General features: G+C 64.3%; 52 protein-coding genes, 1 tRNA gene and 1 pseudogene (1 of these 54 only partly in view). 19 read left to right on the forward strand and 35 right to left on the reverse strand.

The features are described from left to right. The first annotated feature begins 35 nt into the window (after positions 1 to 35). Positions 36 to 1,001, forward strand: a complete 966-nt coding sequence (locus ACK4HL_RS09055; protein ID WP_409758949.1) for a glutathione S-transferase family protein — start codon at positions 36 to 38, stop codon at positions 999 to 1,001. Positions 1,002 to 1,327: 326 nt separating this feature from the next. After that, positions 1,328 to 1,501 (forward strand): hypothetical protein, encoded by a 174-nt coding sequence (locus tag ACK4HL_RS09060; protein WP_409758952.1) that lies wholly within the window; start codon positions 1,328 to 1,330, stop codon positions 1,499 to 1,501. A 50-nt stretch (positions 1,502 to 1,551) separates the two neighbouring features. Here the strand turns inward: ACK4HL_RS09060 and cysK are convergent, their stop codons facing one another. From cysK to ACK4HL_RS09080, 4 genes are all read right to left on the reverse strand, one after another. Further along, on the reverse strand, positions 1,552 to 3,033 hold the full coding sequence (cysK, locus tag ACK4HL_RS09065; protein WP_409758955.1) for a cysteine synthase A: 1,482 nt from the start codon (positions 3,031 to 3,033) through the stop codon (positions 1,552 to 1,554). A gap of 9 nt (positions 3,034 to 3,042) precedes the next feature. Beyond that, positions 3,043 to 4,227, reverse strand: coding sequence for an NAD(P)/FAD-dependent oxidoreductase (locus ACK4HL_RS09070; RefSeq protein ID WP_409758958.1), 1,185 nt, complete (start codon positions 4,225 to 4,227; stop codon positions 3,043 to 3,045). Between the two features lie 11 nt (positions 4,228 to 4,238). Continuing rightward, positions 4,239 to 5,474, reverse strand: a complete 1,236-nt coding sequence (locus tag ACK4HL_RS09075) for an FAD-dependent oxidoreductase (protein WP_409758961.1) — start codon at positions 5,472 to 5,474, stop codon at positions 4,239 to 4,241. Between the two features lie 103 nt (positions 5,475 to 5,577). Next, a complete protein-coding gene (locus tag ACK4HL_RS09080) occupies positions 5,578 to 6,144 on the reverse strand; it encodes an OsmC family protein (protein WP_409758964.1) in 567 nt (188 codons plus the stop codon). 271 nt (positions 6,145 to 6,415) lie between these two features. Between ACK4HL_RS09080 and ACK4HL_RS09085 the strand changes: the two genes are divergently transcribed. After that, entirely contained in the window at positions 6,416 to 7,537 is a 1,122-nt protein-coding gene (locus ACK4HL_RS09085) for an alpha/beta fold hydrolase (RefSeq protein WP_409758967.1), read from the forward strand. Position 7,538: 1 nt separating this feature from the next. Here ACK4HL_RS09085 and ACK4HL_RS09090 read toward each other — a convergent pair whose 3' ends face one another. Then, positions 7,539 to 7,754, reverse strand: a complete 216-nt coding sequence (locus ACK4HL_RS09090) for a hypothetical protein (RefSeq protein WP_409758970.1) — start codon at positions 7,752 to 7,754, stop codon at positions 7,539 to 7,541. 136 nt (positions 7,755 to 7,890) lie between these two features. Between ACK4HL_RS09090 and ACK4HL_RS09095 the strand changes: the two genes are divergently transcribed. After that, on the forward strand, positions 7,891 to 9,381 hold the full coding sequence (locus ACK4HL_RS09095; protein ID WP_409758973.1) for a winged helix-turn-helix domain-containing tetratricopeptide repeat protein: 1,491 nt from the start codon (positions 7,891 to 7,893) through the stop codon (positions 9,379 to 9,381). Positions 9,382 to 9,397: 16 nt separating this feature from the next. Here ACK4HL_RS09095 and ACK4HL_RS09100 read toward each other — a convergent pair whose 3' ends face one another. Together ACK4HL_RS09100 and ACK4HL_RS09105 are read right to left on the reverse strand one after the other, a co-directional pair. After that, on the reverse strand, positions 9,398 to 10,303 hold the full coding sequence (locus tag ACK4HL_RS09100; RefSeq protein ID WP_409758976.1) for a dihydrodipicolinate synthase family protein: 906 nt from the start codon (positions 10,301 to 10,303) through the stop codon (positions 9,398 to 9,400). Between the two features lie 22 nt (positions 10,304 to 10,325). Continuing rightward, positions 10,326 to 11,669 (reverse strand): FAD-binding oxidoreductase, encoded by a 1,344-nt coding sequence (locus tag ACK4HL_RS09105; RefSeq protein WP_409758979.1) that lies wholly within the window; start codon positions 11,667 to 11,669, stop codon positions 10,326 to 10,328. Between the two features lie 252 nt (positions 11,670 to 11,921). On the opposite strand from ACK4HL_RS09105, the gene ACK4HL_RS09110 reads away from it, so the two are divergent. Then, the gene (locus ACK4HL_RS09110) at positions 11,922 to 12,404 is read left to right on the forward strand and encodes an N-acetyltransferase family protein (protein WP_409758982.1); all 483 of its coding nucleotides are present in this window, start codon (positions 11,922 to 11,924) and stop codon (positions 12,402 to 12,404) included. A gap of 152 nt (positions 12,405 to 12,556) precedes the next feature. Continuing rightward, the gene (locus ACK4HL_RS09115; RefSeq protein WP_409758985.1) at positions 12,557 to 13,810 is read left to right on the forward strand and encodes an FAD-dependent oxidoreductase; all 1,254 of its coding nucleotides are present in this window, start codon (positions 12,557 to 12,559) and stop codon (positions 13,808 to 13,810) included. Positions 13,811 to 13,826: 16 nt separating this feature from the next. Here ACK4HL_RS09115 and ACK4HL_RS09120 read toward each other — a convergent pair whose 3' ends face one another. The 3 genes from ACK4HL_RS09120 to ACK4HL_RS09130 are packed head-to-tail and all read right to left on the reverse strand — an operon-like array spanning position 13,827 to position 15,960. After that, positions 13,827 to 14,177: a YybH family protein gene (locus tag ACK4HL_RS09120; protein ID WP_409759184.1), complete on the reverse strand. Its 351-nt coding sequence runs from the start codon at positions 14,175 to 14,177 to the stop codon at positions 13,827 to 13,829. A gap of 28 nt (positions 14,178 to 14,205) precedes the next feature. Continuing rightward, positions 14,206 to 14,526 carry a GYD domain-containing protein gene (locus tag ACK4HL_RS09125; RefSeq protein WP_409758988.1) on the reverse strand — a complete coding sequence of 107 codons (321 nt, stop codon included), beginning with the start codon at positions 14,524 to 14,526 and terminating at the stop codon, positions 14,206 to 14,208. Positions 14,527 to 14,583: 57 nt separating this feature from the next. After that, a complete protein-coding gene (locus ACK4HL_RS09130; protein ID WP_409758991.1) occupies positions 14,584 to 15,960 on the reverse strand; it encodes an FAD-binding oxidoreductase in 1,377 nt (458 codons plus the stop codon). Between the two features lie 216 nt (positions 15,961 to 16,176). Between ACK4HL_RS09130 and ACK4HL_RS09135 the strand changes: the two genes are divergently transcribed. Then, entirely contained in the window at positions 16,177 to 17,139 is a 963-nt protein-coding gene (locus ACK4HL_RS09135; RefSeq protein WP_409758994.1) for an AraC family transcriptional regulator, read from the forward strand. Positions 17,140 to 17,172: 33 nt separating this feature from the next. Here the strand turns inward: ACK4HL_RS09135 and ACK4HL_RS09140 are convergent, their stop codons facing one another. Next, a complete protein-coding gene (locus tag ACK4HL_RS09140; protein ID WP_409758997.1) occupies positions 17,173 to 17,898 on the reverse strand; it encodes a DUF502 domain-containing protein in 726 nt (241 codons plus the stop codon). 57 nt (positions 17,899 to 17,955) lie between these two features. Here ACK4HL_RS09140 and ACK4HL_RS09145 point away from each other — a divergent pair, with 57 nt between their 5' ends. Continuing rightward, positions 17,956 to 18,336 carry a YbaN family protein gene (locus ACK4HL_RS09145; protein ID WP_409759000.1) on the forward strand — a complete coding sequence of 127 codons (381 nt, stop codon included), beginning with the start codon at positions 17,956 to 17,958 and terminating at the stop codon, positions 18,334 to 18,336. A 74-nt stretch (positions 18,337 to 18,410) separates the two neighbouring features. After that, the gene (locus ACK4HL_RS09150) at positions 18,411 to 19,109 is read left to right on the forward strand and encodes a sulfotransferase family 2 domain-containing protein (RefSeq protein ID WP_409759003.1); all 699 of its coding nucleotides are present in this window, start codon (positions 18,411 to 18,413) and stop codon (positions 19,107 to 19,109) included. Between the two features lie 24 nt (positions 19,110 to 19,133). On the opposite strand, the gene ACK4HL_RS09155 is transcribed toward ACK4HL_RS09150, so the two are convergent. From ACK4HL_RS09155 to ACK4HL_RS09170, 4 genes are all read right to left on the reverse strand, one after another. Further along, positions 19,134 to 20,045 carry a tetratricopeptide repeat protein gene (locus ACK4HL_RS09155; RefSeq protein ID WP_409759006.1) on the reverse strand — a complete coding sequence of 304 codons (912 nt, stop codon included), beginning with the start codon at positions 20,043 to 20,045 and terminating at the stop codon, positions 19,134 to 19,136. Positions 20,046 to 20,391: 346 nt separating this feature from the next. Next, entirely contained in the window at positions 20,392 to 22,338 is a 1,947-nt protein-coding gene (locus tag ACK4HL_RS09160; RefSeq protein WP_409759009.1) for an FAD-dependent oxidoreductase, read from the reverse strand. Between the two features lie 43 nt (positions 22,339 to 22,381). Continuing rightward, a complete protein-coding gene (locus ACK4HL_RS09165) occupies positions 22,382 to 22,669 on the reverse strand; it encodes a chorismate mutase (protein WP_409759012.1) in 288 nt (95 codons plus the stop codon). A gap of 33 nt (positions 22,670 to 22,702) precedes the next feature. Next, positions 22,703 to 24,838, reverse strand: coding sequence for a ComEC/Rec2 family competence protein (locus ACK4HL_RS09170; RefSeq protein WP_409759015.1), 2,136 nt, complete (start codon positions 24,836 to 24,838; stop codon positions 22,703 to 22,705). Positions 24,839 to 24,935: 97 nt separating this feature from the next. Between ACK4HL_RS09170 and gltX the strand changes: the two genes are divergently transcribed. Further along, a complete protein-coding gene (gltX, locus tag ACK4HL_RS09175) occupies positions 24,936 to 26,357 on the forward strand; it encodes a glutamate--tRNA ligase (protein ID WP_409759018.1) in 1,422 nt (473 codons plus the stop codon). A 161-nt stretch (positions 26,358 to 26,518) separates the two neighbouring features. After that, positions 26,519 to 27,820 (forward strand): citrate synthase, encoded by a 1,302-nt coding sequence (gene gltA / locus ACK4HL_RS09180; protein WP_409759021.1) that lies wholly within the window; start codon positions 26,519 to 26,521, stop codon positions 27,818 to 27,820. 87 nt (positions 27,821 to 27,907) lie between these two features. On the opposite strand, the gene fabZ is transcribed toward gltA, so the two are convergent. The 7 genes from fabZ to pyrH all read right to left on the reverse strand — a co-directional run bounded on the left by fabZ (position 27,908) and on the right by pyrH (position 35,081). Further along, positions 27,908 to 28,384, reverse strand: coding sequence for a 3-hydroxyacyl-ACP dehydratase FabZ (fabZ, locus tag ACK4HL_RS09185; protein WP_409759024.1), 477 nt, complete (start codon positions 28,382 to 28,384; stop codon positions 27,908 to 27,910). 80 nt (positions 28,385 to 28,464) lie between these two features. Further along, positions 28,465 to 30,753 carry an outer membrane protein assembly factor BamA gene (gene bamA / locus ACK4HL_RS09190; RefSeq protein WP_409759028.1) on the reverse strand — a complete coding sequence of 763 codons (2,289 nt, stop codon included), beginning with the start codon at positions 30,751 to 30,753 and terminating at the stop codon, positions 28,465 to 28,467. Between the two features lie 186 nt (positions 30,754 to 30,939). Continuing rightward, positions 30,940 to 32,088: an RIP metalloprotease RseP gene (gene rseP / locus ACK4HL_RS09195; protein ID WP_409759031.1), complete on the reverse strand. Its 1,149-nt coding sequence runs from the start codon at positions 32,086 to 32,088 to the stop codon at positions 30,940 to 30,942. 106 nt (positions 32,089 to 32,194) lie between these two features. Beyond that, on the reverse strand, positions 32,195 to 33,043 hold the full coding sequence (locus ACK4HL_RS09200) for a phosphatidate cytidylyltransferase (RefSeq protein WP_409759034.1): 849 nt from the start codon (positions 33,041 to 33,043) through the stop codon (positions 32,195 to 32,197). Further along, positions 33,043 to 33,777 carry an isoprenyl transferase gene (locus ACK4HL_RS09205; RefSeq protein ID WP_409759037.1) on the reverse strand — a complete coding sequence of 245 codons (735 nt, stop codon included), beginning with the start codon at positions 33,775 to 33,777 and terminating at the stop codon, positions 33,043 to 33,045. Before ACK4HL_RS09205 ends, ACK4HL_RS09200 begins: the two co-directional genes overlap by 1 nt. Positions 33,778 to 33,790: 13 nt before the next feature. Beyond that, entirely contained in the window at positions 33,791 to 34,357 is a 567-nt protein-coding gene (gene frr / locus ACK4HL_RS09210) for a ribosome recycling factor (protein WP_409759040.1), read from the reverse strand. A 4-nt stretch (positions 34,358 to 34,361) separates the two neighbouring features. Then, the gene (gene pyrH / locus ACK4HL_RS09215; protein WP_409759043.1) at positions 34,362 to 35,081 is read right to left on the reverse strand and encodes a UMP kinase; all 720 of its coding nucleotides are present in this window, start codon (positions 35,079 to 35,081) and stop codon (positions 34,362 to 34,364) included. A gap of 151 nt (positions 35,082 to 35,232) precedes the next feature. Between pyrH and ACK4HL_RS09220 the strand changes: the two genes are divergently transcribed. Beyond that, on the forward strand, positions 35,233 to 35,694 hold the full coding sequence (locus ACK4HL_RS09220; protein ID WP_409759046.1) for a hypothetical protein: 462 nt from the start codon (positions 35,233 to 35,235) through the stop codon (positions 35,692 to 35,694). A 54-nt stretch (positions 35,695 to 35,748) separates the two neighbouring features. Here the strand turns inward: ACK4HL_RS09220 and tsf are convergent, their stop codons facing one another. The 5 genes and pseudogenes from tsf to ACK4HL_RS09245 all read right to left on the reverse strand — a co-directional run bounded on the left by tsf (position 35,749) and on the right by ACK4HL_RS09245 (position 41,735). Further along, positions 35,749 to 36,672, reverse strand: a complete 924-nt coding sequence (tsf, locus tag ACK4HL_RS09225; RefSeq protein WP_409759049.1) for a translation elongation factor Ts — start codon at positions 36,670 to 36,672, stop codon at positions 35,749 to 35,751. A gap of 95 nt (positions 36,673 to 36,767) precedes the next feature. Further along, positions 36,768 to 37,517: pseudogene (rpsB, locus tag ACK4HL_RS09230) on the reverse strand (30S ribosomal protein S2); the annotation flags it as partial. A 183-nt stretch (positions 37,518 to 37,700) separates the two neighbouring features. Further along, complete coding sequence (locus ACK4HL_RS09235; RefSeq protein WP_409759052.1) at positions 37,701 to 38,357, reverse strand: O-methyltransferase; 657 nt, start codon at positions 38,355 to 38,357, stop codon at positions 37,701 to 37,703. 13 nt (positions 38,358 to 38,370) lie between these two features. Further along, positions 38,371 to 39,060: a DUF2238 domain-containing protein gene (locus ACK4HL_RS09240; RefSeq protein WP_409759055.1), complete on the reverse strand. Its 690-nt coding sequence runs from the start codon at positions 39,058 to 39,060 to the stop codon at positions 38,371 to 38,373. Continuing rightward, positions 39,057 to 41,735, reverse strand: a complete 2,679-nt coding sequence (locus tag ACK4HL_RS09245; RefSeq protein WP_409759058.1) for a DUF2339 domain-containing protein — start codon at positions 41,733 to 41,735, stop codon at positions 39,057 to 39,059. The genes ACK4HL_RS09240 and ACK4HL_RS09245 overlap by 4 nt, the downstream gene beginning before the upstream one ends. A gap of 73 nt (positions 41,736 to 41,808) precedes the next feature. On the opposite strand from ACK4HL_RS09245, the gene lipB reads away from it, so the two are divergent. Next, positions 41,809 to 42,480 carry a lipoyl(octanoyl) transferase LipB gene (lipB, locus tag ACK4HL_RS09250; RefSeq protein ID WP_409759060.1) on the forward strand — a complete coding sequence of 224 codons (672 nt, stop codon included), beginning with the start codon at positions 41,809 to 41,811 and terminating at the stop codon, positions 42,478 to 42,480. Between the two features lie 10 nt (positions 42,481 to 42,490). Here lipB and ACK4HL_RS09255 read toward each other — a convergent pair whose 3' ends face one another. Then, positions 42,491 to 42,772: an acylphosphatase gene (locus tag ACK4HL_RS09255; protein WP_409759063.1), complete on the reverse strand. Its 282-nt coding sequence runs from the start codon at positions 42,770 to 42,772 to the stop codon at positions 42,491 to 42,493. Beyond that, positions 42,769 to 44,739, reverse strand: a complete 1,971-nt coding sequence (locus ACK4HL_RS09260; protein WP_409759066.1) for an acetyl-CoA carboxylase biotin carboxylase subunit — start codon at positions 44,737 to 44,739, stop codon at positions 42,769 to 42,771. The genes ACK4HL_RS09255 and ACK4HL_RS09260 overlap by 4 nt, the downstream gene beginning before the upstream one ends. 142 nt (positions 44,740 to 44,881) lie before the next feature. Here ACK4HL_RS09260 and rlmB point away from each other — a divergent pair, with 142 nt between their 5' ends. After that, entirely contained in the window at positions 44,882 to 45,586 is a 705-nt protein-coding gene (gene rlmB / locus ACK4HL_RS09265) for a 23S rRNA (guanosine(2251)-2'-O)-methyltransferase RlmB (RefSeq protein ID WP_409759069.1), read from the forward strand. Between the two features lie 51 nt (positions 45,587 to 45,637). After that, a tRNA-Thr gene (locus ACK4HL_RS09270) sits at positions 45,638 to 45,712 on the forward strand. On the opposite strand, the gene ACK4HL_RS09275 is transcribed toward ACK4HL_RS09270, so the two are convergent. Then, entirely contained in the window at positions 45,691 to 47,208 is a 1,518-nt protein-coding gene (locus ACK4HL_RS09275; RefSeq protein WP_409759073.1) for a hypothetical protein, read from the reverse strand. The genes ACK4HL_RS09270 and ACK4HL_RS09275 overlap by 22 nt on opposite strands. Before the next feature lie 484 nt (positions 47,209 to 47,692). Here ACK4HL_RS09275 and ACK4HL_RS09280 point away from each other — a divergent pair, with 484 nt between their 5' ends. Both ACK4HL_RS09280 and ACK4HL_RS09285 read left to right on the forward strand, forming a co-directional pair. Continuing rightward, positions 47,693 to 49,216 carry an NAD(P)/FAD-dependent oxidoreductase gene (locus ACK4HL_RS09280; RefSeq protein WP_409759187.1) on the forward strand — a complete coding sequence of 508 codons (1,524 nt, stop codon included), beginning with the start codon at positions 47,693 to 47,695 and terminating at the stop codon, positions 49,214 to 49,216. Positions 49,217 to 49,278: 62 nt separating this feature from the next. Beyond that, on the forward strand, positions 49,279 to 49,668 hold the full coding sequence (locus tag ACK4HL_RS09285; protein WP_409759076.1) for a GtrA family protein: 390 nt from the start codon (positions 49,279 to 49,281) through the stop codon (positions 49,666 to 49,668). Positions 49,669 to 49,690: 22 nt separating this feature from the next. On the opposite strand, the gene ACK4HL_RS09290 is transcribed toward ACK4HL_RS09285, so the two are convergent. Genes ACK4HL_RS09290 through ACK4HL_RS09300 form a run of 3 tightly spaced genes read right to left on the reverse strand, consistent with a single transcriptional unit; the run spans position 49,691 to position 51,684 of the window. Then, complete coding sequence (locus ACK4HL_RS09290; protein ID WP_409759079.1) at positions 49,691 to 50,005, reverse strand: MocE family 2Fe-2S type ferredoxin; 315 nt, start codon at positions 50,003 to 50,005, stop codon at positions 49,691 to 49,693. Between the two features lie 17 nt (positions 50,006 to 50,022). Beyond that, a complete protein-coding gene (locus ACK4HL_RS09295; RefSeq protein ID WP_409759082.1) occupies positions 50,023 to 51,111 on the reverse strand; it encodes a fatty acid desaturase family protein in 1,089 nt (362 codons plus the stop codon). Between the two features lie 15 nt (positions 51,112 to 51,126). Then, positions 51,127 to 51,684 (reverse strand): HdeD family acid-resistance protein, encoded by a 558-nt coding sequence (locus tag ACK4HL_RS09300; protein WP_409759085.1) that lies wholly within the window; start codon positions 51,682 to 51,684, stop codon positions 51,127 to 51,129. Positions 51,685 to 52,271: 587 nt separating this feature from the next. Between ACK4HL_RS09300 and ACK4HL_RS09305 the strand changes: the two genes are divergently transcribed. Beyond that, positions 52,272 to 53,231 carry a phosphate acetyltransferase gene (locus ACK4HL_RS09305; RefSeq protein WP_409759088.1) on the forward strand — a complete coding sequence of 320 codons (960 nt, stop codon included), beginning with the start codon at positions 52,272 to 52,274 and terminating at the stop codon, positions 53,229 to 53,231. A 189-nt stretch (positions 53,232 to 53,420) separates the two neighbouring features. Further along, complete coding sequence (locus tag ACK4HL_RS09310; protein WP_409759091.1) at positions 53,421 to 53,636, forward strand: hypothetical protein; 216 nt, start codon at positions 53,421 to 53,423, stop codon at positions 53,634 to 53,636. Here the strand turns inward: ACK4HL_RS09310 and ACK4HL_RS09315 are convergent, their stop codons facing one another. Further along, on the reverse strand, positions 53,637 to 54,872 hold the full coding sequence (locus tag ACK4HL_RS09315; RefSeq protein WP_409759094.1) for a RidA family protein: 1,236 nt from the start codon (positions 54,870 to 54,872) through the stop codon (positions 53,637 to 53,639). 85 nt (positions 54,873 to 54,957) lie between these two features. After that, positions 54,958 to 55,831 carry the 3' portion of a glycosyltransferase family 2 protein gene (locus ACK4HL_RS09320; RefSeq protein WP_409759097.1) on the reverse strand. The gene runs 74 nt beyond the window's last position, so only the last 874 of its 948 coding nucleotides appear in the window; its start codon lies beyond the right edge, outside the window; its stop codon occupies positions 54,958 to 54,960.

The following is a 55,831-nucleotide window of genomic DNA, read 5'->3' on the forward strand; positions in this document are numbered from 1 at the left end:
AAGAGCCCCCCCACGCCCTTTGATCGGAGAACGACATGCTGATGAATGGAAAATGGACGGAAGACTGGCACCCGGTGCAGGCCAAGGACGACCAGGGCCGCTTCGTGCGCCAGACTTCCTCCGTCCGCAACTGGATCACCCCGGACGGAAGGCCCGGCCCCACCGGGCGGGGTGGGTTCAGGGCCGAGGCCGGACGCTACCGGCTCTACGTGGCGCTGATCTGCCCCTGGGCCTCGCGCACCCTTGTGGCGCGGAAGCTCAAGGGCCTGGAGGAAATCATTGCCGTGACCGTCGTCAACCCTGTGCTGACCAGCCAGGGTTGGGCTTTCGGAGGTTTTCCCGGTGCGGGCGCCGACCCCGCGCACGGCGCGCGCCATCTGCACGAGCTCTATACCCGTGCCGATCCGGGCTACAGTGGCCGGGCGACCGTTCCCGTTCTCTGGGATGAACAGACCGACACCATGGTGAGCAATGAAAGTGCCGACATCGTGCGGATGCTCAACAGCGCTTTCGCCGAACTGGCGCCGGGTGGGCCCGACCTCTATCCCTCCGCGCTCCGCGCAGACATCGATGAGCTCAATGCGGAGATCTATGAAAAGCTGAACAACGGCGTGTACAAGGCGGGCTTTGCCTCGACGCAGCTGGCCTATGATGAAGCGGTGGCGGGCGTCTTTGCCATGCTCGACCGTCTGGAGATTCGGCTCACAAGCGATTTCCTGTTCGGTGAGCGCTTCACCGAAACGGACATCCGCCTTTTCGTCACCCTCATTCGCTTCGACGCTGCCTATCACGGCCTGTTCAAGACCAACCGGAAGCGCATTGCCGATTACCCGCGTCTCTCCGCCTATCTTGAGCGTGTCCTCCGCCTGCCCGGTGTCGCAAGCACGGTGAACCTTGGCCACATCAAGGCTGGTTACTATTCGATCAAGACCCTGAACCCCTCGGGCATCGTCCCGGCCGGGCCGGACCATGTTTCCGCGTTGCTGGATTCCGTCGGCTGACGATGAAGCCGCATTCCATTCACCCCGGGTTACGTAATCTCCCTGGCGTGAGGCAGGCGCGGGTGACACAAGGTCTGCAGGACGGCTGAACGTTCTATTCGGTTCTCTCGTTCAGGAAACGACGAGACCGGCCGCAATGTTGCACCGCTTCGGACAGCTCGAGATCGGAGAGAACGGGCGCTCCATCCGCTTGCAGGGCGTTCCTCCGCTCGTCGATGACGTGCGCAAGGCGAACCAGCGTTTAGAGGACGTGTCCGTCGCCGTTTCCGAGGGCCATGCACCCATTCCCTGCGCCATCGGCCGAGCCCTCGGACGGGAGCAAGCTGTTGCTCGTCGCCGTCGAATACATAACCTTCGAGGGTTCAGCGGCGTTGCAGGGCCACCTGTTCAACGCTGAACTCCTTCTAGAACTGCATGTCGGGGCGTGGAAGCGTAAACCATCGGGTCACTTCGCGGACAACAATCCCTATGCGACCTGCGACGCAGCCGCCGCCAACTGACCGATCGGCCGGGCCCGGGGCCCGGCCGTGTCACGTCTCCGCGCTCGGGGTCACGTACCCCTGGGCTGCAGCCAGGCCGGCAGGAACGATTGGGGTTCCGGCAGTGCCGCGGGATCGATCGCGATCCCGAGATCGGCCAGTTCGCTCACCAGGCTGTGCTCCTTGAAAGCTGAGAGCGTCTCCATGGCGCCGCCGATATGCCGCCCGGCGACGAACACCTGTGGAATGGTGGGAGAGCCCGTGAGCCGATGCAGTGCGGCGCGCATCTCGCCGGCCCGGTTGCCGGAACGCCAAGCCGGCCCGTCGAGATCGACGGAGCGGTAGGCGATGCCGGCGGCGGTGAAGAACCGCCGGACCGACCAGCAGAATTCACACCATTCGAGCGCGAACATGACAACGGGTTCGTTCCGGTTGCGGATGATCCCGTCCAGTTCGTCGATCATTTCGGGCGGGGCATCGGGCGGAGGCGCTGCGGCCACAGCAGCCGCAGGTGCCGCCGCGCGCGGCCGGTCGAAGCGGCACGAGGGCGTCGAGGCGGAGATCGCGCGCTCTTCCTCCGACATGGCTTCGGGAATGTCCGCGAACAGTGGTGTCGAAAGGTAGCGTTCGCCCGTGTCGGGAAGCACCGCAAGAATGCGCGTGCCGGGAGCAGCCTCACGGGCGATGTCGAGTGCCACGGCGAGGGTGGCACCGCTCGAGATACCACAAAGAATGCCTTCGCGCCGCGCCAGCGCATGAGCCGTGTCGAGGGCGTCCCGGCCCTCGACGCCGCGGATTTCATCGATGAGTCCGAGGTCGAGAACGTCCTGCGCGAGCTTGGGGATGAAGTCCGGAGACCAGCCCTGCATCAGGTGCGGCCGGAAGGCCGGGTGGCTTGCATCCTTCGGCTGGGGAATGCCCGAGGCGAGAAGCGGCGAATTCTCCGGCTCGCAGGCAACGATCCTCGTGTGAGGTGCCCGGGCGCGCAGGACGCGCGCCACCCCCTTCATGGTGCCTCCGGTTCCGAGCCCGCAGACGAACACGTCCGGCCCCTTTCCGTCGAATGCCGAGAGGATCTCCTCCGCCGTCGTGATCGAGTGGATGTCGGGGTTGGCCTCGTTCTCGAACTGCCGGGCAAGAAACCATCCGTGGGCCTCGGCAAGCTCGCACGCCTTGGCGAGCATGCCCGTGCCCTTCTCCGATGCGGGCGTGAGAACGACCCTGGCGCCCAGCATCCGCATCAGCTTGCGCCGTTCGATGGAAAAGTTCTCGGCCATGGTGACGACGAGAGGGTAGCCCTTCACGGCACAAACCATGGCGAGCCCGATTCCAGTGTTGCCGCTGGAGGCTTCGATCACCGTCTGGCCGGGGCGTAGCGACCCGTCACGCTCTGCAGCCTCGATGACGCCGAGGGCAAGGCGATCCTTGATCGAGCCCGCCGGATTGAACGCCTCGATCTTGACGCAGACTTCGACGCCCGCTGGTGCGATGTGAACGAGGCGCACCACCGGCGTGTTGCCGATGGTGCCGAGGATCGAGGGGTGAATGTTCATGTCGGCTCCTCAGTTCTGCAGTGCTCTGCGCGGCGATGCACTCGCGAATGGCGGGAACGTCTGCCGCGGAGCGTGCCCAGTGTCAGTTGGCAACTCGGCTTTCATGCAGGCGTTCAGCTCGGCATGCAGCGCCTTCACTCGCTCCATCTCACATTCGAAGCTCGCGATCTCTTGCGTGATCGAGAAGAGCGGAATTGATTGCGCATCTCGCTCCCTACCGTAGGCATCGAGACGCCCTGTGGCAAGCAGGCTGGAGGACAGCGCGTGCGCGTCGAGCAGCGCGTCGGTGATGCCATGGGCGGTCGCGGGATCGCGAAAGAAAGCCGCGTCGCCCACCAGCGCCCAGCCGGGTCCGGTCCGGGCGCGCATGCAGCCAGGAGCGCCCAGGAACCTGCGGAGGCGGAGGTCACCAGAACGACGGATGAGGCCGGAGAGTGCCGGCTCGAAGACCGCCAGCGTTACGGCAAGGCCGGCCAGGGGATCTGCACCGAAACGCAAGGCGAAATCCTCGGGCGGACAGGAGGCGAAGACACAACTCTGTTGCGACGTCGTCGGAATGATGCCTGCGGCGATCCGATCCCCGAAGTACCAGCGGTAGCCCTCGTTCGGCACACCTGAGAAATAGCCGTAAAGCGTTGCTGCGCTATGAGGCGAGGTCGCGAGGGTCTCCACGCCGATCGTGCCTGCGACCGGCGAGGAACGGCCATCGGCACCGATCAGAAGGTCGGTGCTGACCATGAGCCTCTCCCCGCCTGTACCGCGCAGGATGGCACCATTCACCCGCCCCATGTCGTTTGTGAGGCAGTGCTCATAGGCCGTCCCCAGCGCAGCCTCGGCACCGGCGGACACTGCGGCATCGAAGAGCATCCGGTCGAGCAGCCACCGTCGCGGGGCGAGGAGCCCTTCCGCCACGGCGCTTGGCTTGACGGGAACCACCACGCGCTCCTGCCCATACTGAAACCGCGCCTCGCGGACCCATGGCGTCCCGGCCTTTACGAGCGGGTGGATCAGTCCCCATCGTCCGAGCAACTCCACTGCAGGACGCATGAGAGCGTGAGTCGAAAGCGTGTCTCCCAGTTCGGCTTCGCGCTCGACGATCAGCACGCGCGCCCCGGCGGATGCCAGGCCCAAGGCAGCCGCCGATCCGGCAACCCGCCCACCGATGACGACGGCGTCGAAATGTCTTACAGTCATCTTGCTGGCCCCTATGCGGCGGCGCTTATCGCGCGGGCGCTCACCAGACGCCGGGCGAAGGCACGCGCCTCCCGCCCGGCGCCCGAGATGTGCGATGACCGGGCGGTCCGCTGATAGGGAAGACCCATCACATACAGGCCGTTGCCGACGATGCCACCTTCGTGGCGGATGCGGCCCTTGGCATCGAAGACATCTTCCTCGACGAAGCTGTGGTCCGGCGCGGCGCCCGTGGCCCAGATCACGGCTGCAAGGGCACCGCCTGAGAGATCGGCCGAGAGGACCGGTGAACCAGGTACCATGGTGGGCGGAAGGCGTTCGGGAGGTTCGACGAATTCCCCGATGCCCTTGCTCTCGATCCAGGCGTCGATCCGGTCGAGCAGACGGTTCATCTTAAGGTCGGCCGCGGCACAGACATGCGCGAGCGAACCGGAAAACCACGCCTTGCCGCCAGTGACTGCGGCGAGGCGTCCGACGATCTCGACGCCAAGCGCCTGGAGCGAATTGAGATCGACATCATGCTGCGCCGGATCGCCCAGCAACGGCAGGGACGGCAAGCTTCGCACGCGCGCCAGATCCTCGACCTTGGTGAACGGGACGTCCAACACGCCCGTGAGATGCATCCACATCAGGATATCTGACCCACGGTAGCAGCGCGGTAGCCGTCCGTGCTGTCCGACGGCCAGCTTGACCCGCCGGCCGGCGAGGGCGAGCTCCCGCGCAATCTGCAGGCCTGATGCCGAGGCGCCGACGACGAGTACGGCCCCTTCCGGCAGCTGGTCTGGTTTGCGGTAGGACAGCGCCGGAACCTGCATGATCGAGGCGGGAAATCCGTTTCCGCAGGCGGGAAGGCGCGGCAGTGCGAAGGCGCCGGTCGCCAGAACCACGCTGTCGCAGGCGATGGCGCCCTGATCCGTCTGCACGATGTGGCCGTCACCCCAGGTGCGCACGGAGATGACCTCCGTGTGCGTCATGACGGGTGCCGACGTCGCAGCGGCCGCGCGCGAAAGCAGGCCCGCGAAGTCAACTGCCGTCATGTATCCATCGGGATCACGCACAGCCTGGCCCGAAACGCCGTTCATCCAGTTGGGCGTGAGCAGGCGCATGCTTTCCCAGCGCTGCGACAGCCAACTTTCACCGATGCGGCCCCGCTCGATCACCACATGATCGAGCGAGCGGCGGCTGAGTTCGTGGCTCATGGCAAGGCCGCTGTGACCGGCGCCGATGATGACAGTGGTTGTTCTTCTCATGGACATGATGCTCCTTCGGCACGGACATCCATTTGCGTTCTCGCTTGGCGCGCCGGTGTGGCAGCGCGGCGCCGCCGCGCTGGCCATGGTGGTCTGTGGCGGCCTAGGCCACCGAAACCCGCACGTTTCCGGGGTTGGTGATGATGTCGAACACGGCAGAACGCTTCTGCGACTGGGAAACGACGGCCGCGATCTCGTCCTTCGTGGCGTCGGCATCGATGTCGAAGCTGATGCGGACAGCGTTGAAGCCGTTGCGCACATCGGGGTCGATGCCGAGAATGCCATGCAGGTTCATGTCGGCCTCGACCTTCGCCTTCACCGAGCGGAGCTGGATGCCGCGGTGCTGCGCGATGGCCGCAACCCCGCCCGTGAGACAGCTGGCGAGCGCCGACAGGACGATCTCGACGGGGGTCGGTGCATTGTCCGGAGCGGCGAACACTACCGGGTGGTCTGCCTCGACGCTGAAGGGCATCTTGTGCGCCTGCTCGGCGCCCGCTCCGAAGAACGTCTCCATCGTCGAACGGCTGTGCACGCCGCCGAGCCACTCGCAGGAGGCGCGCCAGGTGAACTGGGCAGCGGCCGGCATTTCGGTGAGCACCTTCTTGATGTTGTGCAGCGCGGCGACGTCGACTCCGTTGTCCGCGGTCTTGATGTTGGTCTGGATGTTCATGTCGTTTTCCGTTTCTCAGGGGGTTCATGCTCCCGCGGCATGCTTGCTGCGGCGGCGAGAGGCGATGTAGTCCATGAAAGACCTCCGGGCTTTCCGGTCTTCCTTGGATTTTCTGAGGAATGCCTTGGGAAACCCCTGTCACTGGCAGCGTCAAGACTGCACCGCGGCGTGACAACGGGGCCACAGGTGCTAAATTGCACCTATGAGGTACGTGTCGGAGACCATCGTCATCGACCCGGCAGCGCGTGAGATCTTGGCCTCGGGGGCCGCCGTGCAGGTGGAGCCCAAGGTCTTCGATCTGATCTTGCACCTCGTCGAAGCGCGGGACCGCGTCGTCACGAAGGACGAGCTCGTTTCGGCCATTTGGCAAGGCCGCTTCATTTCCGATGCGGCAATCTCGAGCGCGGTCAGCGCCGCGCGTCGGGCGCTCGGAGACAGTGGTCAGCAGCAGCGTATTCTCCGGACCTTTCACGGGAGGGGGTTCAGATTCATCGGTCCGATCGTCGAGGTCCAAGCGGGAGAACAGGCTGCTCCATCCTTGACCGGCCACAACGATATCCGCCAGGTGATCCAGTACTGCCGCAGTGCGGACGGGACGCGCCTCGCCTATGCGCTCGCAGGTTCAGGACCGCCGCTGGTCAAGGCCGCCAATTGGCTGCATCACCTGGAGTTCGACTGGGAAAGCCCGGTCTGGCGGCACTACTTCGCCGAACTCGCTTGCCTGAACACGCTTCTGCGATATGACGGCAGGGGCATGGGCCTCTCGGCATGGAACGTGACCGACTTCAGCCTCGAGAGGCAGGTTGAGGATCTCGAGGCGGTCATCGCCGCTTCAGGTTTCGAAGACTTCGCGCTCCTCGGCATTTCACAGGGATGCGCGAAGTCGGTCGTGTTCGCCGCCCGGCACCCCGAGCGGGTGAGAAAGCTGATTCTGCTGGGCGGATACGCCCGAGGCTGGAAACACCGCGACGACAAGGACATGTCGGTGTTCCGCAAGGCCGCGATCGAATTGATCCGCGTGGGCTGGGGAAGAGACAATCCGGCCGTCCGCCAGATGCTCACGACCCTCTACATGCCGGACGCACCCGCAGAAAGCCAGTCCTGGTTTTCTGACCTGCAAAGAAAGACCACCAGCGGGGAGAATGCCGCCGGTACGATCGATCAGCACGGCGACATCGACATCCGGGACGTGCTCGGGAAGGTGAAGGCGCCCACGTTGGTGATCCATTCGCGCCATGACGCGGGCGTGCCATTCGAGCAGGGACAAGAACTCGCAGCCGGCATTCCGGGCGCGCAATTCGCGGTGCTCGACACCACGAACCATATCCTGCCCGCAAGCGACCCCGCCTGGCACCGGTGCGCCCGCCTCATCCGCGAATTCCTGGCCGATTGACTTACCATTCGGGATTGCGTCCATCTTCACTGCCCTCGAAAGAGGCCGCAGAATGCCCGTCTCTCCGGTAGGGCTCGACATAGGCCATGCCGAGCGCATGGCCGTAGGCCTGCGCCAGGGTGGCGAAGAGCATCGGGATACTGAACTTCGGCGTCGCCTGTGCGAAATCGACGGCGCGGCGGGAGCGGACTGGAGCGATGGCAGTGAGATCGGTCATTGTGGCTCTCCGTGAATGACTGCGAGATTGCCGCCTGCCCGCCTGAAAATCCCAATCCGCGACCTGAAGAAACCTGAAGAGTCCTGTAGGTCGTCATCAGGGCTGAAATCTGCTAGACTCTGAATTCAAGGGGGTGATGGTCTTGCACTTCGGGCCATACAGGCTGATGCGCCAGGAGCGGGCGGTGGAGGGGCCGGCGGGATCGGTGTCGCTGTCCGCCCGGTCTTTCGACATTCTGGTGCTTCTGCTCAGCAAGCCCAGCCAGGTCGTCAGCAAGGACGAGATACTTTCAGCCGTATGGCCGGGCGTCGTCGTGGAGGAGAACACGCTTCAAGTCCACATCTCCGCGTTGCGAAAGGCGCTGGATCAAGGCATGATCGTGACCGTCCACGGCCGGGGGTACAAGTACGCGGGGCCGGTGCCCGCAGAAGCCGCTTCCAGTGAAGTTCCGGTCTCCATGGGCCCCGACCGCAAACCCGTCATCGCCGTACTGCCATTCGAAAACATGAGCCTCGATCTTGGCGAGCAGTACTTCAGCGATGGAATGACCCAGGACATCATCGATCGCCTGACGCGCTTCCGCATGATCTCGGTGGCCGGCCAGCGTTCAATGGGTGCAATTCGCGGGATGGGTGATGACATCCGGTCAATCGCGGCCCAGTTTGCGGCTGATTACATTGTGACAGGGAACATCCGGCGCTCGGAGACCCGCATCCGCATTGCCGCCCGGCTCACCGATTGCCACACGGGAAATGCCGTCTGGGCGCAGCACTACGACCGCCCCATCCAGGACCTCTTCGCCGTCCAGGACGAGGTGGCATCCCTGATCGCGAGCATGCTGATGGGGCGGGTCGAGGCAGAGGCCGCGACCCGCCACCCGGTGGTCAGCCACAGCCTCACCAGCTACGATCTCGTGCTGAGGGGAATCTGGCACTTCAAGAAACTGACCGTTGCAGACAATGAGCGCGCTGCGGAGCTCTTCCAGGCGGCGCTCGACATCAATCCTCTCAATGCCGAGGCGCTCCGCTGGCTTTCCTCCTGCTGCATCAACAGATGGTTTACGACCCACGACCGCAGCCAGCTGGCCATGAGCGTGAAGCTAGGCCGTACGGCTGCCGAACTCGATCCCGCCAGCGCCCTCTGTCATACCGCCCACGCCTTTCCTCTCATCTGGTCAGAGGGATGTGAGGCAGCGGCATCGGTTTACCGGAAGGCCCTTCAGGCCAATCCCGATGATCCTCACGTCTTGGCGGAAATGGCACTCGTCGAATTCTACAGGGGTAACCTGCCATCTGGCCACAAGCTGCTGGACGAAGCGGAAAGACTGAATCCGATGCCTCCCCTATGGTACGCCGAGTTTCGAGCGATCGCAGCCTTCGCCGAGGGGCGCTACTCGGACGCCTTGCCAAGTTTCGCCGCGGTTCCCGAATGTGTGTTCGACAACACCTATATGCTCGCCTGCATGGGTTATCTCGGAACTGCCGATGGTTTCGAGAAAGTGATAAAGCGGGTCCGGGAGTCTGGGTGGAACCTGCGGCAGGTTGCCGCCGATGAGCCCTTCAAGTATCCGGCCGTGCGCGAGAGGCTGCATGACGGCCTCACACGCGCGGGTATCACCTGGGGTTAAGCAAACCGACCATGAGTTAGTGACCTCCATCCCGCGTCGTGGGTGTGATTTCATCAAGCAGCCGGCGGATTCTTTCCAGCCCCTCGGGGGAAAGCGCCTGCTGCGGAGGCACTGGGACGCCCACGTCGTATCCGAGTTGGTTCAAGCCCCCCTTGATGCAGGCTGCAAGATTGTAGGCCGCGAAAATTTCATTGAAGCTCCACAGTTGCCGCTGGATTCTCATCGCCGCATCCCAGTTGCCGCGCTGACAGTGCTGGTAAAGAGCAACGCTTTGGCGAGGCACCAAGCAGGCTGGCCCGGCCATCCAGCCCTTGCCGCCGATCATCATCACGCAAGCGGGAATGTGGGAGGAAGCGGCAAAGACCTGCATGCGCCCGCCGACCCGATTCATGATCGACAGAAGCCGGCCGGTGTTCTGCGAAGCGTCCTTGATGTAGGAGATGTTGGGAACGTGGCTCAAAGCCTCGATAGCGCCGAGTGAAAGATCAGAGCGCTGGAAAGCAGGGTTTGTGTAGAGTACGATCGGCAGGCGGATGGCCGCGGCAATGGCCTTGAAATACCGCACGACGCCCTCTTCCGCTATCGGGAAATAGGACTCGAGCATGGCGATAACGCCATTGCAGCCGAGATCCTCCATTTCCTGAGCCTGGCGAACAGCTTCGGCAATCGTCGTCGCCGAAACGCCGGCGACCACCGGAACACGCCCGGCCGAAGCAGAAACGACGACCTCCACGATGCGCCGCCGTTGTGCCCATGTAAGATAGGCGAACTCACCAGTTGATCCCAGGGGCGTAAGCCCATGTACGCCCGCCGCCACGAGATCCAAGCAAAGGCGATGCAGCACATCTCCCATGACGTCGCCTCGGGGGCTGACGGGAGAGACCAGATAGGGAAAGACGCCGTGGAATGTCTCCTCGGTCATGGTGCCTCCCTTCATGGATTCTTCACGGCAAGGGTTCGATATTCTGGTTGAGCCTGAAAAGATTGCCGGGGTCGAATCGGGCCTTGAGCCTTTGCAGCCGCCGGAACTTCTCCGCACCATAGGCCTGTCGCGCCACGTCGCCACCGAGATCGGCCTGTTCGTTCACGTAATTGCCGCTCATTGACACGGAAGCGAGCCTTGCCGCCGTGTTCCTCCCCCAGGCGATGCAGCGCGCGTCGTCGGCGGGATCGTCCCACACCGGCTCGACGATCCAGTAGTAGTTGGCGGCGCGGCCCGTATAGGCCGCGCTTTCGTCCGAGAGATCAGATACGGCGCCGCCGAGCTGAAGCGTGTAGATCTCGGTATGAACGGTAGGTGAGGAACCCGCTGCCCCGATCATGGCGGCGATCGCGTCGTCACTGAGGTCATGCAGAAACCCACCCTTGGCATAATATCGCCTGCCCCACCGGAAATGCTCGTCAGACCGGCTTTGGAAGGCAAGAAAGTCCGTCAGCCCATGTTCGCCCTCGCCCCCTCTGGCCAATTGTCCGAAGCGCCGAATGGCGGAACCCGCCGATTGGAGGTCTCCGCAATGGAAGGCCGACACTGTCAACCCGTCCACTGTGACCGTGAAAGCCGTGGATAGATCACGCGGCACCTCGGCGGCAAGCTTGCGGTAAGCGCGCAGCGCCACCTCAACTGAATCGCGCGGATAGGTCCAGCGCCCCGTCGTGATGGGCCCCAGCTCATGCATGCGGAACGTGAGGCTGGTGACCACGCCGAAATTGCCGCCGCCACCACGGATCCCCCAGAACAATTCTGGTTCTTCTTCGGCGCTGGCGTGCACCGCTGTTCCGTCTGCCGTGATCAGGTCGGCGTCCATCAGACTGTCGATGGTGAGCCCGAAGCGGCGACTGAGCCACCCCATCCCTCCTCCCAGCGTTAGACCTGTTGCGCCGGTGTGGGACACCACGCCGGCGGGCACCACCAGACCGAAGGAAGCCCCTGCCCTGTCGAGGTCACCAAGCAGTGCGCCTCCCGACACGCGTGCCGTACGGGCCCGCGGATCGACGGTTATGCCGTTCATCAAGCCGAGGTCGAGGACGACCCCGCCATCGCATGTGGATAGTCCGGGAAGGCTGTGGCCACCGCACCTGATCGCCAGTGGCGCGCCATCCGAGGCAACTGCATCGATCGTTCTGCGGACGTCTGCGCAACTGCGCGCCCTTACGATCACTTCCGGCCGACGGTCAGCGGTGCCGTTCCAGACACATCTCGCGCCATCGTATCGAGGATCACCCGGAAGGATCATTTCGCCCTCCAACCCTGAAGCGCTCAGTCGCCGGACGAGAGACGATGCATTCATGGCCGGTCTCCTGCACTGTGTTTTGCGAGGCGAGAGGAGTCAGGAATGGCAATGCTCGAAATACCGCTTGCGGCAAGCGCGAACTGCCGCCACACCGGCTCGGGCCGATGGCAAGAGAAAATATCCGGTCAGACTAACAGGAATACGCAGTATTGATAAGCAGCCAATTACATTAGATCTTGCTTTGTGCTCGCGTGCAATTTTCAGGTGCGACACGGGAGCAACCACACGTCTCTTGCAGAGGTCTGTTCCATGATGATCCGAAAGGCAACGCTAGCGGATGCTGACCAGGTCTGGCGTGTCATCGGGCCGGTCTTTCGTGCCGGAGAGACCTATGCAATTGAACCAGACATTTCCCGCGAACACGCCCTTGCCTACTGGCTCGGAAGCGACAGGCACACATTCGTGTACGACTCGGGAGGTTCCGTCCTCGGCACCTACTACATTCGCGCCAACCAGGCTGGCGGCGGAAAGCATGTCTGCAACTGCGGCTACATCACGGCTCCCGGCGAATCCGGGAAAGGCATTGCCCGGCAGATGCACCTGCACTCTCTGGCCCAGGCGAAGCAGCATGGTTATCGAGCGATGCAGTTCAACTTCGTGATCAGCAGCAACGAACGAGCAGTCAGGCTCTGGCAATCGCTGGATTTCGCGATTGTCGGAACCCTCCCGGGCGCCTTCCTGCATCCGCGACTTGGCCTTGTTGACGCCTATGTCATGTACCGCCGACTGTGAGGGAGAGCCGGTTTGCGCCGTGCCGAAGCTGCGAGAAATGGTAGATCTCGCGCCAGCAGATTGCTGGACGTCTCCCCGGTTTCATGCGCAGTATAGTAATCTCTATCTCGCTTGCCGTGCATGCGCAGTCTCCTCGTCGAAGGAGTGTGCAAGTGAAAGATGGCAGTGCCTATGATGTCCTTGTCGTCGGTGGCGGCATCGCCGGCTCGGCCTTTGGCCGAGCAATGGCTAGGGCGGGAAAGCATGTGCTCATCGTTGAGAAGAGTTCGCAGTTTCGTGACAGGATCAGGGGTGAGGTGCTGCTGCCTTGGGGCGGTGTGGAAGCCATCGAACTCGGCATCCACGATATTCTCCTGGGCAGCTGCGGCCAGCACTTGCCGCGCGAGTACTTTATCCGCGATGGTGCGGCAAGCACACCGCGCGAGTTCCGCACCACGACACCGAGGGGCAATGGCATCGTCAGCTTCTATCATCCCGACATGCAGGAGGTGTTTCTTGCCGAGGCAGGGCGCTGCGGTTGCGAACTCTGGCGCGGCGTTTCCGTCAGCAGTGTCGAAATAGGACGGGTCCCGCGAGTGAGGGTCGAGACCGATGATGGCCCCCGCGAGGTCGAAGCAAGCCTCTTGGTCGGCGCCGATGGCCGCGACTCCCAGGTAGCAACGCTTCTGGGCTTCCGGCGAAGCCGCGACCCGCCACAGCTTTATTCCGGTGGACTTCAGCTGGAAGGCAGCATCCCGGCAGACCAGGCGTTGTACTTCTACCAGGACGGACATAATGGACGAGGCGCAATTCTCGTCAGCAACCGGCCCGGCAACTATCGCGCCTATGTCTTCCACCATGTGAATGCACTGAAGCGACGCTGGTCGGGCGAACGTGATTACAACAACGCCAAGGAGCATTTGATCTCGGTAGGAGCACCGCGCGAATGGATCGAGAACCTGAAGCCGCACGGGGTGCATGCCACGTTCGACGGCGCACATCAGTGGGTGTCCGATCCTGTTTGCGGCAATTGTGTGCTGATCGGCGACGCAGCAGGTTCAAGTGACCCGGTGTGGGGCTGCGGCCTCTCGCGGACGCTACGTGACGCAAGGCTCCTGCAGGCTCATTTGCTCTCCGAAGGGGACTGGTCGAAAGCAGTCGCAGGTTACGCGGCGGATCACAACGACTTCTTTCACCGGCTGCGGCGCGCCGAACATGTCAATGCCGCCCTTTTCTTCACGATGGGGGAGAGCGGCGACGCCCTGCGGCATCGTGCGTTCGATCTTCTGACGAGACACCCGGAACTCGCTCCGGATACCGCTGGCCTAGGACCGGAGGCAATGTGCACGGACGCATCCGAGGAGGCTCTCCTGGGCCATGTCCAGTGGCGCGGTGCCGAGGCTTCACCGCAGCTGCAGCCGGCGTGATCGGGCAATCTGGCACTTAACCGCCAATGACCTCCTGTGCAATGGACCAGTCGCCTCTGCCATTTCGCTCGAGGCCAAGCATCACGTAGAACGGCTGCTCGATCGTGTTCATGCGAAGCATGGCGAAGCCGATCCCGCCGTCGCACCGGCAGTCGCGCACATCGATACCCGTCACGATGAACTCCCCTGTGTCGAACAGCTCCTGGAAGCTGAAGCCAATCGCGTCACGGCCTTCGACCACCTGGCCTCCGGGATTGACCTTGATGGCGTTGTCCGAATAAATCGATGCACAGGCCGCTCCATCCTTTTGCGCAACGGCGAGACGGAAGTGCTCTGCTAACGCCTCAACCGTTTGCCGGAAGGTCACCAACGGTGCTCGCCTCCCCTGCAGCCATTCACCGCCCCGGTGGCCGGTATTCCGGCGACTTCTTCGCCGCCTGATCGATCTCCTCCGGCGTGAGGAGAACGGTCATCCGTCCTTGTGCAGAGCCTGCCGCCCCGACGGTCAGTCCGACTGCCGCGGCACTGACATTGTCGGGCAACTCGGCGATCAAGACGACGTCGTCAGAACCGAAGGCAAAATACATGCACTCGAGTTTTCCGCCTAGCGAGCCGAGCATTTTCTCCACCGCCGCGCGACGTCCGGACCCGCCCTCGGCAATGACTCCCTTGGTTCCCTGCGGCGTATAGCTACCGCTCCACATGATCTTAGGCATGATGACCTCCCAGTCTTGCAAGAGAATGACGTCACGAAGAAATACGGTCTCAGCACCTCAGGGGCTGATGTTCTGGTTGACCCTGAACAGGTTGCGCGGATCGTATTTTCGCTTAAGAGCGACAAGCTTCTCGTAGTTTGTGCCATACGTGTTGCGAAGACGGCTGTCGCCCTCGTCGTCCATCATGAAATTCGGATATGCACCTCCGAGATTGTAGGGATGGACAGCTTCCCAGTAGGCCTTGGTCCAGTTCGCGATGGCCTTGGCCTTCCCGGCATCGGGATCGATTCCCGCGATGACCATGGACCAGGTCGCGTCCCGGCAGTTCCACGCCGCATCAGCCTTGTCCACGCGGTGTACCGCACCATCGATAGGGTAGAGATGCATGAGGGACAACTCGCTCGGCGCCTTCTCCACCATCCGGATATGAGCGTCGATTGCCTCGTCCGGCAGCGTCTTCACGAAATCACCCCGCCAGTACCACTGCATCCCCTTGGGATAGAGACCGTCGAACATGCTCTGCACGGCCGCATAGGGCATCATCCCCATCCAGTTGAAAAGCGGCTCCGGCAGGCGCGTGAGGAGTGGCGCCAGGGCCTTCATTCCCTCCTTCTCGTCACCATTGTAGCAACTCATCAGGAGGCAGATACGCTTGCCCCAGAATTCCTCGGGAAACGGCGGCGTCGAAAGTACCGTCTTGAGACCGACGAAGATCCCGAGCTCTTCCGGAGCGCCGGGAAGGAATTCCCGGTAGGCCTTCATGATGTCCTTCGCATGGGAGATGTCCCAGGCGATGGGACCGGCGAAAACCGAGGAAACTGGGTGCAGTTGGAACAGGAAGCTGGTAACGACGCCGAAGTTTCCGCCGCCGCCCTTGAGGCCCCACAGAAGGTCTTCGTTCTGCGCCTTGCTCGCCGTCACGATGCGGCCGTCGGCGAGCACCACTTCGGCCTCGATGAGGTTGTCGATGGTGAGGCCGAACTTGCGGGTCAGGTGGCCGTGGCCACCGCTGAGCGTGAGGCCCGAAAGCCCCGTGGTGGATATGATTCCTGCCGGCAGAGCCAGGCCGAAGGCCTGGGTTGCGTGATCCACGTCCCCCTGTGTGCACCCTGCCGCGACCCGCGCCCGACGGGTCACCGGATCGACCCACACGCTCTTCATCAGCGAGAGATCAATGACGATGCCGCCGTCGACGCTGCCGAGCCCGGGCCCATTGTGCCCGCCGCAGCGGATTGCGAGCGGCAAGCCATTGTCGCGCGCATAGTTCACGACGGAGACGACATCGGCGACGTCGGCGCATCTGGCGATCGCCAGCGGTTTCTTGTCGATCATACCGTTATAAAGGGATCGCGCCTCCTCGTATCCCGGGTCTTCCTTGCCGATTGCAGGGCCGCGGATCATCTGCCGCAGACTCAGCACGGGGTTGTCGAGCATCTCATCCTCCCTGTTTCGGTTGCATGGGCGCGGACAACAGGCTTCACTGCTCGCGCTCGATGGACGCATTCAGACATGTCGGTCCGTAGACCGGGGGATGACACTATGATAAGTTCACGTCCTTTAGGATGACCGTGCCGCCCGATTTCTTGCGCGATCGTCCTGCTGTTTCCATGCATCGTGCCTGAGCCGCCCCTAATCTCATGGAGCGACGCGATGGACGTTCTTTCGGATGTCTTGAGAGCGGTAAGGCTGACCGGCGCCGTTTTCTTCGACGTGGAGCGGCGCGCCCCCTGGGTGGCGGAAACGCCGGAGGGGGCGGTGATCGCCTGCAAGGTGATGCCCGAGGCGCATCATGTGATCGTGTTTCATGCCGTACTCAAGGGTGAGTGCTGGGTCGAGGCTCCCGCCATTCCTGGGGCCTCGATCCGGCTGCAAGAAGGCGACGTCATAATCCTGCCGAAGGCAGACCGGCATGTGCTGTGCTCATCGCCGGGCATGCGGGCGGAGCCTGAAATCGAGAACTACTATCGACCTGACAACCGGCCCCTGCCCTTCTTCATCGGTCCGGGAGATGGCACGGGAGATGCCGCCCATTTCGTCTGCGGCTATCTCGGATGCGACGTGCGGCCATTCAACCCGATCATCGACGGCCTTCCGCGGCTGTTCCACGTTCCAATGTCCGACACCAGCAAGAGCCTGATGGCTCTGTTCATGCTGGCCGTCGCGGAAACGGAGAGCCGCAGGACGGGGGGTGAGACGATACTCGCCCGCCTTGCTGAACTGCTCTTCGTCGATGCGCTGCGGCGCTATATCGACAACCTTCCGACGGAGGAGCCCAGTTGGTTTTCCGGTCTGCGCGATCCCCATATCGGCGCCGCACTGAACCTGATCCATGGCCGCTGGCGAGAGGAATGGACGGTCGACAGGCTGGCACGGGAAGTGGGGCTCTCGAGATCCGTGTTCGCCAGCCGGTTCGCCCATTTCGTCGGTCAGGCGCCCATCCATTACATGACGACGTGGCGCATGCAGCTCGCAACGCACCTGCTGCAGCGGAACGGCGCAAACGTTTCGAGGGTTGCCAACGAGGTTGGCTATGAATCCGAGGCTGCCTTCTGCCGAACTTTCAAACGCTGCGTGGGCATGACGCCGGGTCATTGGCGGCGGCGGCTGCACTGAGCCCCAAGCGATTCAACTGGCCGAGAAAGCCACTCATCGCACCATCGCGGCAGCGGCCTGTGCCTCCTCGCCGGGAAGCAAGGGCCGCTCGGGAAAAACCAATCCCATCGAGATCACCAGCTTGAGACCGTCTTCCACGCTCATGTCGAGGATCTTCACCTCCTCCACGTCTACGAAGAAGACATAGCCCGATGTCGGGTTGGGGGTGGTCGAGACGTAGACAGCATACATGGCCCTTCCAGCCTCGAGGCCGATGTCGGCACCATCCACCTCGCGAGAGACGAAGGCGACGGACCAGGCGTCCTTCCTTGGCCATTCGACAAGGCAGACATAGCGGAAGGATGCCCCCTTTTGCGAGAACAGCGTCTCGAATATCTGCTTTGATCCCTTGTAGATCGAGCGCACGACCGGCATCGCGTAGAGCGTCTTGTCCCAAATCGCGATCATCGTGCGGCCGGCGAGGTTGGCCGCCATGGCGCCGATCAGCGTGATGGTTATCAGCGCCACGACGAGACCGAAGCCCGGAATGCTGACCGGCAGGTACGTGTCGGGGTTGTAGTTCGCAGGCAGGAGCGGCTTCACCCACGCGTCGAACATCGTCACGAACCAGTACGTCGCCCAGACAGTTATGGCGATCGGGGCGGTGATGACGAGCCCGGTGAAGAAATAGGCGCGCAACCTGCCGAAGAGGGAGGTCTGCGTCTTGATTTCGACATCGACCGTCTTCACTTGAGAGGGTGGATCGGGTGATTTTGGCATGGGCAGGTCAATAGACATGAAGCGGCAGCGCTCCGCAAGGGCGGGAGAGCCGGCGGCATGAGGGCATTGCGGCGCCCTCTCCTGCTCGGGGCGGGCTGGTTTTGCGTGGGGCTCGGCGTCATCGGCATCATCATGCCGCTCTTTCCGACGACGCCCTTTCTGCTGGTGGCGGTCTGGGCCTTTTCCCGGTCCTCGCCCGAACTTGCCGAGAAGATCCGCGGCCACCGCCTTGCCGGGGCCTATGTGCGCGACTGGGAGGATGAGGGCGTGATCCCGCCCGGTGCCAAGGTTCTTGCCATCACCATGATGACGGCGATGTTCGGGTATCTCCAGTTCGGCTCGGACGCCCCGGCCTGGGCGGTCATATCGGCAGGCCTCGTCATGACGGGTGCCGGGGCCTATGTGCTGTCGCGCCCCAGCCGGCGCCGCGAACCCTGAGACGAGGCCCGGGAGCGGCTTGACTCCGGTCGTTTTCGGGCTGAGATGCAGCTCGCCAACGCCGCAGGGGCTCCATGATCGTCAGCCACAAGAACAGGTTCATCTTTCTCAAGACGAGGAAGACCGCAGGTACCAGCATCGAGATTTCGCTGCGGCCGTATTGCGGTCCGGACGACATCATCACGCGGATCACGGAAGACGACGGGGACGGGATTGTGCCGGGGCCGCAGAATTACCTGTTCCCGCGGGCGGACTGGCCGCAGGCAATGGCTGCCCGGTGGGACAAGGGGTGGCGGCCGGGCGCGAAGCGGGAAGACCTCAAAGGCATCGGCTATTTCGGGCACGTCACGGCCAGCGAGTTGCGCCCGAGGGTGGGCGCTGCCGTCTTCGACTCCTATTTCAAGTTCAGCATCGAGCGCAATCCGTGGGACCGGGAAGTTTCGATGTATTTCTTCAAGTTCAAGAACGAGGCGAAAAAGCCCACATTCGCGGAGTACATCGCGGGGGCGAAGGACATCGGCAATTGGGATATCTACTCGATCGCGGGCGAGGTGGTGACGCAAGCGATCATCCGCTATGACCGGCTCGCAGACGACCTTGCGAAGGTGACGTCCGACATCGGGCTTCCCCCTGTGCAGGTCTTGTCGCAGGCGAAGTCAGGTTTCAGGCCGGCAGCCGCGCGGGATTACCGCGCAATGTATGACAGCCGCAGCCGGGACCTGGTCTCCCGGCTCTACGCCCGGGAAATCGAACATTTCGGCTGGCAGTTCTGAGGGCGTCCGGGCGCGCCAGACATTTCAGTCGTTTGCCGCGGACTTGACGCCGTCCACCGGATACTGCTCGTCCCACACCTTGGCGCGCGCTTCGGCCTCGATCCTCTCGTCCTCTCCGACATTGCTTTCGAGCTGGAGGGCGCGGTCGTAAATTTCGGGGTTCTCCTCGGGCCTAGCGGATTCACGCGCGAGAATGTACCACATCAAGGCGCGGGTGCGGTCGCCGCGCACGATCTTTCCATCCCAATAGAGCTCGCCCAGATAGGCTTCGGCGGGGGCATAGCGCTTGCGTGCCGCGGCCATCAGCCACTTGAGGCCCTGCTGCGGGTTCTTCTTCACGCCCTCGCCCTTGATGCTCATGACGCCGAGCGCGTACTGCGCGGCGGGATGGCCATAGGCAGTGGCGATCTTGAGATAGCTCCTTGCGGCAGCGGGCGGGTCGGGCGCGAGGCCTGCATTGACGGCGCCGGTGCGCTGGTAGTCGGCGATCCGCACCATGGCGTCGACGGTGATGCGCAGGCGGTTCTGGTCGTCCTCGTCAGGGTCGTAATGCTCGGCGACGCGGGAGTAATAGCTGTAGGCCATGGCATCGTTGCGGGGCACTCCCCTGCCCTGCCGGTACATGTGGCCGAGATACCAGTCCGCCACCAGGTTGCCGTCATCCGAGGCGCTGCGGAACAGCTTCACGGCGCGCTCGTAATTGCCGTTCTTGTAGGCGCGCTTGGCCTTCTTGAGATCGTCCGTCCAGAACGGGATCGAAATTTCCGGCAGCCGCAGCTCCGGCGCGGCGGGAAGATAGGAATAGAAATCGGCAATGGGACCGCGGTCGTCGTCCTCCGCGGCAGTGGCAGGCACGAGCACCGAAACGACCGCCAGAACGGCAAGAACAGGGCGCAAGCCCGCATTCATGCGCCCTTCGAAACCGCGTGCGGCCACGGAAATCACGATTCCTCAGTCCTCTCCCACATGCTTCGGGGAGGCGAAGCTCAGGCTGTCGCAGGGAAGGTTCATTGCTCTCGGGCCACTTTCTCAATCTTTATCGTTGCCGTGACAGGACCGTGAGCGGCGGGCAAGAACCGAACGCTCGCACGGCGAAGAAACCGTTGCGATGATCCGATGCCGCTCCTGCCCTGAGCCCCTAACGAATCCGCGAGGGGATTTCCCCCTCCGCAAAAACCGAGGCTAGGCGGCAATTTGGGCGGATAGAAGGTTGAGAATCTGGCGGAATTGGACGGAGTTCACAAATTGGATCATTGTTGCATAAGAGCAACATAGCAGCGAACTATACCGCGAGCCCCGCCAGCATACCCTCGTAGACTGCCTCTTCGGCAGTCCGTGGGCTCAGGCAGTCGCCTACCAGGTGGTGCTCGATGCCGAGCTCCTGCAGGATGTTTGCCAAGCCGTCTTCCTGGAGATTGGGCGTGTTAAGAACGATTGTGTCGACATCATCCATCACCACCGCCTCCCGCGAAGGGGTGTGGATGAAATAGGCGGTCCGGCCATCGCCGCCATAGAGCCGCAGCCAGGGGTGAACCTCCACCCCCAGCCGGTGCAGCCGCGCCACGGTTTCGAAGCGGATATAGGTCTGGATGCTGGCCGCGGCGCAGTGATGGTTGACGGCCAGTCGCACGTTGGCGCCTTCGGCGGCCAACTTCTCGGCGATGCCGGAACCCGCCCAGTCGCCCATCCAGTCATAGACGACGACGCGCGAACCTGTCGTGGCGCGCCCCGCCAGGATATCGGCGGCATGGACGATCTGTGCGGCTTCTCCCTCGAAGGGCGGCATGTGCGGCTTCGAGCCGGTGGCGAGGATCACCGAGTCCGGCCTCTCGCCTTCGAGCAGCTCGCGCGTCACCTCGCTGCGGCGGTGGATCTGCGCGCCGTGGCGCTCGGCTTCCGCCGTCAAATTGGTGATGATGCCGCCGAACTCGGCGCGCTTGGGGAGGAGCTGGGCGAGCCGCGCCTGGCCGCCCGTCTGGGCCTCGCGCTCATGGAGATGCACCTCGTGGCCGCGCTCGGCCGCCACTGCCGCCGCCTTGAGGCCGGCCGGCCCGCCCCCCGCCACCAGAATCTTGCGCCGGGTGAGGGCGCGGGGCTTGCGTTCGTACTGAAGCTCCCGTCCGGTTTCCGGGTGCTGGATGCAGGAAATCGAAAGACCCAGCTGGAAGTGCCCGATGCAGGCCTGGTTGCAGCCGATGCAGGCGCGGATGTCGTCCGTTTGCCCTGCCCTCGCCTTGTTGGCCATCTCCGGGTCGGCGATCATGGCCCGCGTCATGCCGCACATGTCGGCGGCCCCGGAAGCCAGCACCTCCTCCGCGACCTGCGGCTGGTTGATGCGGCCGGCCACGAAGACGGCCTTGCCCGTCGCCTGCTTCACCTTCTGCGCGAAGGGAGCGACATAGCCGTGGGCATTGGCCATGGAGGGCACGATGTGGGCGGCACCCGAAGCGGTGGCGGATGTGCCGGCGATGACGTTCAGATAGTCGAGCTCCGGCGCGAGAGCCCGGGCGATGGCGAGCGAATCGTCCTCGACGAGACCATCCTCGTCGTGCTCGTCGCCCGACATGCGGATCCCCACGATGAACTCCTCAGGTACCTGTGCCCGGATCGCGGCGATCGCTTCCCGGGTGAAGCGCAGGCGGTTATCGAAGGAGCCGCCATACAGGTCCTCCCTGCGGTTCACTTTCGGGTTCATGAATTGGGCAGGCAGATAGCCATGGCTCGCCACGATCTCGACGCCGTCGGCCCCGGCTTCTGCCATGCGGCGGGCGGCCGCTCCGTAGCCATCGAGAATCTCTCCGATCAGCGCCGGCGACATCTCCCGCGGGATGACCTTGAAACGCTCGGAGGGCGAATGCGAGGGCGCGAAGGCGGGCTGCACCACGCCGTCGGGCCGGCCGAGCAGTTCGCGGCCGGGGTGGAAGAGCTGGATGAAGACCTTTGCGCCCTCCTCGTGGATTGCACCGACCAGCCGCGAGAAGGGCGCGATGCAGTCGTCCGAGGTACCCATCAGCAGCGCCTCGGTGTAGCGCGAGGTCTCGTGCACGCCCACCACCTGGATCACGATCAGTCCTGCGCCGCCGCGCGCCCGGGCGCGCTGGTAGGCGATCAGCGCATCGGAGGGCAGGCCCCCTTCCGGCAGGTAGGTGTCATGTCCGGTCGACAGGATGCGGTTGCGGATCTCGGTGGTCTTGAGAGTGAAGGGCGAGAACAGGTTCGGAAAGCGCATGATGGCGGCTGTTCTAGCGCTCCCCACCCATCCGCGTCGAGTATCAGATGGAGCGCTCCTCGTATGCGATGAACCACTCCACCATCTCCGTCCACATCGCCTCGACGAGCGCGGGATCGACATGGTGGGCGCGCGCCAGCACGCGCACGTGGTCGATGACCTGCCGGAAGCGCGCGTCGTCGCGGGCGGGAAGCCGGTCGCGCTTCTTTACGACGATGGCCTTCTCCACCCACCGCTGGCGTTCGGCCAGCAGCTTCACGAGGTCTTCGTCGATGCGGTCGATCTCCTTGCGGATCTCGCTCATGGTGAGGTGAGGTGAGGACTTGTTCATGGGCTGCCTCATGCGCTCCGCGGGGCTGCTTCGTCAATCGGTCGGATCGTCCCGCTGCTCCGGCGGAACGAAGGTCTTCGCCCGCCTCTCCGGCCGCACCACCCAAGGCCTTGAACCCTGTACTTCCCGTGAGGTGAGGAGGATCGGCCGCTTCCCGCCAAGCCACACGGCATGAGCACCGGAGCGCCAGAGGTCGAAGCGGTCGATGCGAAGCGGGACGCCGCGGCACGCGCCGCGCAGCGGAAAATCGGCGATCAGAACGTCGGCGCCGTCGCAGTCGGGCACAGCGCCTTCGCTGCGGCTCAGATAGAGGATGCGCCTGCCGTGAAGCTCCGTTCGGCAGCGGTTCCCGTCACAGGTCCAGCCGGGCCGCCGCGCCGCCTCGGCGGGGCTCGCCTCCTCCCCATTCGCCTGGAGCCATTTTTCCACCGCGAAGCGGCCCCGGCGGGCGAAGGCCGGAACGAGTTCGCCTGCCGCATTGCGGATCGCCACGTTCACCCCCGTGCGTTCGATCAGGAGGTCTGGTGCCGCCGGAACCCGGAGCCCGAGCGCGGCACCCAACGCCATGACGGCGAGACCGGAAAGCCTGACGGGCCCCCGCAGCAGACAGAGGAAGACCAGCCCCGCCGCCATGGTGAGTGCTGCCTCCTGGGGCGGCGTCGCCACGACGGCGTTGGCACCGGGAAGGGAGGCCACTCCGTCCGAGATGGCGATGACAAGCTGGAGCCCCTTGCCCATGAGCATCAGCGCCGGTCCTTCCAGGCCGAACGGCATGAGGAGCGAGGCGACCAGCGCCGCGGGCATCACCACGAGACCCACCACGGGAATGGCCGCGCCATTCGCCAGCACGCCATATGGCGAGATGCGGCCGAAATGATAGGCGGCGGGAATCGACGAGGCTGCCCCGGCAATGGCCGAGGTGAGGAGGCTGAGGCCAAAGGCGGAAAGCCCGCTAACGGCCAGCCGAACGGTCCAGTGCCTCCGCGGCGCAGCCTGCCCCTGGCTGCCGGACGTCCAGCGTGCCCAGGTCTCGTAGAAGGCGACGAGACCCAGCACCGCCAGGAACGACATCTGGAAACTCGCCTCCACCGCCGCCTCCGGCGACGTCACCAGCAGGCAGAAAGCCGCGATCGCGAGGTTCCGGGTGGAGAGCGCGGGCCGGTCCACCATGACGGCGAAGAAAACCACCGCCACCATCAGGAAGGCTCGCGCGGTGGCCACGCCGGAATCGGCGAGCATCAGGTAGAAGAACCCGGCGGCGAGCGCCGCTGCAGCTGCCCATTTCTTGATCGGCCGGCGCAGCGCCAGCACCGGCACCAGCGCCAGCAGCGCTCTTGCCCCCCAGAAGACGCCGCCCGCTACCAGCCACATGTGCAATCCCGAAATCGAGAGAATGTGGAACAGGCCGGAGACGAGCAGGCTGCGGTTGACCTCAGGCGGAATGCTGCTGCGCTCGCCTGTGATCAGCGCCTCCGCGAAGGAGGCATAGGGTTCCTCCAGGCTTGCCCGGATGCGAGCGCCCATGGCGGCGCGCAGCCGGCCGAGCACCCCCTCCAGACGTGCGGCTAGGGTTACGGGTGCGCCAGCGACGGCGATCTGCGATGTGATGCGTCCGAGCCCGCCGATACCGTCGAACCACAGCGCCCTCGCATGATCGAAACCTCCCGGCAACACCGGTGAAGGCAGCGGCCAGAGCCGCGCCTCGAATGAAATCTCTGCTCCCACGGGGGGAATGCCCGCCTTTTCCGCGAAGGAGAGGCGCAGAAGCCTTGGTGTCCGCTCCGGCGCAAGGCCCGCGATCGAGGCCGCTTCGAGGGTCATGGCCAGGCGCTTGGCGGAAACATGCTGAAGCCGAGTCACGCGCCCGCTCACCCGAACTTCGTCAGTTGCGGCGGCGAGCAGCGGCGTCGCGACCCGTTCGGCTCGGAACTTGGTCAGGGAGAAGCCCAGTGCCACCGTCGCTGCGAGCAGTAGCAACGGCGCGTTCCGGCCCGCCACGATCAGCACCGCCCCTAGCGCCGCCGCAACGCCCGCCAGGAGGATCGAAGGCTCGCCATGGAGCCCGAAATAGACCCCGATCCCAACCGCCAAGCCCGGGGCAGCCCACAGGAAGGAGCGCCCGGCCTGTGCGGCTGCAGCGTTGCTCAGGGCCACGGCAGCCGCCTCCATCTCCCCTCCCCTTACGGCCCGCAAAGCCTTGTGCTAAGCGGCGGCACACCGCACGCAACCAGTTTCCCTAACGTCAGTCAATACGGAGAACGGCGTCATGTCATCGCCAGTCGTCACCCGCTTCGCCCCTTCCCCCACGGGCTATCTCCACATCGGCGGCGGGCGCACGGCGCTGTTCAACTGGGCCTATGCGAAGCGCCATGGCGGCCGGATGCTGCTGCGCATCGAGGATACCGACCGCGAACGTTCCACCGCGGCTGCGATCGACGCCATCATCGAAGGCCTCACCTGGCTCGGACTCGACTGGTCGGGCGAGCCCGTGTCGCAATATGGCCGGGTGCTGCGCCACCGCGAGGTGGCCGAACAGCTCCTCGCCCAGGGCAGGGCCTATCGCTGCTACTGCACGCCCGAGGATCTCGAGGCGATGCGCGCGCGGGCCGAGGCCGAGAAGCGTCCGATCCGCTACGACGGCACCTGGCGGGACCGTGACCCTTCCCAGGCTCCCGCCGGCGTCAGACCCGCCATCCGCTTCAAGGCCCCGCAGGAAGGTGAGACGATGATCGAGGACGCCGTGCAGGGCCGCGTCATCATCCCCAACAAAGACCTCGACGACCTCATCATTCTGCGCTCCGACGGCAACCCCACCTACAATCTCTCGGTCGTCGTGGACGATCACGACATGGGCGTCACTCATATCATCCGTGGCGTCGACCACCTCACCAATGCCGCCCGCCAGACCCAGATCTACCGGGCGATGGGCTGGCGCGTGCCGCACATGTCGCACATCCCGCTCATTCACGGGCCGGACGGCGCCAAGCTCTCGAAGCGCCACGGCGCCCTGGGGGTCGAGGCCTATCGCGCCATGGGATACCTGCCGGAAGCCATGCGGAACTATCTCGCCCGCCTCGGCTGGAGCCATGGAGACGATGAGATTTTTTCGACGGATCAGCTGGTTGAGTGGTTCAATCTCGAGTCGATCGGCAAGTCCGCCGCGCGGTTCGACTACGCCAAGCTCGAGAATCTCAACGGCCATTACATCCGCCATATGGCGGACGACCAGCTCCTCGCTCGTTTCATCGACTTCCTGCCCCACGCCGAGGGCGGCCCCGCGCTCAGGGCACGCGTCGACGAGACCATGATGGCAAAGCTGCTTCGCGCCATGCCGGGTCTCAAGGAGCGCGCCAAGACCCTGGTGGAACTCATGAAAGGCGCGCAGTTCCTGTTCGCCGAACGACCCCTCCCGATGGACGAGAAGGCCCGCCAGATCATCGCCGAGGGCGGCGCGGAAGTATTGCGAGGCGTTGTCCCCGTGCTCGAGCAGGTCGAGAACTGGGAAACCCAAGAGATTGAAACTGCAGTGAAAGCTTATGCCGAGGCAGCTGGCCTGAAGCTCGGAAAGGTCGCACAGCCGCTGCGGGCAGCCCTTACCGGCACCAGCAGCTCGCCAGGCATCTTCGACGTTCTGGACGTACTGGGGCGGGGTGAATCCCTCGCACGCCTCAAGGATCAGGCAGGCTGACCGTGCCACTTTCGCGATTGTGACTTGCCACGCCCGGCAGGAGGTCTAAGGCCCTGACGGTGCATGGCGGGTCGACGAAAGGATCAGGTCAGTGACGTTGACCTTCTTATGGTGCAATGCAATAGTCCACGACAAAGACGGCTGAAGAATGGGAGGCCTCGATGGCTGACGATCCGAAAAAGGCGGTTCTCACGATCGGCGGAACGTCGGTCGAGATGCCGGTGAAGTCCGGCACCATCGGCCCCGACGTGGTGGACATCACCAAGCTCTACGCCCAGACCGGCGCCTTCACCTACGATCCGGGCTTCACCTCCACCGCCTCCTGCGAATCGAAGATCACCTACATCGACGGCGACGAGGGCGTGCTGCTCTATCGCGGTTACCCCATCGAGCAGTTGGCCGAGCACGGCGACTTCCTCGAGACCTGCTATCTTCTCTATCACGGCGAACTGCCGACCCCGGCCCAGCGCAAGGAATTCGAGAAGAACATCACCTACCACACCATGGTGCACGAGCAGATGACCCGGTTCTTCCAGGGCTTCCGCCGCGATGCGCACCCCATGGCGGTGATGGTGGCGGTGGTCGGCGCCATGTCGGCCTTCTACCACGACTCCACCGATATAAACGACCCGCGCCAGCGCGAGATCGCCTCGCATCGCATGATTGCCAAGCTGCCGACTATTGCCGCGATGGCCTACAAGTATCACATCGGCCAGCCTTTCATGTATCCGCAGAACAATCTTTCCTATGCCGCGAACTTCCTGCGCATGTGCTTTGCGGTGCCGTGCGAGGAGTACATGGTGAACCCTATCCTCGCCCGCGCCATGGACCGCATCTTCATCCTCCACGCGGACCATGAGCAGAACGCCTCGACCTCGACCGTCCGGCTGGCGGGCTCTTCGGGCGCCAATCCCTTCGCCTGCATCGCCGCGGGCATCGCCTGTCTGTGGGGACCTGCCCACGGCGGCGCCAATGAGGCGGCCCTCGAAATGCTGCAGCAGATCGGCGAGCCCTCCAAGGTCCCGGGCTTCATCGCCAAGGTCAAGGACAAGACCTCGCACATCCGACTCATGGGCTTCGGCCACCGCGTCTACAAGAACTACGACCCGCGCGCCAAGATCATGCAGAAGACCGCGCATGAGGTGCTGGGCGAGCTCGGCATCAAGGATGATCCCCTCCTCGAAGTGGCACGCGAGCTTGAGAAGGCCGCGCTCTCCGACCAGTATTTCATCGAACGCAAGCTCTATCCCAACGTCGATTTTTACTCCGGCATCATTCTGCGTGCGCTGGGCTTCCCCACCTCGATGTTCACCGTGCTCTTTGCGCTCGCCCGCACCGTGGGCTGGATTTCGCAGTGGAAGGAAATGATCGAGGATCCCGGCCAGAAAATCGGCCGCCCGCGCCAGCTCTACACCGGTTCGCCGCGCCGGGATTACGTTCCGATGAGTTTGCGCGGAAAATAGGCCCCAAGTCCGTTTGTTACAGGGCCTGAGACGCAGGAAAACGACGGAGCGGCGATTTGCATCCGCGTGCGGATTGTGGAATTCGCTCTAGGTGCCGCGCTCGTTCATGAGCATCGCGCCGATCTCGGCTTCAGCCACCTTCTTGCCGTCCACAAGAGCCTCCGCCCAGTATTTCCACACGGGCGGGCGCTTGTTCGTCAGCTTGACATGGAAATGCACCACGTCACCCGGCAGCACCGGCTTGCGGAAGCGCGCCTTGTCAATGGACATGAAGAACACCAGCTTGCCCGCGTGCTCGTCGCCCAGATGGGCAAGCACCAGCGCCCCGGCGGTCTGCGCCATGGCTTCCACCAGCAGCACGCCCGGCATCACCGGCCGGCCGGGAAAATGCCCCTGGAAGAAAGGCTCGTTGATGGTGACGTTCTTGACCGCGGTTCCGCTCTCTTCGCCGTTCATGTCGTACATGCGGTCGATGAGGAGGAAGGGATAGCGATGCGGCAACAGCTTCATGATCCGCGCGATGTCAGCCGTCTTCAACACCGGCGCGGTCGTGGCTTCGGTCATGCGTGCCTGTTCTCCAAAACGTGACGGACGGCCCCTGGGGGAGCCGTCCGCCGATATCTAGGCCGTCAGGGCTCGCGCGTCTAGAACCGCGTGCCCATCGAGAAGCGGAACAGCTCCTCCTTGTCGTAGTCCTCCTTGAGGATCGGATAGGCGGCCTCGAAGCGCAGCGGTCCGAAAGGCGACTGCCAGATCACGCCGGCGCCGATCGAAGCGCGGAACGTCGCGTCGTCGAACACGGTGCAGTCACGTGCATCAATGGGATCGTCGTTCTTCCCGTATTTGCAATCCCCCGTGCCTGCAGGAACGGTGTCCTCCGGCGTGCCGAACACCGTGCCGAAATCGCTGAACAGCGAGCCCTCGATGCCCCACTCCTCGGGAATGCCGAGCGGGAAGTTCACCTCCACCGTGCCGATGGCATAGGTGGTGCCGCCGATGGCATCCTTGTCCCAGTCATTGGCGCGCTGGCGCGGACCGACGCCGGACACCGCGAAGCCACGGAAGGAGTCGGCCCCCTTGAAGAAGCGGTCCTGCAGCGGAACTTCATTATCACCGAAGGGAACGACCTGCCCCGCATTCGCCTCGAGCTTGAGGACGACGGAGTCTTCGTAGAGCGGGATGAAGTACCATCCGCGCGCCTCGAGTGAACCGAAATAGACATCGCCTCCAAGCCCCGCGACTTCGGCAATCAACTGGCCGCGGAAACCATTGGTGGGGCGGTTGGGGCTGTCGAGATTGTCCCAGGTATAGGTGGACGACACGTAGGACTTCAGCGTCTCGCCTTCAGTGGCGATCACCGCCGGTGAAGCATTGTCTTCGTCAATGCCGTTGATGCTGCGCCAGGTCAGGCCGTACTTGAAGTTGATGCCGCTCCACTCGTCGAGCCGGAAACCGGTTCGCAGCGCGAAACCGACCTGTTCGCTCCTGTAGGAGGACTCATCCTCGTTATCGACGTTGGTCGCGAACACGTCGAATCCGGCAGAGATCGGGAGGCCCATGAAATAGGGATTGGTGAAGCCGAAATCGACCGTCTGGCGCCTGAAGCTCGCCGTGGAGTTGACGCGAACGTTGTAGCCCTTGCCAAGGAAGTTGCGCTCCTGAAGCGAGATCGAGCCGATCACGTATTCCGTCGTCGAGTAGCCGATCGAGAAGTTGATGGAGCCCGTGGACTTCTCCACCACCTCGACCACCAGCACCACGCGGTCGGGGGCGGAGCCCTCGGCCTCGCGGAAGTCGACCTTTTCGAAGAAGTCGAGGGCGGTGAGGCGGCGGCGCGCGCGGTCGATCATGACGCGGTTGAACGCGTCGCCCTCGAACAGCAGCAGTTCGCGGCGGATAACCTCATCCTCGGTGCGGTAGTTGCCGATGATGTCGATGCGCTCGATGTAGGTCCGCGGGCCCTCGACGATGTTGTAGGTGATGTTGAGGGTGTCCTGGCCCTCGTTGCGCTGGATGTCCGGGTTCACCTTGGCGAAGACGAAGCCCTGGCGCGAAGCTTCCAGCGTCAGGTTCTCGACCGTCTTGTCCACGCGCGTGGCATCGTAGTAGTCGCCCACCCCGGTCCTGACCTTCGAGATCAGGTCGTCGGAGTTCATCTGGGCGTCGCCGACGTTCACGGCGACATCGGCCACCTTGTAACGCTGGCCTTCCTCCACCGTGTAGGTGATGGTGAAACCAGAACCGTCAGCGGCGAGCACCGGCTCCGCCGAGACGACGCGGATATCCGCAAAGCCGTTCTTGAGATAGTAGCGGCGCAGAAGTTCCTTGTCGTATTCCAGGCGGTCGGGATCGTAATTGTCGTTGCGGTTGAAGAAGCGCCACCAGGAATACTCCTGTGTGCCGACCACGCCCCGGAGGTCACCGTCGGAAAAGGCCTCGTTGCCCACGAACTCGATGCGCTCCACCTTGGTCTCGTCACCTTCCTGGATCTCGAAGACGAGGTCGACGCGGTTCTGCGGCAGGCGGATGATCTTGGGCGAGACCTTGACGGAATAATAGCCGGAACGGCGGTAGACGGCGATGACGCGGTTGACGTCGCTCAAGACCTTGGCGCGGGTGAACATCATGCGCTCGCGCAGCTCGACTTCCTTCAGGAGGTCGGAATCCTTGACCGCGCTGTTGCCCTCGAAATTCACCTGGTTGATCATCGGGTTCTCTTCGACCTGCACCACCAGCGTCGAACCGCGCCGGGTGATCTGCACATCGGAGAACAGGCCGGTCTGGAAGAGCGCCTTCACAGACGCGTCGATCTTGTCGGCGTCGATGGCCTCGCCAGGCGAGATCTGGACATAGGAGAGAACGGTTTCGTTTTCGACGCGCTGGTTGCCTTCCACGATAATCGCGGAGACGGTCTGGGCCTGCGCGGAACTCATGGCGATTCCCGGCGCAGCAATGGGTGCCAGGAAGCTCAAGGCGACGGCCAAAACAGCAAGAAAAACAAACCTGTAACGCATCAATTGGCCATTTCCGTTCGCAAGCCGCCCCTCAGATTCCCCTGCCGCCGCCCGTCGTTTTACCTTTCCGGCGGTGGTTTGCAAATGAAACATTCCCCTTGACGGTCATCCGCCGAACCACACCGTCGCGACCCTCACCAGGTCGTTCCAGGTGCCGACCACCATCAGCATGATCACCAGCGAAAAACCGATGCGGAATCCCCATTCCTGGGCGTTCTCGCCCAGCGGTTTCCCGCGCACCGCCTCGATCGCGTAGTAGACCAGGTGTCCACCATCGAGCATAGGGATTGGGAAAAGGTTAATGAGACCTATACTCACCGACAAAAACGCGACGACGCTGACGAACTGGAAGAGACCGTTCGACGCCGCATCGCCCGCGGCCTTCGCCATGGCGATGGGACCGCCGAGCTGGTCGGTGCTCTCCCGGCCGGTGAACAGTTTGCCGAGGTAGCGGAAGGTCGTCTCGACGATGAACCAGGTTCGCTCGACGCCTTTCTCGACGGCCTCGCCAAAACCCAGCCGCTCGAACCGGACGCCGCCGTCGGGGCTGTGCTTCACGCCGATCAGGCCGATGCGGATCTTGCCGCCGAAATTGTCAGGCTCCTCCTTGAGATGGGGGACCACGGTCAGGCCGATGCGCTCGCCATTCCGCTCCACCACCACAGCCAGTTCCTCTTCGGCGCGGGTGAAGATGGCCTGCTGGAGCTCGGCGAAGCTCTCGATCTCCTCGCCGTCGATCGAGACTACCACGTCGCCCTGCAGGATTCCTGCCTGCTCCGCGGCGCTGCCGGGCAGTACCTCATCGACGCGGGGTTCCATGACGGGCACGCCAACCGCCATGAATGCGGCTGAAAAGATGAAGATCGCGAGGATGAAATTGGCGACGGGGCCGGCGGCGACCACCGCGGCGCGCTGCCACACGGGCTTGCCATGGAAATTGCCGGGATCGCCCTTGGCCTTCTCAACCGTTTCCGCGTCGGGCAGGCTCGCGGCATTGGCGTCGCCCTTGAATTTCACGTAGCCGCCGAGTGGTATCCAGGCGAGCTTCCAGCGCGTGCCATGCTTGTCGTGCCAGCCGACGATCTCTTTGCCGAATCCGATGGAGAAGGCATCGACGCTGACACCGCACCAGCGGGCTACCAGGAAATGGCCGAGCTCATGGATGAAGACGATGATCAGGAGCGCGATGAGAAAGGGGATTGCATAGAACACCGCCGTAGTCATCGGCAGCGACAACAGGTTCAAGAAATCCATCACGCGTTCCCCTTGTGCCGGGCAGGCAGGATGTCATCCCGGCCATGCTTAACCAGCCATTAACTACACGAGGCGAGCTATACGGCAAGATTTCGGCAGAATATGGTTACCAGAGCAGGATTCCGCTGCCCGCGTGCTCAACCCCCGCGCGCAGAGCCCCAATGAGCGCCGCGGCGGTTGCGACGGCGACCAGCCCATCCACCCGGTCGATGACGCCGCCATGTCCGGGGATCAGCCGCCCTGAATCCTTCACGCCGTAATGCCGCTTCATGGCGGACTTGAAGAGATCGCCCCCCTGCTCGACGATGGCGAGCGCCGCCGCCACCAGCACGAGCACGAGAATTGCCGGAAGCCCGAGCGCCAGCCCCACCGCCCAGGCGGCGAGCGCGCTTCCCGCCATCGCGCCGAGAAGCCCCGCCCAGGTCTTCTTGGGGCTTAGCCGCGGCGCCAGCTTGGGCCCGCCGATGAGCCGACCCGAGAAATAGGCGAGCGTATCCGCCGCCCACACCATCAGCATGACGAGAACGATGGCGGCGATCCCGTAATCGGGGTCTTCCCGCAACAGCACCAGGGCGATGGGCGGAACCGAGACATATGCAACCCCGAAATAGCGCCAGCGCGAAACATCGGGCGATTGATGCGCGGCGACGCCGGCAGAGACGACGGCGAGCACCGCGATGGCCGCGAGCCCTCCAGCCAAGCCGATGTCGAGCGGGAGAAGCGCGCCGCACATCGCACCTGCCGCATGAAGCGCGAACTGCAGCGGTGAGCCGCCATGGACAATCGTCACCCATTCGAGCGCCATCAGAATGCCGATCAGGGCCACAAAGAGATGGAACCAGATTCCCCCCACCCAGACGTCGGCGAGAACAGCTGGAATGAGAACGGCGGCCGAGAGGGCACGCACCCCGAGATCGCCCCATTTCGCCGCCGCGGCGGGCTGCTCCCCCGCCATCAGGCCGTCTGCGCCTTGAGGCCGCCGAAGCGGCGGTCGCGCATGCGGTAGGCCTCGACCGCGCGGCGCAGATGCTCGGCTCCGAATTCCGGCCAATAATCGGGCATGAACACGAATTCGGTGTAGGCGCATTGCCAGAGAAGGTAGTTCGACAGGCGCTGCTCGCCGCCGGTTCGGATGAGGAGGTCCGGTTCGGGAAGGCCTCCCGTGTCGAGGTGGTTGCCGATCACGGCAGGGGTGATGTCGGCAGGGTCGATCTTGCCTTCGGCAACTTTGCGCGCGATGAGTTGCACCGCACGTGTGATCTCCTGGCGGCTGCCATAGTTGAAGGCGATCACCAGCTTCAGCGCGGTGTTTTCGCGCGTCAGCGCCTCGGCTTCCTCGAACATGGCGCGGATCGCCGGGTCGAGCCCTTCGCGATCGCCAATCACCATGATGCGCACATTGGCGCGGTGAAGTTCGGCAACGTCGGTGCGGATGAAGCGGCGCAGGAGTTCCAGTAGGAACCGGATCTCCGACTGCGGGCGCGACCAGTTCTCGGAACTGAACGAATAGAGGGTGAGTACGCCGATCCCCATCTCGGCGGCGGCCCGCACCGTGCGGCGCAGCGCCTCCACCCCTTGGCGGTGGCCGGCCGAGCGCGGCTGCCCGCGCTGCGTCGCCCAGCGTCCGTTGCCGTCCATGATGATGGCAACGTGGCGGGGCACGCCCTCGATGCAGCCGGGGCCGCTCATGAATGGCCGTTCCTCAGACTTGCAGGATTTCTTGTTCTTTGTGCTTCAGGACCTGCTCGATCTCCTTGATCGTGTCGTCGGTCATCTTCTGCACCTCGTCGGCCTTCTTCTTGTGCTCGTCCTCGCTCATGAGGTGAGCCTTTTCGAGCTGCTTCAGATGGTCCATGCCGTCACGGCGCACGTTGCGCACGGCGACCCGGGCCTTCTCGGCATATTGATGGGCCACCTTCACCAGTTCCTTGCGGCGCTCCTGGGTGAGGTCCGGCATCCGCAGCCTGATCACCTGGCCTTCCGTCTGCGGATTGAGGCCGAGATTCGAGGCGCGGATCGCCTTCTCGACGGCAACCACGAGCCCCCTGTCCCACACGTTGATCTGCAGCATGCGCGGTTCGGGCACCGAAATCGATCCCACCTGGGCCAGAGGCATGTTCGCGCCATAGGCGTCGACATGAATGGGCTCGAGCAGGCTGGAGGAGGCGCGGCCGGTGCGCAGGCCGCCGAAATCATGCTTCAGCGCGTCCACGGCGCCATGCATGCGCCGCTTGATGTCCTGGGCGTCATAGGGATGGGGCTGGGCCATCGGTTCAATCCTTCGTCACTGTCGTGAAGAGCCCGTCGCCATTGACCACTTGGACCACGGCGCCGGGCTTTCTGATGGAGAACACCACTACCGGAATCCCGTTATCCCGCGCAAGGGCAATGGCGGCAGGGTCCATGATGCGGAGGTCCTTCGCCAAGATCTCGTTGAAGGTGATCCGATCGTAGCGGTGGGCGGCGGGATCCGTCTTCGGGTCGGCCGAATAGACACCGTCGACGCTGGTGCCCTTGAACAATGCGTCACAGGCGAGTTCCGCCGCCCGGAGGGCCGCGCCGGTGTCGGTTGTGAAGAAGGGAAGCCCCGTGCCCGCCGCGCAGATGATGACACGCCCCGCCTCGAGGTGGTGGATGCCCTTGGCGCGCGAATAGGTTTCGCAGACGGTTGGCATGGCAATGGCCGAGAGCACCCGCGCATCCATGCCCTTCCGGGAGAGCACGCCCTGCATGGCGAGCGCGTTCATCACCGTCGCCATGATGCCCATGTGATCGGCCGAGACGCGATCCATGCCCTTGGCGGCTCCGGCCAGCCCCCTGAAGATGTTGCCACCACCGATGACGAGCGCGAGCTGCGTGCCGGTGGCCGCGCAGGCCAGCACCTCGTCCGCCAGCCGCCCGACCGTGTCCAGGTCGATCCCGTAGGGCTGCTGCCCCATCAGGACTTCGCCGGAGAGCTTGAGGAGGATGCGCTTGTACTTGGGCGAGGCCATGTGAGAATCGTGGACTGATGAACACCGGGCGGCACTCTAGGCCATGTTCCCGGCAAGAGGAAACCACTTCGGCGGCTGGCGGCCGGCAGGGATGGAACCCGGCGTGGCGGCGGGGGTTAATGCCCGGGCCTTTCCCCCAGGAGATGATATCTTGCCGCCTTTTCAATGCCCCTGCCTTCCCGCGCACTTCAGCCAGATCATCATCGCGGGAGGCGATGAGGACATCGGCCCCGCAGACTTGATCGACTGGATTCATCCGGTGCTGTCCGGCATTCCCGGCGGCCTCTGGCTCACCTGCGAGATCGGCGCTGGCGAACAGGGCCTGCTCACCGCCCGGCTGCAGAGCGGAACCAGGGCCCAGCACCTCGCCCTCTGCCAGACCGTCCCGCGCCGCCACGCAAGCCGGGTCAGGAGCCTGCTTCCAGCGCCACCGCCCACCGCGCTGATCCTGCTCAATGATCACGCCGCACAGGTCATGAGCCTGCTCGACGGCATGGCGCAGTGGCTGAACCTCTTCGAAGGCGACGATCCCGCCCTCGCACCCATCCTCCGCCTGCTCGACTCGCTCGGCGAAGCGGACGCCGCCGATCTCCCGGCGGCGGCGCTGGCCTGAAAGGAAAAGGGCCCCGCATCCGGGGCCCTTCGCTCATCTCGGCTGCAGCGGCCGTTACTGGCCGCCCGACATCTTGGCGACTTCGGCTGCGAAGTCGTCTTCCTTCTTCTCGATGCCCTCGCCCAGCTGCATGCGGACATAGCCGGTGAGCTTCACGTCCGCGCCGGCCGCCTTGGCGGTTTCCGCCAGCGCCTGCGTCACGGTCTTGGAGCCGTCATGCACATAGGCCTGTTCGAGCAAGCAGTTCTCCTTGGCGAAGGTCTTGAGGCCCGAGGCGACGATCTTCTCGAGCACATTGGCGGGCTTGCCGGCATTCTTTTCCTCGAGGATGGCCGACTCGCGGGCGAGCACGTCCTTGGGCACCTGATCGAGGGTAAGCGCCACCGGGTTGGTGGCCGCGACATGCATGGCGAGCAGGCGGCCGAACTCGGCCAGCGCGGCCTTGTTGCCGGCCGACTCGAGCGCCACGATGACGCCGATCTTGCCCGCACCCGGCGCGATCTGGCTGTGGACATAAGAACCGATCACGCCGTCGGAAACGGAGAGCGCAGCCGTGCGGCGCACGGTCATGTTCTCGCCGATGGCGGCCACCATCTCGGCCACGTATTCGGCGACCGCATGCGGCGAGCCCGGCACATGCATGGTCTTGAGCTTCTCGGTGTCGCCATTGGCCTTGAGGGCGAGCTTCGAGATCTCAGCCACCATGGCCTGGAACTTCTCGTTCCGGGCGACGAAGTCGGTTTCCGAGTTGACCTCGACGACGGCACCGGTGGTGCCCTCGACGGCCACGGCCACCAGGCCCTCGGCGGCGACGCGCGTCGACTTCTTGGCGGCCTTGGCGAGGCCCTTGGCGCGCAGCCAGTCGACGGCGGCCTCCATGTCGCCATTGGTGGCGGCCAGTGCCGCCTTGCAGTCCATCATGCCCACGCCAGTCTTCTCGCGCAGGTCCTTCACCATCGCAGCCGTGATCTCGGCCATGTTGTACCTCTTGTGATTTGAAAGCATGAGGCCCGCCGCATTTACGGCAGGCCCCCTTGTCGATCGGATGACGGTCGAGGGCCCGGCTATCAGGCGGCCGGCACTTCCTCGGGCGTCGGGTTCTCGGAGGCGCCGATGTCGACGCCGGCACCCGTCTGGGCGAGCGAGATGCCCTCGATGCAGGCGCGGCTGACGAGGTCACAATAGAGCGCCACGGCGCGGCCCGCGTCGTCATTGCCCGGGATCGGGTAGGTAACGCCGGCAGGATCCGAGTTGGTGTCGATCACCGCGATCACCGGGATGCCGAGGCGGTTCGCCTCCTTGATGGCGATCTGCTCCTTGTTGGTGTCGATCACGAACAGCAGGTCGGGCGTTCCGCCCATGTCCTTGATGCCGCCCAGCGCCTTGTCGAGCTTCTCCTTGGTCCGGGTGAGCTCGAGGAGCTCGCGCTTCGTCAGGCCGGAATTCTCCTTGCCGAGCGTCTCGTCCACGGTGCGCAGCGTCTTGATCGAGTGCGAGATGGTCTTCCAGTTGGTGAGCGTGCCGCCAAGCCAGCGGGAGTTCACGTAATACTGGGCGGAGCGCTTGGCCGCATCGGCCACCTGCTCGGCCGCCGAGCGCTTCGTGCCGACGAACAGCACGCGGCCGCCCTTGGCCACCGTGTCGGCCACGGCGACGAGCGCCTGGTGCAGCAGAGGAACGGTCTGGGAGAGATCGATGATGTGGATGCCGTTGCGGCTTCCGTAGATGTAGTTCCTCATCTTCGGGTTCCAGCGGTGCGTCTGGTGGCCGAAGTGAACGCCAGCTTCAAGCAGCTGGCGCATGGTGAATTCAGGCAGAGCCATGCGGTTAGTTCCTTTTCCGGTTGATCCGCCGCGGGGTTTGAGTAACCGGGTTTCCCCGGCACCGGATGGATCTGGCACTATGTGGAGGCCGAAACCTCGTGTGCCAAAGCCGTGACCCCGCGTGTGAGTTGACTTGACCGGCGGGCCTATAGCCTCCTGCCGCCGCGAAAGCAAGCCCTGGCTTCAGGTCTTCCGCGCCATGGTCAGCCCGTCGCAGATCGGCACCAGGCACATCTCGACCCGCGCGTCCCGGACAATCTTGGCGTTCAGGGCGCGGATCGCCTCGGTGTCGGCATCCCTCTTCGCCGGATCGGCCACGTCGCCGCCCCACAGCGTGTTGTCGACGAGCACAAGGCCGCCGTGGCGGAGCAATTGCAGTGCCCCTTCGTAATAGTCGTCGTAGCCCGCCTTGTCGGCATCGATGAACGCGAGATCGAAGCCGCCCGCCTCACCTCTCGTCAGCAGGCGGGCGATTACCGCCTGACCGCCGTCCAGGTGGAGATCGATCCGCTCCGCGACGCCGGCCCTCTCCCAGTAGCGTCGGGCAACGTCCGTCCAATCCTTCGAGATGTCTGCACAGGTGATCCGCTCCACCCCCGCAAGCGCCAAGGCGAGGGAGGAATAGCCGGTGAAGGTGCCGAACTCGATTGCCCGCCTGGCCCCCATCAGCTTCACCAGAAGCGACATGAAAGCCCCCTGCTCCGGACCGATCTGCATGGCGCTTTCGCCGCCGAGCTTGGCCGTCTCCGCCCTGAGTTCGGCCAGTATGGCGGGCTCGCGGCAGGCATGCGCTGAATAATAGCTTTCGAGCGCGCCGCTGAGGCCGATGGTCTTTCCCATGCCGTTCATTCCCTCACTTGTAGCCGGCCTGCCGAAAATCCTGCTGGCGCGGCACCAGGAAGGAATCGAGCGTTCCTGTGCGGACGGCAAGCTCAGTCAGGCCGAACGCCAGGATTGAGCCGAGGAGCGCCAGCGCCATGTCCTTCTGCGCATCCCACTCGTCGCCCTGGTGGCCGAGATAAGCCGCGCCCGCTTCCGGATTCACGACGATGGCAACCAGCATCTCGATGATCTCGAAGATGGCGGAGCCTGACGTGTTGAGGCTGAGGGCACAGAGCCCGGCGAAGAAGCTCGAGGGCGTCACGAAGCGGATGAAGATCTCGCGCATCGGGTAGAACAGCAGGAATCCGAACGAGAAATGCACGAGCCGATCGAAGTGGTTGCGCTCCGCCCCGAACAGCGAGCCGAACCACCACCCGAAGGGCACCTCCGAATAGGTGTAGTGAGCGCCGATCTGGTGCAGGACGAGAAACACGAAGAGCAGGAGGTAGGAGACGTCCGACAGTGGCAGGCGGCGAAAGCTCAAGGCGAGCACAATCGTCATCACCGTGGGCAGCATGTTCTCCAGCACCCAATCGAAGCGGTAGCTGGGGTTCCACGCGGCCCACAGCCACACCGCCGCATACAGCGCGAGGAGGGCCAGTGCGAATTGGCGCTCGGCAAGCCGGGCTGAGATGGGGGAGACCGCACTCGACAGCATCATGCCCGGGCAGCCTCCGGCTGGCGCACGAAATGCTGGTAGAGCCAGCCGATGCCGACGAGGCAGAGGCCGAGCCCGACGAAGCTCGCGATGCGGTAGAGACCCTCGAGGTTCGACATGTCGCCGATGAACACCTTCAGCACGACGAGCGCCAGCACGGCGAGCCCGGCGAGGCGCACCGGCTGCCGGCCGAGCCTGATCCCCGCCACGAAGAGCGCCAGCGCGAAGGCGAGCCACACGGCCGAATAGGCATAGGTCTCGGCGAGCGACTGCGACCAGGCGGTGAGGATCGCGCCCTGGAAGATGCGCTTCGTCTGGACCGTCACGTAGGCGAAGAGCAGCACGAGCGCGAGCACGCCCGCCACAGGGCGCAGCTGCTGCCAGCCGATGGCATCGAGCCGCAGCGCGATGAGGCCGATGAGCGGAACGGGAGCAAGATAGGCGAGCAGGATCGCATTGAGGACAAGCCCTCCGGGCACGGGCTCGCCCGTCAGGACCGGGTTGAAGGCGAGGAGGCTCAGCAGGATCACCGCCAGGAAGGACATCAGCAGCAGCGCACGCGCGCCCCACAGCGAGACAGCGGAGGAGAACAGCCGCTGCCGGTGCATGAGGCCGTAAGCCGCCCCTGCCCAGGTAAGGACATGCGCCGCCATTTCGAGGAATTGCGGTTCCTCATAGAGATAGCCGCCGCCGATCAGCACCCGAATCTCGAGCGAGACGAGCGAGATGGCGAGGCCGAGGCTGATTCCCTCGAGCGCCACGCCCGCCCGCTCATGGCCGCTGCGCCACAGCACCCGGCTCGCAGCATAGGCGAGGATCAGCGGCAGGCCGTAGCCGTAGATCACCCAGTGCTGGCCCCAGGCGAGCGTCCGGTCGTCGAACCACAGTTCGCGCGCCAGGAACAACCGCGCCGCGGCGAGGCTTGCCGCAGTCACGGCGATGGAGGCAAGGAGGCGCGGTTTCAGCACATGGGTGAGGGCAGCGTACACCAGGGCCAGGGCCGCGAGCCCGACCGTGAACCACACGCCATCGAGCAGCCGGTCGAGCGCCATGGCGAGGAGTGCCGCGGCACCGGCCGAAAGCAGCCCGGCGCCAAGATCTCCGCTCCCTGCTTCAGCCCTGCGGCCCCAGCCGGCGGTGGCGAGCAGCAGGAGCGCGGCAAACCCTGCCGCGAGCAGAGCCCACGTCGTGTCCGAGAGAAGGAAATCGGCCCTCGCCCAGGCGCCCCACAGGAAGAGGAAACCGGCGGCCCCACCCAGCACGCCCCAGTTCCGCCCATCCCGCTTCGAGAGCACCCCCGCCGTGCCGGCGAGCGTGAAGGCCATCGCGCAGCCCATCATCCAGCGCAGGAAGCGAGCGGATTCGGGACCGAAGCTGCTGCTCCAGCTCCACGTGCCGTTCTCGTCCAGCGTCAGGGCGTGGAAGGCCGCCTCCTGCCAGCCCGCCAGCACCAGCAGCATGACGAGTCCCGCCACCGGCGCCAAAAACGAAAGACCGGCCCTCATCCAGGCCAGTGCCACGAGAATCGCCAGCCCGGTCGACAGCAGGAAAAGCGCCGGTGCGGAATGGCTTGCTGCGAAAGCAAGCATGATGAGGATGAAAACGGTTGCTGAAAGCCCGCCAAGGCCGATCGCCAGCGGGCCATTCACCTCGCGCGCCGGCGCCCCTCCGCCAAACTCTTCGTGCCGGGGCACGAAACCGCCCGGGACCAGCATCGCGGCGAGGCCGAGAACGAGGGCAGAGAGGCCCACCGGCCAGACATCCTGCGGCTCGTAGGGTCCGAGAAGCCACAGCACGGTCCACAGCAAGGTGGCGATCACCGCCGCATGGCCGAGCCACCACCAGCGCCTGCCGCGCAGCGTGAATAGCGAGGCGAGGAGGATCACCAGCAGATAGGGAAAGAAGCTCCAGGCCGAGGGATCGGCGGAAGGGATTAGCATGGGTGTCACATAGGAACCGATGAGGCCCAGCGCCGCGATCAGGGGGCCCTGCCGGCGTGATAGCCCCATGGCCCCGAGGCCCGTCGCCGCCAGGCCGAGGAAGGCGGCGGAAGGAGCGAGGATCTCGTAGAGCGCATAGGCGGCGTAGATCGATGCGAAGATCACTGCGAGCCCAGCCGCCGAAAGTGCTGCCGGCACGTAGTTCGGCGAACTGGCTTCGGCGGGCGGTGAGCGCCGCCGCACCCATTCGCCTGCCCCGGCCAGTGCGAGGCCCGCGACGAGCCCCAGGATGACCTGCAGCGAGGGAGGGATCAAACCATTGTCATAGGCATATTTGACGAAGAGAAGCCCGCCGATGGCGATCGCCACGCCGCCGATCCACACGAACCAGCGGCCCGCGAGAGCCTGTTCCATGTCGCGTGGCGGCGGGGCGGCCACGGGCGCGGCGGCAGGCACCGGTTCTTCCATCGGTTCGGTGGTCTCGATGGAAGGTTCGGCCTCCTCCGGCACCACGGCCTCGGCCGGCGCAGCGGCGGGCTCCGGCATTGGCACGACGGAGACGGGCTCGGCGGCCTCTGCCTCGGGCTGCGGTTTCACGGACTGCAGCGCATGAAGGGAGAGCTTTTCCACCTGTTGGTTCAATTGGAAAATGCGGGTCTGAAGCCTCGAAATCTTGTGAAGGGCGACGAGCGCCATCACGAAGGTCACGACCGCGATCAGAAATGCGAATCCGTCCATTCACATTCTCCCTTCCCCGCCCACGACCATACGACAGTTGCACGGGATTGTCGAAACTGGCTAAAGCCCTGCCATGGCGCTCCGCGACGACATCCGCCTGACGCTCTCTTCGCCGGCACCCGTGGTTTGGGAGATATCGCAAGGCCTGACGCCCTACCCCGAGGCGATGGCGCGCATGGATGCACATGTGCACGCGATCGCAAGCGGCATGGAAGGCGAGCGCGTGTGGCTGCTCGAGCACCCTCCGCTCTACACGGCGGGTACTTCCGCGCACGCGGAAGACCTCGTCGAGCCTGACCGCTTCCCCGTATTCAAGAGTGGGCGCGGCGGGCAATACACCTATCACGGCCCGGGCCAGCGGGTGGCCTATGTGATGCTCGACCTGAAGCGCCGTGGCAGTGACGTCCGGGCCTTTGTGGCCGCTCTCGAGCAATGGGTGATCGACACGCTGGACGAGTTCAACGTCAAGGGCGAGCGCCGGGAAGATCGCGTGGGCGTGTGGGTGCGGCGCGGCGGCCGCGAGGACAAGATTGCCGCCATCGGCATCCGTGTGCGCCATTGGGTGACGTTCCACGGCATAGCCATCAACGTCGAGCCGAACCTCTCGCATTTCGGTGGCATCGTGCCCTGCGGCATCCGCGAGCATGGCGTGACGAGCCTCGTCGACCTGGGTCTACCCGTCACCACGGAGGACGTGGACGTGGCGCTGAGGAAGACCTTCGGCCGCATCTTCGGCGAACCCTAGAGGGGACGTCTCACAGCGTCTGCCGCACCGCAAAGCTGGAAAACTCCGCATCCGGATGGTCGCTGGTCCGCACGGCGCTGACCACCGCCATGCGCGGACCGCGCTGGCAGGCGGCGATCATCCTCTGCAAGTCTTCTGCTTCACCCGCGAACACCGCCTCGACGGAGCCGTCGCTGCGGTTCCGCACCCAGCCCCTGAGGCCCCTCGCCCGGGCCTCGCGTTCGACAAATGCGCGGAAGCCCACGCCCTGCACCCTGCCCTCCACCATCACGTGGACGGCACGCGGGCTCACGCGAATTCCATGATGACGGCGTCGACCTGCAGGCTGTCGCCCTTCTTGGCGTTGATCGCCTTGACCGTCACGTCCCGTTCGGCGCGCAGGATGTTCTCCATCTTCATCGCCTCGACGATGGCGAGCGGCTCGCCGGCCTTCACCTCCTGGCCCACCACCGCCGGAATGGCGATGACGAGGCCTGGCATCGGGCAGAGAAGCTTCTTCGAGGTGTCCGCCGCCATCTTCTCCGGCATGAGCTTCGCCAGTTCCGCCTCGCGCTCGGTATATACATGCGCGTCGAGCACCACCCCGCGGTAGGAAAGCCGATAGCCGTTGAGGATGCGCTTGACCTGCACGGTGACGCTGCCCTGCCCCAGGTCGGCGGAGAATACGGGCTCGCCCGGAGCCCAGCCGCATCGATCGGCGAGCGCGTCCGTCTCCGGCGAGACGGTGACGGGCAGCCACTCCTGCCCGAGCTTGACGATGCGCGCCGTGGAGAACGCCACGGGCTTGCCTGCCATCTGGCCGTTGATGAGGCGCTTGCGGCGGTTCTCCACGTGATCGAGCACGGTGGCGACCTTGGCCAGCGTCTCCTTGATCGGCGCGGTCAGCTCGTGTCCCGCGAAGCCGCCGGGGAATTCCTCGGCGATGAAGCCCGTGGACAGCGCGCCGGATTGCCAGCGCGGATTCTCCATGATGGCCGAAAGGAAGGGCACGTTGTGCTGGATGCCTTCGATGTAGAAGGCATCGAGTGCCGTCGCCATCTTGCCGATCGCCTCGGCACGGCTCGGCGCATGGGTGCAGAGCTTGGCGATCATCGGATCGTAGTAGATCGAGATCTCGCCGCCCTCGTAGACGCCGGTGTCGTTCCGCACCGTGACGCCCTCCGCCGCGCTTTCCGCCGGGGGGCGGTATCTGACGAGCCGTCCCGTGGACGGGAGGAAGTTGCGGTATGGGTCTTCGGCATAGATGCGGCTCTCGACCGCCCAGCCCTTCAGCGTCACGTCCTTCTGGCGGATCGAAAGCTTCTCCCCGGCTGCCACGCGGATCATCTGCTCCACGAGGTCGATTCCGGTGACGAGTTCGGTGACGGGATGCTCCACCTGGAGCCTGGTGTTCATCTCGAGGAAGAAGAAGGAGCGGTCCTGCCCCGCAACGAATTCGACGGTTCCGGCGGAATCGTAATTGACGGCCTTTGCCAGGGCTACCGCCTGTTCGCCCATGGCCTGGCGCGTCTTCTCGTCGAGCAGCGGCGAGGGCGCCTCCTCGATCACCTTCTGGTTCCGGCGCTGGATCGAGCATTCGCGCTCGCCCAGATAGATCACGCTGCCGTGCTTGTCGCCCAACACCTGAATTTCGATGTGGCGCGGGTTGACGATGAACTTCTCGATGAAGACCCGGTCATCCCCGAAGGAGGATTTCGCCTCGGAGCGCGCCCGGGTGAAGCCCTCCTTCACCTCGGCTTCGGAGTAGGCGATGCGCATGCCCTTGCCGCCGCCGCCGGCCGAGGCCTTGATCATCACCGGATAACCGATCTCGCCGGCGATCTTTACCGCTTCGTCAGCATCATCGATGATCCCCATGTAGCCCGGAACCGTGGAGACCTTCGCGGCGGCCGCGGCCTTCTTCGACTCGATCTTGTCACCCATCGCGTCGATCGCTGCGGGATTGGGACCGATGAAGGTGATGCCGGCGTCGGCCAGCGCCTTCGGGAAGGCGGAACGCTCCGAGAGGAAGCCATAACCGGGGTGGACGGCCTCGGCACCCGTCTTCAGGCAGGCCTCGACGATCTTCTCGATCACCAGATAGGACTGGGCGGCGGCCGGCGGGCCGATGTGCACCTTCTCGTCCGCCATCTCCACATGCAGCGCGCGGGCGTCGGCATCGGAATAGACGGCGACCGTCCGGATACCCATACGGCGGGCGGTCTTGATGACGCGGCAGGCGATCTCACCCCGGTTGGCGATCAGAATCTTCTTGAACATGGAACCCCAAATGCCTTTCGGGCGGCGGTTTTAGACCGAACGGGCTGCCCCGGCAATCACACCAAAGGCGGTGGCCGGCGAAATGGCCCCTGCCCCAAACTTTCCCGCACAGACTTCCCGGCATCCGCTATACGCCCTTGCCATGAGCGAGCCCAACGACATCATCTACGGCGTCCACCCGGTGGCGGAGGCGCTGAAGAACCCCAAACGCAAGATCTATTCCCTCAAGGCCTCGAAGAACGCAGCCGACAGGCTCGCGGCCGAAATCGCCGCGCGCGGCATCACGCCGGAGATCGTGCATCCCAACGTGCTGGACCGGCGGCTCGGGGCCGATGCCGTTCACCAGGGCCTGCTGATCGAGGCACGGCCGCTCGACCAGCCGCGCCTCGATCAGATCGAGAAGTCAGGCATTGTCGTGCTGCTAGACCAGGTGACGGACCCGCACAATGTGGGCGCCATCCTTCGCACCTGCGCCGCCTTCAACGTCACCGCCCTCGTGGCCACCGCCCGCCACAGCCCGGAGGCCTCCGCGGTGCTGTTCAAGAGCGCATCCGGCGCCTACGAGCACGTGCCCTTCGTGAAGGTCACGAATCTCGCCCGCGCCATGCAGGAGCTGAAGGACTACGGCTTCCGCATCCTCGGCCTCGACAGCGAGGCGCCGGAGGACATTGCCGCAGTGGACCGCAGGCCGCCCATCGCCATCGTGCTGGGGGCGGAAGGCAAGGGCCTCCGCCAGCTCACCCGCGAGAGCTGCGACCACCTCGTTCGCCTCGACATGAACGGCCCGATCCGCAGCCTCAACGTCTCGAACGCCTGCGCGGTAACGCTCTATGCATTGACACGCTGAGGCCGGACACGTCTTGCCCGGACAACCATGCGCCGCTATATGCCGGCAGGGGCCGGAATAGCTCAGCGGTAGAGCAGCGGTTTTGTAAACCGAAGGTCGGGGGTTCAATCCCCTCTTCCGGCACCAGTTTCCTCAGTCACCTCCCAGATCTTCAGTGCCCCTTCACCCTGCAAGGAAATCGGCGTGAGGCCGTCGGGCACCTCTCCATTGGCGAGATGCGCGAAGAAACTGTCGGGACCGGCCCCCGGCGTACGGGTCAGGCCGGAACAGGAGAGCACATATCGAACCCCAATCCGCTGAAGGCGTCCGAGTGCCGCGTGCGGCGAGGCAGAGGCGATTGCGTGATACTCGATCGCTGCCGTATCCAGCCGATGGTATGGCCCGGCAAGCGCGGCGTGCGGCGTGTAGGCCACGATGTAGGGGCCCAGATTGATGTGCGCAAAGACGAGTCCGGGCGGAAGTGAAGCGAGGCCCGCGTAGGCGGAAGGGGCGTAGCAGTCTTTTGCGGCCTTTTCCGCCTCCGCTGAACTGCGGCCGTGAATAGCGTCGGGAACGGACATGAGGAGAACCATTGCACCCATCACGATCCTCTGATTGAGAGCGAGGAAGGCAATGAGACGGCGGCTCGTTGCGGAGAGCCGCGCCGTGGGTCCAATCCCGGCGATCCCCGCAGCGATCGGAGGTACGGCGAGCAGGCTCATGTAGGGAAGGAACTTGGCCTGAGTCGCTGCCAGAATTGACGTGGCCAGGAACGCGCCGACCATGAGGATCTGGTACTCGTCACGGCGGCTGCGAGTTTGGGCAGCAAGGAAGTAAAGCCCCGCACAGAAGGTGAGGAGGGCCGGGGCGGCAAGGACCGGCTCCTCGACGAGCAATTCGGGGATCGAGCGGGTCTCGTCGATATGCGACAGCCAGATCGGACCGATAGCCGGATCGATGAGCCCAAGCGGGCCCGCGATGCAGCGCGGTTCGGACGCGAGTGCCATCCCGATGCCCGCCAGCGTCACGAGACCGAGCACGGCAATGGCCGGTGCAATTCCAAGCCGCTGCCTCACCGCACCCCCGGCGCCAACGGCGGCGGCAGCTCCCCATGCGAAGATCACGAGGTTCATAGAAAGCGCGTCGCAGGCATTCTGCAGCCAGGCGCTGGGTGCGACGGTGATGACGAAGGCGATCGTGAGCACCGAAGCGAACGTGATGGCGGCAGCGAGGATGCCTTCCCGACCCCGCCCGCCGGCGACCGAGAGGAGCGCCGCCAGGCCGGAGGCGCAAAGGATCACCGGCAAGGCCTCATAGCCGACAGCGGCTGCAATTCCGAACAGCGTCCCCGCCGCAAAGCCGGATGCGCGCCTGGTAAATGAATCGCACAGCAGGAGGATTCCCGGCGCGGTGCAGAGGATCATCACGCTATGGTGGTCTATTCTCCCGATGCGGAACTGCATCAGAGCGAGATCTGCATAGGCGAGGAGAGCGACGGATATGAGGGCAGCAAGATGACCGCTGCGCCTTGCCGTGAGGCTGCTTACGGCGAGCATCAGAAGGAATGTCAGAAAGAGCGGCCAGGCGACGCGGGCGGCAAGCTCGGCATTCTGGACCGTCATCACCTCCTGGAACAGCAGCATGAGGCCCGCCAACGGTGCATCGACAAGGCGTGACCAATGCAGGGCTACGGCCTCGCCAGGCAGGCCCATCCGCGGATGCACGGGTGACCACCAGTGCGCGCCGGCGATCAAGTCGCGGACAACTGCGAGACGAAGTGCATCATCGGCATCTCCCAAACGGGAATCGAGCGCTTGCGGACCGAGCCCTATGCTGGCGGCGGCAAGAACGACGACGACGCAAAGGCAGAGGAGCCACAGCGGAAGGCGCAGGAGCAGGCTCCGAGGAGCTGCCGCTGCCGTGGCACCATCTATTCCCAAGCCCTCAGTCAGCTGAACACTCAATGCAATGCCCCAAAATACACTTTATAGATGTATTTTTCTCTTGTTACGCTTCGGTAAACGCGTGAACAGAGAGGCGAAAGGATTATTTAAGAGAAAAATGCGACCTCTGATCGTACTCGCGCAGAGGCTCCGCCGCGGCGAGCGAACAAAAGAGGGCCATGTGATCAACTCCCATTCCGAAGTCGTCATCATCGGAGCCGGACCGGCAGGTCTCACCGCATCCTATCAGCTCTCCAAGGCCGGCATATCCACCGCCGTGATCGAGGCCGATCCCAGATACGTCGGTGGAATCAGTCGTACCGCCAACTACAAGAACTTCCTGTTCGACATCGGAGGGCACCGTTTTTTCTCGAAGTCGCGCGAAGTGGTGGATCTATGGAAGGAGATTCTGCCACAGGACTTCATCGAGAGACCCAGGCTCTCGCGCATCTATTACGACGGCAAGTACTATTCCTATCCCCTAAAGGCCTTCGAGGCGCTGGGAAACCTCGGCGTGGTTGAGAGCGGCCTGTGTGTTCTCTCCTTTCTCTACAAGCAGACATTCCCTCACGAAAAGCCGGAAACCTTCCACCAGTGGGTGGCGAACCAGTTCGGCGAGCGGCTGTTCTCGATCTTCTTCAAGACCTACACAGAGAAAGTGTGGGGCATGAGCTGCGACGAGATATCGGCGGACTGGGCCGCTCAGCGCATCAAGGGACTGGACCTCTGGGGGGCGATGGCGAACGCACTTCGGAACTCGATCAAGCCAAAGGGCGTGAAGGATGGCACCTCCGCACGCGATGGCGAGGTCATCAAGACGCTGATCGAGAGCTTCCAGTACCCGCGAAAGGGTCCAGGCATGATGTGGGAGGCCGCTGCCGCCAAGACGCTGGCGCAGGGTGGGACGATTCACATGGGCCACCGCCTGGAAACCCTTGACCGCGACACGGCATCAGGTCTCTGGACGGTGACGGCGCGCACCGCCGAGGGCGCAGGGAAGGCCTTCACCGCGCGCCATGTCATCTCCTCGGCTCCCATACCCGAACTCATGCGCGCGATGCGTATCCCTCCGTCCAGCCTGCAGGCCGCCGAGAGCCTCCGCTACCGCGACTTTCTCACCGTGGCGCTGATGGTCAGCGAGCCGGACCTGTTCCCCGACAATTGGATCTACATCCACGAACCGTCGGTCAAGGTTGGACGCATCCAGAACTTCCGCTCATGGTCCCCCGAGATGGTTCCAGGCGACCATGCGACCTGCCTCGGGCTCGAGTATTTCTGCTTCGAGGGCGATGGCCTGTGGACCTCGCCGGATTCCGAACTCGTGGAACTCGCCAAGCGTGAGCTGGCGCAAATCGGCCTTGCCCGGCCGCAGAGCATCTTCGACGGTTGCGTGGTGCGCCAGAAGAAGGCTTATCCCGTCTATGATGAGGCCTATCGCGGTCACGTGGAAACGGTGCGCGCCGACATCGAAAAGAACTACCCCAACCTTCATCTGGTAGGGAGGAACGGAATGCACAAATACAACAATCAGGACCATGCCATGATGACCGCCATGCTGACGGTGAAGAATATCCTGGCGGGAGAAAAACTGTTCGATGTCTGGAACGTGAACGAGGATGCCGAGTACCACGAGGCGGGACCGTCGGGAGCGCAAAAGGCACTGGAAAGCATACGCATGGTTCCCCGCCGGCTGAGCGATGCCGCGTGATGTTGCGGGCGGGAGCGCCAGGGAATTGGCAGTGCGGCGCCTGCGGCTGGGCGGTGGACTTTGTGCGTTATCTCGCCGTCAGCGTGGCGGCATTGGGAACCGACCTCGGCGTCTTCGCCTGGATTGTGAAGCATGACGGAGACGCGGCTCTTGCCGCAACGGCAGGATATCTGACGGGGCTGGCCGCCCATTATGTGCTCTCCTCGCGCCTTGCCTTTCGCGACCGGCTGAAAGGCCGCGGGTTCGGAGCGGAAACGCCGGTCATGACAATCTTTCTTGTCACCGGCCTCGCAGGACTGGGTGTGACCTATCTCACCGTGATGCTGCTGTCGGATATTGTGGGGTTGGAGCCCATTCTCGCCAAGACCTTCGCCGTGGCACTGTCGTTCATCGCCGTCTTCCTCGCCCGGAGGCTCCTCGCGCTGAAACCGGCATCCTCGGCAATCGCGTGAATGCCCGGCGCGCTGCGCCACATCACGCGATGCCGATCAGCACCTTGCCATTCTCGATCTTCACCGGATAGGTACGGAGATCGACGCAGACCGGGGCGCCCCGGGCGACGCCCGTGCGGTAGTCGAAACGGCCGTTGTGCTTGGGGCATTCGATGATGTTGTCGATCACCAGCCCATCGGCAAGGTGAACCTTCTCGTGGGTGCATAGCCCGTCCGTGGCGTAATGGCTGCCGTCGGGCGAACGGTAGATCGCGTAGCTGCGGCCGTCATGGTCGAAGCGCATCACGTCTTCCGGCTCGATGTCGCTCACCGCGCACGCCTCGACCCATTCGGTCATCGGCTCTCCCCTGCTGCTCAGCCGATCCTGCCGTTCGGCAGGGGCGGCGTGGGCCTGGCCGTGGGCGGCAGCTGCCGGCGCACGAAATGGTTCGGATCCTTGATCTGCCGCCACAGCGTGGGAATGATTTCGCGGTAGCAGTCCCAGAAGCCGAGATAGGGCGGCGGGCAATCCTTCAGCATCTCCTGGTGGAGCTCCGGCAGCCGGTGATAGGGGACCATCGGAAACATGTGATGCTCCACGTGATAGTTCATGTTCCAATAGACGAAGCGGCTGAAGGGATTGAGGTAGACCGTCCGGCAGTTGAGCCGGTGGTCGAGCACGTCCTCGGCAAGGCCGATGTGCTGCGTGAGGCCCGTCAGCATCATGTGCCAGGAGCCATACATGCTGGGCAGCCCGATCAGCATGGCAGGCAGCATGGATCCCAGGGCCACGCAGGCCACGATCACGGCGAGGTAGATCGCCGTCCAAACGCGCGCCACGAAAAAAACCCTGGAGCGCTCGGCCTCCGGAATGAAGTCCTCCTCGGCCCGGGTGAGCTTCCCCGCAGCGTAGCGCAGCATCGCCCACCACGCCTGCGGCATCATCACGATACCGAAAAAGTTGAGCACCACCTTGGCGACTTCCGGCGGCCGCATGGTGATGATCTCTGGGTCACGCCCCACGATGATCGTGTCGGTGTGGTGGCGCGAATGGCTCCAGCGCCAGACGGTGGGATTGCGCACCGTCATGAAGCAGGCAACCTGATAGACGGCGTCGTTCTTCCACTGGGTGCGGAAGGCGGTGCCGTGGCCGCATTCATGCCAGCGCGAATCTCCCCCCGCGGTGTATAGAACGCCGTAAATGACGAAAAACGGCACGCACCACCACGTGCCCCACAGCAGGGCGCCGAGCCCACCCGTGGCGATAAGGGCGCTGATCCAGATCAGCGTGTCGCGCGTGGCGGGCACATCGGAACGCTGCATCAGCTCCTTCATCCGCGCGCGGGGGATCGGCGTCTTGTACCATTCGGCGTTGGCGAGGCCGATTTCCCGCGCGCGGGCGTTGAGCGGCCCCTCGAGGCTGTAGTCGCGCGGAAAGGGTGCGCTCGCTGTGTCGAAACTCATCGGCCTTCCTTCTGCTCAGCCCGCCAGCGCCCGGCCCGCGCTCCTGAGCTTGAGCGCGAAGACGATCAGCACCAGCCCTACAAGGATCGCCGTGCCCGCAATGATCCACAATATGCTGATGGCCCCATCCGCCGGATAGAGCATGATGAGCACGCCGAGCCCTGCGCCGATCAGCCCGGAGAGCCCGAGCCACAGTGCATGGTCGATCTCCCGCCGAAGAGCAATTGCCCCGAGGAGCTGCATCAGCCCGGCCGCAACGTTCCACAGGCCGATGAGCAGCACGACATAAACGACCGCGAAATCGGGGAACGACAGGCAGACGACTCCTGCCGCGATGCTGGCCAGAGCGTTGAGCATGGAAGGAACGGAGCGGCCTTCCTGCCCAGCGCGGAACTGGCTCCACAGGCCTATGAGGCCGTCGGCCAGTGCATAGAGCCCGAAAATGGTGACCACCACGGCGAGCGTGATGCCGGGATAAAGGAAGGCGGATAAACCGAAGATCAGGCTCGCCGCTCCTCGCAGCAGGATCGTCCGCCACATGGCGGTGAAGAACACGCGCATTCCCTTGGCCATTCCGTCCTCCCGGCCGGCTTCTCGGCCGGTAGCAGTCGCTTATAGCGTCTCGGCTTGGTCTCACCAAGAGCGCCCCAAGGCGCGGGTGCACTCAGTGGGGTGTCTGGTCGGATCGCCCGAAGGGCAGTATGGCGAGAACGGCAATCAGAATGATGGTGGCAAACACTGGAAGCACTGCAAATTCAGTCATTGAATCCCCCGTTCAATGCCGCTGGTATAGTTAACCGTTCGGGGACACGCAAGAGGTGCAACAACGCCAAAAAAAGAAATGCCGCCGCGGCCGCGGCGGCGGAGGGGCACGGGTGTGCAGCCAGGGCGGGCTGCGCCGTACCGACCGGGTTCTGATGTCCGCCGCGGTCTCTCCTCCCCCGGGGATGAGGCCGGTCTTTACGCGGCTCTTGGCAGCGGCGAGGGGTACTGCGGGGCTGGTGCAGCGATCCCCTTCCGCCACATTCGGGAAACATGGCAGGTTTCCCGCCTCGGAGGATCGGTGATTCCCGCTTCTACCGCCAACAGCCAGAGGTGGCAGAACAAAGTTTTTCCGCTAATGACGCTATTTAGTTTTGCAACAGGAGACGAGAATCGAGATGCCTGCCGACGCGCCGATGCCGCACGCGAAGTATGAGCACCTTGTTGCCCGCGCCAGGAGAATGCCGCCCGTTCGCACCGTGGTGGTCCATCCTTGCGACGAGAGTTCGCTTCGCGCCGCCGTCGAGTCCGCCGAACTCGGCATCACACAGCCGGTGCTCGTCGGGCCGCAGCACAAGATCAAGGCCATTGCAGCCGCAGCGGCGCTGGACATTTTGCCCTATACGATCGTCGACGTCCCGCACAGCCACGCCGCCGCAACCACCGGCGTTGCGATGATCCGCCACGGCGAGGGCGAGGTGCTGATGAAGGGCAGCCTCCACACCGACGAGCTCATGCACGAAGTGGCCGCGGCGGAGACTGGGCTTCGCACCGAGCGACGCATCAGCCATGTCTTCGTGATGGACGTTCCGAGCTATTCCGAAACGCTGTTCATCACCGATGCCGCCATCAACATCTTCCCCGACCTCGATGCCAAGCGGGACATTGTCCAGAATGCCATCGACCTCCACCACCGCATCGGTCTCGGCACACCGCGCGTCGCGATTCTCTCCGCCGTCGAGACCGTGACCACGAAGATCCCCTCCACGATCGAGGCGGCCGCACTGTGCAAGATGGCCGACAGAGGCCAGATCACCGGAGGATTGGTCGACGGTCCGCTGGCCTTCGACAATGCCATCGACCTCGAAGCCGCGCGCATCAAGGGCATACGCTCCGAGGTGGCAGGCCGCGCCCAGATCCTCGTCGTGCCCGATCTCGAGGCTGGTAACATGCTGGCCAAGAACCTGACATTTCTCGCCGGGGCCGACGCCGCCGGAATCGTGCTGGGCGCGCGGGTTCCCATCGTGCTCACCTCGCGGGCCGATTCGGTGCGCTCCCGCATGGCCTCCTGCGCCATCGCCAAGCTCCTGGCAGAGGCGCGGCGTGAACAAAACCCAGCCCAGGCCGTTTCTTCTTGACTTCGCGCGTTCCGCAGTTCATTTCGGAGCCGTGGCGAAGCGCGTCTTTACGCCACGATCAACAGGAACCCGACAACCCAATGCCAAGCGACAGTCATAGTCGATCGACCATGCCGTTACTGGCTCGCGCGGGCGCCTGACCTTCCTCAGTTCACCCGCCGCCGCCCGGTAACGGCTGGTCGGAACGAGGTGAACATCATGAGCTTCAATCTTTTTCGTTTTCGCAAGAGCAGCGGTGACAGCGAAGCCGCCGGTTCCGGCGCGGGCATCATCTTCCTGATGATGTCGCTCGTCTTCGTTCCTATCGCGGCGGCGCACGCTGCCGTCCTATGGCACGAATCGCAGGCCAGCGGCGCTCCGCAGCAGCTGGCCGCCTTCGTGGGCCTCCTTCTCGGCACCTTCTGATCAGGCGGGATCCGGTTCCGCCATGGCGAAGGCGTCAATCTCGATGATCATTCCGGGATAGGCGAGCACCGGCAGCGCCACATCGGTGCTTGCCGGGCCTGGTGCTGCGAAGAAGGCATCGCGGATGCGCTGGTTCTCGCGCAGCGCGGCCAAGCCGGAGGGGCCGGCATAGACCGTCGTCAGCTTGCAGATGTCGTCGTATCCCGCTCCGAGCTCGCGCAGGATGGAGCCGATGTGCACCATGGCCTGGGCAGTCTGGGCGCGCATGTCGAAGGGGTTGACGGCGATGCCCCGGGTATCGAGCGACACCTGCCCGCCGAGGAAGATCATGTCGTGGCACTTGAGGCCGTGCCAATAGGGAATGTTCACCGTCCAGTCCCAAAGCGTGTCGGGCCAGACCTGGCGGCGCGGCAGAGAGCTTCCGTCCTCGCCGAGCATCGCCACAACCTCGATCTTGATGAGCTGGCCCTCGCGAGCATGGCGGGGGATGGGTACGCCGGTCGCCGCCGGCCCGGGCTCCTCGAAACTGGCAGCGCAGGCGAGTGCCGCCGGTTCGAAATCCTCGGTCCTGCCCTGCCCCACGTACCAGCGGTTTATCTTCACCACGTCGCCGAAGCCCGCGCCGAATGCCGCGAGCGCCGCCTTGATGCACGCCATCACCTCTCCCGTCTGGGCCACGATGTCGAACGGGTGGAGCAGCTCGCCCTGCGCCGTCACCGGGCTCTGGGCGCTGACGAAGATCATCTTGCCGCAGCGCACCACCCCGGCGAATGCATCGGGCAGCGGCGAGAGCGCAAGGGGCGTTTCGTGCCGGCGCGGCATCGTGGCCCCGTCGGGCCGCGCCATGGCGAAGGCCTCGACCAGCACCTCGGCGCCGGGGAACGCGAGATAGGGCACCGGCACCGCGGTAACGGCGGGTTTCAGCCCCCGGGGCAGCAGCGCACCCAGCGCTTCGAGCAGCGCGGCCTCGTCACGCGTGCCGTCATAAACATAGAAGCACAGCAGCTTCACGACATGGTCAAGTCCAAGGCCGAACTCGGAGAGGACGCGCTCGGTATTGGCCATGGCGCCCGGCAGTTGAGAGATCGGATCGCTTCCGCCCCGCTTCTCGCCCGTGGCGTCGGTCGCCATCTGCCCGCTGACCCACACCACCTCGCCGCAGCGAACCGCCTGGGAATGGCCGACGCCCGGCCCCCAGCTCCAGTGTCCAGCCGGAGACGCGTGCTGCTTTTTCATGGAGTGCTCCCCTCGTCGAGAGGTCCAGTCTCGATGGCGAAAGGCGCCCCGTCAATCGCGGCGGGCGCATGACCGCCCTGCCGCATCAGTCGCGGGCGCCGTTCCTCGGCATGGTCTCGGCGATACGCGCCCCGGCCCGGTTCCTGTGATTTCCATGCGCCAGCACGAGGCCGCCGAGCAGCGCCATGCCGATGAGCTGGAGACCGCAGAACATCAGCATCACGCCCATCAGCGAGAGAAGGCCGTATGGCGCTGCGACACCCATGGCCTGGGCGGTCAGGACGCTGAGGAGCGGCACCGCTGCGGCGGCGGAGACGAGCACCAGCCCGAGCACCACAGCAAGTCCGCACAGTCTCTCCGTGCCGTAAATGCCGCTCAGGGCACCCATAACTCGGACCAGTCCCGCCCCGCCCTCTCGGCCAACCGGATTTTCGCCCTTGATCTCCATTTCACCCGCCTGGTAGCCGAGCCGCCGGGCGGCGAAGGGAAGATGCGCCAGGGCGGTGCCCTTCTCGGCCACGACCGCCAGCACCTCGCGGCGATACGCCGCCGTGCCGCCGAGCGGATTTCGGAGCTGGAGCCCGGTGAGCCTGCGCAGCAACGAGAAGACTCCGGTCGCCTGTCCGGAGCGGTAGCCGATCACCACGTCGTTGCCTGCCTCCACCAGCGCCTCGAGCTGTCCCATGGCAGAAGCTGCAGCATCAGGTTCGAGCGTGATGACGATGTCGCCGGTGGCTGCCAGCACTCCCGCCTCTCGGGCCTCTTCCACCCCGAACTGCTTGCGAAGCCGCATCGGGCGCAGCCGCCTGTCCCGCCAGGCCTCGGATTGCAACGTTGCCCATGTGAGATCATCGCTGTGATCGTCGACTACGATGATCTCGCCCAGCTTGATGTTTGCCAGTTCCGCCTCCGCGGCGACCTCCGCCAGCCGGCCGGTGATGGTCTCTGCCACGTTGCGG

Origin of the sequence: Aestuariivirga sp. (genome assembly GCF_046294715.1) — a bacterium.
Lineage (GTDB): Bacteria > Pseudomonadota > Alphaproteobacteria > Rhizobiales > Aestuariivirgaceae > Aestuariivirga.

What these genes read in the sequence shown, in the direction of transcription:
- ACK4HL_RS09055 (WP_409758949.1), top strand. Translation starts at nt 36, where the DNA reads ATGCTGATGAATGGAAAATGGACGGAAGACTGGCACCCGGTGCAGGCC.
- frr (WP_409759040.1), bottom strand. Translation starts at nt 34,357, where the DNA reads ATGGCCCAGCCCCATCCCTATGACGCCCAGGACATCAAGCGGCGCATG.
- ACK4HL_RS09130 (WP_409758991.1), bottom strand. Translation starts at nt 15,960, where the DNA reads ATGCTCGACAACCCCGTGCTGAGTCTGCGGCAGATGATCCGCGGCCCT.
- ACK4HL_RS09095 (WP_409758973.1), top strand. Translation starts at nt 7,891, where the DNA reads ATGGTCTTGCACTTCGGGCCATACAGGCTGATGCGCCAGGAGCGGGCG.
- rseP (WP_409759031.1), bottom strand. Translation starts at nt 32,088, where the DNA reads ATGGATTTCTTGAACCTGTTGTCGCTGCCGATGACTACGGCGGTGTTC.
- lipB (WP_409759060.1), top strand. Translation starts at nt 41,809, where the DNA reads ATGGCGCTCCGCGACGACATCCGCCTGACGCTCTCTTCGCCGGCACCC.
- ACK4HL_RS09305 (WP_409759088.1), top strand. Translation starts at nt 52,272, where the DNA reads ATGCCTGCCGACGCGCCGATGCCGCACGCGAAGTATGAGCACCTTGTT.
- tsf (WP_409759049.1), bottom strand. Translation starts at nt 36,672, where the DNA reads ATGGCCGAGATCACGGCTGCGATGGTGAAGGACCTGCGCGAGAAGACT.
- bamA (WP_409759028.1), bottom strand. Translation starts at nt 30,753, where the DNA reads ATGAGTTCCGCGCAGGCCCAGACCGTCTCCGCGATTATCGTGGAAGGC.
- pyrH (WP_409759043.1), bottom strand. Translation starts at nt 35,081, where the DNA reads ATGGCCTCGCCCAAGTACAAGCGCATCCTCCTCAAGCTCTCCGGCGAA.
- ACK4HL_RS09070 (WP_409758958.1), bottom strand. Translation starts at nt 4,227, where the DNA reads ATGACTGTAAGACATTTCGACGCCGTCGTCATCGGTGGGCGGGTTGCC.
- gltX (WP_409759018.1), top strand. Translation starts at nt 24,936, where the DNA reads ATGTCATCGCCAGTCGTCACCCGCTTCGCCCCTTCCCCCACGGGCTAT.
- ACK4HL_RS09295 (WP_409759082.1), bottom strand. Translation starts at nt 51,111, where the DNA reads ATGAGTTTCGACACAGCGAGCGCACCCTTTCCGCGCGACTACAGCCTC.
- ACK4HL_RS09245 (WP_409759058.1), bottom strand. Translation starts at nt 41,735, where the DNA reads ATGGACGGATTCGCATTTCTGATCGCGGTCGTGACCTTCGTGATGGCG.
- ACK4HL_RS09300 (WP_409759085.1), bottom strand. Translation starts at nt 51,684, where the DNA reads ATGGCCAAGGGAATGCGCGTGTTCTTCACCGCCATGTGGCGGACGATC.
- ACK4HL_RS09110 (WP_409758982.1), top strand. Translation starts at nt 11,922, where the DNA reads ATGATGATCCGAAAGGCAACGCTAGCGGATGCTGACCAGGTCTGGCGT.
- ACK4HL_RS09165 (WP_409759012.1), bottom strand. Translation starts at nt 22,669, where the DNA reads ATGAACAAGTCCTCACCTCACCTCACCATGAGCGAGATCCGCAAGGAG.
- ACK4HL_RS09100 (WP_409758976.1), bottom strand. Translation starts at nt 10,303, where the DNA reads ATGACCGAGGAGACATTCCACGGCGTCTTTCCCTATCTGGTCTCTCCC.
- ACK4HL_RS09105 (WP_409758979.1), bottom strand. Translation starts at nt 11,669, where the DNA reads ATGAATGCATCGTCTCTCGTCCGGCGACTGAGCGCTTCAGGGTTGGAG.
- ACK4HL_RS09140 (WP_409758997.1), bottom strand. Translation starts at nt 17,898, where the DNA reads ATGCCAAAATCACCCGATCCACCCTCTCAAGTGAAGACGGTCGATGTC.
- ACK4HL_RS09200 (WP_409759034.1), bottom strand. Translation starts at nt 33,043, where the DNA reads ATGGCGGGGGAGCAGCCCGCCGCGGCGGCGAAATGGGGCGATCTCGGG.
- ACK4HL_RS09170 (WP_409759015.1), bottom strand. Translation starts at nt 24,838, where the DNA reads ATGGAGGCGGCTGCCGTGGCCCTGAGCAACGCTGCAGCCGCACAGGCC.
- ACK4HL_RS09315 (WP_409759094.1), bottom strand. Translation starts at nt 54,872, where the DNA reads ATGAAAAAGCAGCACGCGTCTCCGGCTGGACACTGGAGCTGGGGGCCG.
- ACK4HL_RS09075 (WP_409758961.1), bottom strand. Translation starts at nt 5,474, where the DNA reads ATGAGAAGAACAACCACTGTCATCATCGGCGCCGGTCACAGCGGCCTT.
- cysK (WP_409758955.1), bottom strand. Translation starts at nt 3,033, where the DNA reads ATGAACATTCACCCCTCGATCCTCGGCACCATCGGCAACACGCCGGTG.
- ACK4HL_RS09240 (WP_409759055.1), bottom strand. Translation starts at nt 39,060, where the DNA reads ATGATGCTGTCGAGTGCGGTCTCCCCCATCTCAGCCCGGCTTGCCGAG.
- rlmB (WP_409759069.1), top strand. Translation starts at nt 44,882, where the DNA reads ATGAGCGAGCCCAACGACATCATCTACGGCGTCCACCCGGTGGCGGAG.
- ACK4HL_RS09125 (WP_409758988.1), bottom strand. Translation starts at nt 14,526, where the DNA reads ATGCCTAAGATCATGTGGAGCGGTAGCTATACGCCGCAGGGAACCAAG.
- ACK4HL_RS09205 (WP_409759037.1), bottom strand. Translation starts at nt 33,777, where the DNA reads ATGAGCGGCCCCGGCTGCATCGAGGGCGTGCCCCGCCACGTTGCCATC.
- ACK4HL_RS09135 (WP_409758994.1), top strand. Translation starts at nt 16,177, where the DNA reads ATGGACGTTCTTTCGGATGTCTTGAGAGCGGTAAGGCTGACCGGCGCC.
- ACK4HL_RS09145 (WP_409759000.1), top strand. Translation starts at nt 17,956, where the DNA reads ATGAGGGCATTGCGGCGCCCTCTCCTGCTCGGGGCGGGCTGGTTTTGC.
- ACK4HL_RS09275 (WP_409759073.1), bottom strand. Translation starts at nt 47,208, where the DNA reads ATGCTGCTGTTCCAGGAGGTGATGACGGTCCAGAATGCCGAGCTTGCC.
- ACK4HL_RS09090 (WP_409758970.1), bottom strand. Translation starts at nt 7,754, where the DNA reads ATGACCGATCTCACTGCCATCGCTCCAGTCCGCTCCCGCCGCGCCGTC.
- ACK4HL_RS09150 (WP_409759003.1), top strand. Translation starts at nt 18,411, where the DNA reads ATGATCGTCAGCCACAAGAACAGGTTCATCTTTCTCAAGACGAGGAAG.
- fabZ (WP_409759024.1), bottom strand. Translation starts at nt 28,384, where the DNA reads ATGACCGAAGCCACGACCGCGCCGGTGTTGAAGACGGCTGACATCGCG.
- ACK4HL_RS09160 (WP_409759009.1), bottom strand. Translation starts at nt 22,338, where the DNA reads ATGCGCTTTCCGAACCTGTTCTCGCCCTTCACTCTCAAGACCACCGAG.
- gltA (WP_409759021.1), top strand. Translation starts at nt 26,519, where the DNA reads ATGGCTGACGATCCGAAAAAGGCGGTTCTCACGATCGGCGGAACGTCG.
- ACK4HL_RS09235 (WP_409759052.1), bottom strand. Translation starts at nt 38,357, where the DNA reads ATGGGAAAGACCATCGGCCTCAGCGGCGCGCTCGAAAGCTATTATTCA.
- ACK4HL_RS09290 (WP_409759079.1), bottom strand. Translation starts at nt 50,005, where the DNA reads ATGACCGAATGGGTCGAGGCGTGCGCGGTGAGCGACATCGAGCCGGAA.
- ACK4HL_RS09080 (WP_409758964.1), bottom strand. Translation starts at nt 6,144, where the DNA reads ATGAACATCCAGACCAACATCAAGACCGCGGACAACGGAGTCGACGTC.
- ACK4HL_RS09260 (WP_409759066.1), bottom strand. Translation starts at nt 44,739, where the DNA reads ATGTTCAAGAAGATTCTGATCGCCAACCGGGGTGAGATCGCCTGCCGC.